Below are 53441 nucleotides of genomic sequence, written 5' to 3'. Positions count from 1 at the left end.
CCGCCCTCTACGCGGCCGCCCGTCAGGCCGGCACCCCCCGCAGCCTCGACGAGATTTCCGCCGTCAGCCGGGTCGACAAGATGGAACTGACCCGAACCTACCGCTACATCATCCGTGAACTCGGTCTCGAGGTCAAACCCGCCGATCCGGAACACTACGTCCCACGGTTCGTCAGCGACCTCGATCTCTCCGACGAGACCGAGCGGATGGCGCGGGAACTCCTCGAATCGGCGCGGACGGAAGGCGTCCACAGCGGCAAGTCGCCGGTCGGTCTCGCCGCCGCGGGCGTCTACGCGGCAGCCCTCCTGACCAACGAGAAGGTCACCCAGAACGAGGTCAGCGAGGTCGCAAGCATCTCCGAAGTCACCATCCGAAACCGGTACAAGGAACTGCTCGAGGCATCGGACACGGCGGCACCGGCGTAAATCCCACCGTACGCTCGAGAGGGATCGTCATCGGTGTCGTAACGTTGGGTTGCTGATTTCCGCCCCGAAACGACGACCGCGACAAAGTTTTTCACTGCTGGTGTGAAATGGAATACCATGGACGAAACGACCGTGCAACTGTTGTGTCCCGAATGTACGAAAGACTGGCAGGTGTCTCCGGGCGAACTCCCCGAATCGACCGAAATGTTTCACTGTCCGAACTGTCACGCGTCTCGACGGACTGCCGAATTCATGCGAACGGATCGTGACCTTCAGACGCTAAAACAACTCGGGTAGGTCGTTCCGTCTTGGGTTGCCGTCCGCTCATCTTAGTGACGAGTAATCGTAGCGTAGTGACCGCTCGACCGAAAGAAATCGGTCGTTATCCTGATCGTTACAGTGACGGACTGCTGTTGTGATGCGTTTCAGTGGGTTATCTCCCGACTTCGACTATCCGCTGAAAACGACGTTCAGATCCGATAATATTGGGCGTATGGTAACGCGACTCAAGATAATAATATAACCCTGCAGTGGATAGGAGTGCATGCTTATGAAGAAGCAGGAGCTCATTCACCTTCACGGACTTCTTGCGGAGGTATCGAACCAGTGCGCAGAGTGGGACGGCTGTCAGATCGACCTCGAGGAGTACGAATCACTCGGTATTCGACCGACATCGATTCACAAATCGAAAACGGACCACAAAGCCGCTGTCTTTGCCCTTGCTGGAGGGATTACGGCGAACATGCGCGAAGACGAACAAGAAGCAGTCGCCGCCACCGCGGACTGAGTACCACGGAGCATCCTTCGGTCGCCAAAACGGTCGACTGGCGAGGCTATTTCCGTCAGCAGTGCGTCTTCTCCCCTCTTTCACCACCTGCTGTGGTGGCTCCGTGCGCCGAGTAACGGCAGAAAAACCGGTCTTAGGATCGTATTACTCGACTAAATCTTCGAATTCCGGAAGAATTTCGTCGTCTTCCTCGCTTTCGTCCGCCGACTCCGGGTCGCCCGACGAGTCCACGTCCGAGTCTTCGGTTTCGGCATCCGTCTCCTCGTCGACCGCCTCCTCCTCCAGAACTTCGACGCATTTGACCTCGAGTGGAATGTTCTCGAGACGCTGACCGATCTCCTTGCGTGCGATACGCGAGGCGTGTTCCTCGCGCTCGACGTTGAAGACGGTCATCTCGAGTTCGAGTGCGACGAGCGCTTCGTCGGCAGCGATGAACGCGGGCGGGAGTTCCTCCCCCGATGGGGACGTTCGCTCGCCCATGTTAATTTCGACGTAGTTCAGGTCAGGGTTCAACATCTCGCCCGTCTTCGAGATGGCGATACGAATCGCCTCGTCTTCCGTCTCAACGTCGAACACCGGCACGGCAGCTTCGACGACAACCCTGCAGTTCATACCTAGACATTGTGTCGCCTCCAGTATGAAGGTTCGCCCCATCAACCATCACTGCGAACGGACAGTCCCTGCGAGTGATCCCCATTGCGGCGGTCCGAAAAGTCCAAGCCGTCGCCACCGAACTGTCGGATGAATGGAAACGGGAACGATCCCGACCGACGACCTCTCCGGGGGACTCGACCTCTACCGGACGCTCGAGAGCGGCCAGACTTACCTCTGGCGGCGTGCGGACGGCGACATGTATACTGGAACGCCTGCGCCCGAAGCGTGGTACTACACCGTCGTCGACGACACACCGCTCAGGGTTCGAATCCGCGACGGCGTTCTCGAGTGGGAGTCGACGACCGACGCTGAACCGCTCGTCCGGCGACTGTTGCGACTCGACGACGATCTCGAGGCGATCGTCGACGCGGCTCCGGACGATCCGCTCCTCCGGGAAGCCTACGACGCCCACCGCGGGATGCGACTCGTCGAGGATCCGCCGTTCGGGACGCTCGTCTCGTTTATCTGTTCCGCCCAGATGCGAGTGAGCCGCATCCACGACATGGTGTCGACGCTGGCCCGCGAGTACGGCGACGAGATTCGGTTCGACGGCGAGCAGTACTATGCCTTCCCGACGCCCGATCAACTCGCGGCCGCGACCGAGGCCGAACTCCGGGAGCTGGGACTGGGGTATCGTGCGCCGTACGTCGTCCGGACGGCCGAGATGGTCGCCGAGGACGAGGTCCATCCGGCCGCGGCACGCGACCTCGAGTACGAAGCGGCACGGGAGTACCTGTGTCAGTTCGTCGGTGTCGGCGACAAGGTTGCCGACTGCGTGCTCCTCTTTTCGCTGGGGTTCGACGAGGCCGTCCCGCTCGATACGTGGATCAAGTCGGCGATTGCGGACCACTATCCGGACTGTGACCGTGGGTCCTACGCGGCGACGTCGCGTGCGATCCGGGGCCGACTCGGCGGCGAGTACGCCGGCTACGCACAGACGTACCTCTTTCATCACCTCCGAACCGGTGATGACGGGTAGAAAGGGGAGAAAATAATCGAGAACCCGATCAGGCTTCCCCTCGGTCAGTTTCGATCAGGTAGCACCCACACGACAGGGACCGCGTTCCCGTCGCTTCACAGTTTCTCTACGTCGTAACTGATGCCCGCATCGAGTTCGTGTACCTCGACGAGGTCCTCCGGATTGCTGCAACCGGGTTCGTGTTCCGGGGCGGGGTCCGTCGAGTCGCCGCAGGCCCAGCCGGCCTGATTATCGAACTTGTACCGGTCCTTGGCCGATCCGATAAAGCCGTCGATCACTTTCCCGCTGACGATGGCGGTGTCATCGAGACTGGTAACATCGTCAGTCAGTTCGGTGTTTTTCTCTATCGGATCGTCATCCGGAATTTCAAGCGTGTATTCGCCGGTGTCGGTATCCGCGTAGACCGTGAGTCTGTACTCCTTGCCTGCTGCTGCTGCCGATCCGGACGAAAGTGCGAGGCCGCTTCCTGCGATAGCGGTCACTGCACCTTGTTTCAGAAACGAACGTCGACCGGATATAGATGCACCATCTTCCGACATGCAATTTTATTCAGATAGTGGGAATATTAATACCTTTCTATATCACAGTAAATATAGTAGTGCGGCAATATATCGTCCAGTCTACGTTACGGTACGTCCCTCCGTAACCGGGAACGCCAGCTGGGGGTAGCCATTTGTGCGTTCGGGGCGACGATGGCCATATGAATGGGCGGTTACTGATACTTATCGCTGCTGCCGGCGTCGTCGGAACGATCGGCGTCCTGATCAAGTACTTCGGGCGGGTCGAACTGATCGCCGGGTACGATCCGGATCGGGTCACCGACGAGGACGGGTTAGCGAACTTCGTCGGGACGAACCTGCTTTACGTCAGCGGGCTCGTGTTTGTCGTCGCGATCGGCGATGCCACCGGGCTGTTCGGGAACCGTGCAACCGATGCCGTCTGGCTGGCGGCGACCGTGGCTTACCTTTCCCTGCTCGTTCGGATGGTGTACGGGACGCGTCGGTACGAAGCTGACGAGTAACCGCCGCTCCCGGTTCCGGCGAGTTCGTTTGCTGCGGATTTTTGACGGTCGCGGTCGACCACTCCGACATGTCCGAGCGCACCCGCGCACACGTGTTCGTCTCGGGAACCGTACAGGGCGTCTACTACCGCGCGACGACCCGCGATACCGCCCGCGAGGCGGGCGTCGACGGCTGGGTGAAGAACCTCCCGGACGGTCGCGTCGAGGCGGTCTTCGAGGGACCCGAGGAGGCCGTCGAGTCGATGCTCGAGTTCTGCCACGAGGGCAGCCCCGCCGCCGAGGTCGAGGACGTCGACGTCGAGTACGAGGAGCCACAGGGAGAAACCGGGTTCGAGATCCGCTACGACAATAGTAACAACTGAAACGATTCACACACCGATCGCACGGCCCTCGTGCGATCGGGTGTGTAGCGAGAGTGACGACTCATTGATTGATAACGCTGTTCGAACCCGACTCGAGACGGTCACTCGGCGTCGGCTGTGTACGTCTCGAGCCACGGCGGTTCGTCGCAGTGGTTCCACTCCGCCCAATCGGCCTTCTCGCCGGCGTAGTAGGCCCGGTAGGCCGCGACTGGGTCCCCGGGTCGCCGGTACTCGTCGGGCATCGCCTGCGGGCGCGGCGTCGGCTCCTCGCTGGGAAACTCGATCGCGTCGGGATCGATGCGTTCGATCACGTCCCACGAGGCGTGGTCGTCGTCCTTGTCGTACCGGTCGACGAACTCGGCGTTGAGCGCTTCGGCGTGGTCGCGCAGGCGCAGCCAGTTCGCCCGCGATTCGGTCGCCCACTGCGTCACTGGGTGGTCGACGTGGGTCGATCGATAGAGGAAATCGGCGTCGTACCCGTTCTCGCGGGCCGCCGTACAGAGGACCTGCGCGGCCTCGAGCAGGAGTTTGTTGACGTGCTGATCGCAGTGATAGCGAGCGGCGAGCCGCGGGTCCTCGTCGAGCCAGAAGACGTTCACGGCGGCCGTAGTGGCTCGAGTAGCATGTGCGTGGGGCCTAACGATGTGTTCCGGTAGGGTCCGCAACGTTGAACGGACGGCCCGTCGAACCCCCGCACATGATTACAGGCGAGCGAATGGCCGCCGTCGACGAGAACGCCGCGGCGCTGGGGGTGCCCCGAAAGCAGTTGATGGAGTCGAGCGGACACGCCGTCGCCCGCGCGGTCCGTGAGGTCGCGGAGCCGGCCGATCGGGTCGTCATCGTCGCCGGCCGCGGGAACAACGGCGGTGACGCGTTCGTCGCCGCCCGCTTTCTGGACGACTACGACGTTACCACGCTTCTGCTCGGGCGCGCCGAAACCATCGGCACCGAGATCGCTCGCGAGAACTGGGACGCCCTGCAACGGGCCGACCACGACGCCCGGGAGGTGACGGACTCGAGCCAGTTCTCGCTCCCCGAGGCCGACGTGGTCGTCGACGCGATGCTCGGAACGGGGATCAGCGGCGATCTTCGAGAGCCCGCCGCGACCGCAGCCGAGACGATCACCGACGCCGATGCAACAGTCGTCGCGGTCGACGTTCCGTCGGGTTTCGACGCCGATGCGGGCGAGCACGCCGACAACGGCGTCGACGCCGACCGCGTGGTCACCTTCCACGACGCGAAGCCGGGACTCGAGGATCTTGCGGCCGAGATAACCGTCGCCGACATCGGAATTCCGGCCGCGGCCGAGCGGTTCGTCGGTCCCGGGGACGTCTCGCTCGCTCGTCCTTACGACCGCGAGGGCCGGCCGTACGTCATCGGTGGCGGTCCTTATACGGGCGCACCGGCACTGGCCGCTCAAGCCGCGCTGCGGGCCGGTTCCGAACTGCCGTTCGTCGCCGCCCCCGAATCCGTCGCCGGAGAAATCCAGAGCTACGCCGAGGACCTGATCGTCCAGCCCTACGAGAGCGAGGTTCTCACACCCGAGACGGCCGAGGACCTCCTCGAGACCGCACAGCGGTACGACAACGTCGTCGTCATCGGTCCCGGACTCGGGACCGCGGACGAAACGCTCGCGGCCGTCCGCCGGTTCCTCGAGTCCTACGCTGGCCGTGCGGTCGTCGACGCCGACGCCCTCGAGATCGTCCCCGATGTGGAGACGGCGGCGACGCTGGTCTGTACGCCGAACCGGGGCGAACTGGCGGCGATGGGCGGTCCCGAGGCCGACTCGCTGCGGGACGCCGTCGACGAAATCGAGACCTTCGCGGCCGAGCTGGGCCACGTCGTCCTCGCGAAGGGAGACATCGACGTGGTGACCGACGGGGACCGAACCCGTCTCAACCGGGCCGGTACACCCGGGATGAAAGTCGGCGGGACCGGCGATACGCTCGCCGGAATCGTCGCCGCGTTGCTCGAGCACGCCGACCCGCTCGATGCGGCCGCCGCGGCCGCACACGTCAACGGTCTCGCGGGCGAACGCCTCGCCGAGACGAACGAACACGGCTTCCTCGCATCGGATCTGCTCGCGGAGATCCCCGCGGTCCTGTGGGACGGGGGTGATCGCGATGTCTGAAGACCCCGCTCCCGCCGAAGGGTCGAACCCGGACCCGAGAGGGACCACTGACGGGACCGACGCCGACGACCTCACCCACACCACCGAGGAGGGCGAGGTCCAGATGGTCGACGTCGGCGACAAGCCCGACAGCGAACGCCGCGCCGTCGCAGCGGGCGAGATCCGTCTGCAACCGTCGACGATCGAGGCGATCCGCGACGACGCGATCGGCAAGGGCGACGTGCTCGCGACCGCCCGCGTCGGAGCCGTGCAGGCGGTCAAACACACATGGGAGACGATCCCGATGTGCCACCAGATTCCGATCACGAACGTCGACACCGCCTTCGACCTCCGCGGGGATCGGGTCGAACTCGAGGTCGCCGTCGAGACCACCGGCAAGACCGGGTGCGAGATGGAGGCCCTCGAGGGCGTCACGACGGGGTTGAACGTCGTCTGGGACATGGTAAAGGCCGTCGAGAAAAACGCCGACGGCCAGTACCCCGAGACCGGCATCGAGAACGTCCGGGTGCTCGAGAAGGAAAAGCGAGAGCCGACCTCGAGCGGTCGGTGACGGGGAGCGAAACCGGCATAGGCGGTGCTCTCACGCTGGTTTTCCTGCCCGACTGGCCGGACGTTCGGGCGGGTCGCCGCTTCGACGGGGACGCTCGATTGCCGGTCACGGAACCGACATCCCTCTCGACGGGCAAACGACGTGATATGTCCCGGCAGGATTCGGATGCGTCGGTCGGCGGTCCGAACGGCGAGCAACTCGTCGAGCCCGGCGATGCCTTTCAGGTGCTCGGTAACGACGTCCGGACGGGGATTCTCGAGACACTGCTCGAGCGAACGGACGGCGACGCCACCTCGAGAGCCACGTTCTCGGAACTGTTCGCGGCGTCCGACGTCGAGACGTCAGCCGGATTCGCCTACCACCTCGACCAACTCGTCGGCCCGTACGTCCGAAAAGACGAGAGAGACGAAAACGGATCCGACGGCGGCTACGAACTCACCTATGCCGGCGTTCGGGCCGCCCGAGACATCGCGACCGGGGCGTACACCCGCCGGGTCGACCATCCGCCGGTCGATCTCGACGACGCCTGTCCGTTCTGTGAACGCGAGGCGCTCGAGGCACGCTCGACGGACAACGTCGTGACGGTGGCCTGTGCCGGCTGTGATCGAACACTCCTCGATCTCGGCTTGCCGCCTGCCGGACTCGAGGCACACGGCGATGCGTTCCCGGACGCGCTCGACCGGTACCACCGCGATCGACTCGCACGCATGCGGGACGGCATCTGTCCGGACTGTGCCGGCAGCGTCTCCGCGCGGCTCGTCACCCCATCCGCGGACGTCGCCGACGAACTCCCCGCCGAACTCACCGACCACGTCCAGGCCGAACTCTCGTGTGACGGCTGTGGGACGACCGTGCGCTGTCCCGTCGCGCTGACGTTGCTCGAACAGCCCGCGGTCGTCTCCTTCTATCACGATCACGGCCGCGACGTTCGGGAGCGTCCGATCTGGAACGTCGGACCCGAGTGGGCCGAGACGGTGCTCTCCGAGGAGCCGCTCGCGCTCCGGGTCGTCGTCGAACTCGAGGGGGACGTGCTCGCGCTGTACGTCACGGACGAGCTGACGGTTGTGGATGTCCAGCGCTCGGATGGGATGGATCTGCAGGTCGACCATACCGAATCGCCGGGATCGGCGAGCGCGAGCGGCGGAGCCTGACCGGGATCGGGTTACGATCCGACGCCGGCATCGGCGAGCGTCGCCTCGAGATCGTCTGTCGAGTACCGGTCGATCGTCGCCGTCGAATCGATGGCCAAGAGGTCGACCGTCGCCGTCGTCAGCGCGTCCTCGGCCGTCGCCGCGAGTGCCTCGAGAGCGACCGTTGCCCCCCGCTGGAGCGTTCGGCCCGTCCCGTCCGTACTGCTCTCCGGCAACTGCTCCTCGAAGAACCGTCTCCTTTCGTCGGCCCCGTGGCCGATAGCGGCGGCTCGCCAGCCGGTCGACGTGCCGCCGGGATCGACCTCGTAGAGGCGCGGTGATCCGGCGTCGCTGCCGGTCTCCGGATCGACGCCGGCGACCAGCAGCGCCGATCCGTACGGTCGCGAGCCGCCGGTCTGGGTGTGTTCCTGTACGTGATCGGCGAGTCGGGTCGCAAGCGGCGCGACGCCGATCGGCTCGCCGTACCGCAGCCGCTGTCGCTGCCCGGCTCGTCGCGCGACGTCGACGAGCTGTCGGGCGTCGGCGGCGTGACCCGCGGCGGCGACCGCGAGGTGATCGTCGACGTCGTAGAGCTTCTCGACGGTCTCGGCCTCGAGCAGCGGCGACCGGAGCCGCTTTCGGGCCGCGAGGACGACGCCGTCGTCGGTCACCACGCCCACGCTCGGCGCGCCTCGTTCGACGGCTTCACGTGCGTACTCGACCTGGTAGAGCCGTCCGTCCGGCGAGAAAATCGTGCTGCCACGGTCGTAGGCCTGCTGGTGGGTGTTCGGGTCCATCTCAGCGTTCCTCCTCGCCGGTTTCGCCGGCGACCGACCGGGGATCCGTCTTTCCGTCGGTATCGCTCGTCGCCTCGAGTGCGGTCGCGATCCCGTCGAACGCCTCGATCTCGAGCCCGTCCCCGGTGATCGTGCCGACGGTCATCCCGTCGCCGCTGGCAGTGTCTCGCTCGGTCGCGTTTCGAACGGCGGTCGCGGCGACGGACCGCAGCGCCGTCACCGAGAGATCGGGCTCGTAGGTGTCCTCGAGCGTGCCGTAGGCGAGTTGCATGCCGCTGCCGCTGGCGGCGTATCGGGTCTCCATGACACCGCCACCGCCGCCGACCTGGTAAACGGCCGGCGTGTCGTCGACGCCCCCGAGTACGAGGTCGAGGGCCTGAAACGGGCCGCGACGAACGAGGGCCCCGGCGACGGTTGCTGCGGTTCGCACCGACACGGGACCGTCGTGGCGCAGTTCGTACGCCCGAAGGTCCGCTCGCAACTGACGGACGAACGACTGGGCGTCGCCGACGCTGCCCGAAAACGCGACGGCGATCCGGTCAGCTACCGGTTCGATCTTCCGCGCCGATCGGTTCGTCACGAACCGGCCGCCGAGGCTGGCGCGCCTGTCGGCCGCGAGGGCGACGCCGTCCCGGCCGACGAGGCCGACTGTCGTTGTCCCGGTCGTGATACCGGTCGATCGCTCCGCCGGGACGGTTTGCCCGCCGTGTTCGTGGAACGCCCCGCCGCTCTCGCTGGAGGGCACGGTAGACGGCCCAGCGCCGATAGTACGATCCGTTCCTGTCATCATCCGAGAGGAAGGGCCGCGAGGGAAAGTATGTTAGCTAAAATATAATTTAGCCGCGGGGGCGTACGAACCCGTCTCGGCGAGCGATGGGGACGGACGCCATCGAAAGCGGAGGCGCGAAATCGGCGACGGAACGTCGGACTTCGGGCGTCGGATGTCGTCGGGCTGGACGTTCGAACGGGAACTCTAAAGGTCCATCCCGCCGTTGACGTCGATCACTTCGCCGGTCACGTACGACGATTCGGGGCTGGCGAGGAACCGCACCACCGCCGCGATGTCCTCGACTTCGGCCAGTCGCTCGAGCGGGATGCCCGAGACGATCCGATCGAGCACCGTTTCCGGGACGCTCTCGAGCATGTCCGTCCGTGTAAAACCGGGTGCAACACAGTTGGCCGTCGAACCGCCCTGTGCGAGTTCGAGCGCGATGGTGCGGGTAAAGCCGAACATGCCGCTTTTCGCGGCGGCGTAGTTGGCCTGCCCGAAGTTGCCCTGTTTGCCGACGACGCTCGAGATGTTGATGAGCCGTCCTTCCTCGGCGTTCCAGATGTCGTCGTAGAACTCCTGCGTACAGTTGAACATGCCGCCGAGATTGACGTCCATGACCCGATCCCAGTCTTCGCGGGTCATCTCGGTGAACTGCTGGTCGGCGGTGATGCCGGCGTTGTTTACCAGCACGTCGGCCGGCCCGAACGCCTCGTGGCAGACCTCTCGCATGTGTTCGACGTCCTCGCGGTCGGTGACGTCGGCCTGAGCCGTCACGGCCTGCCCGCCCGCGTCTTCGATCGCCTCGACCGCCTCGTGTGCCGGCCCTTCCGACGACCGGTAGTTGACTACGACGTGCGCGCCCTCTTGCCCGAGGTATTCGGCGATGCCGCGACCGATTCCCCGTGCCGAGCCGGTGATGACGCATGTGCGTCCATCCATGGACATAGTTCACACATTCAACCTCCCGCGGTAAATAACGACCTGTTGGTAATCAGAACTAACTGTTCCGGCGACCGATTCGTTCGGGTACCGATCCGAGAGACCGGAAAAGGGGAATGCTCGCCGCGAACCGTTTATCAGCGTTCTCGAGCCTGTTCGATCCAATCTTCGATTCGGCTCGGTGCGATGCCCGTCTCGGCCGCCAGTTCCGCGGCGTCGGCCGTTGCAAGCTGGTCGAACGTCTCGATACCGGCTTCGGCGAGGTCGTCAGCGTAGGCTCGACCGACGCCGTTCAGTTCGGTGAAGTCGTCGGCCTCGGAGTCGGCCGTGACGTCCTCGTCGGTGACTTCCTCGACGACCTCCTCGTCGACGGTCATCTCGCCCGGCTCCGCGGGTTCCTCCCGGACGTTGTCCTCGCCGCGCTCGACGATCTCTTCGTCGGACCGATCTTCGCCGTGGAGGTCGCTCGTTTCGGCGTCGAGGTCGTTGCCGGCGTCGGTTCCGGTCTCGGCGGCCGCCCCGCCGTCGGCGAGATCATCGGGGCCGGTTTCGTCGCCGGCGACGTCTTCGGCGAGCGCGGCGTCGGCTTCTTTGGGTTCGGGCGTTTCCGGCTCGGCCGCTTCGGCCGCCTCCTCGACGATCGATCGCTCTTCGAACCACTCACAGACGTCGGGCCAGAGTTCGTCGTGGCTCCGCGAGGAGACCGACATGCCGATGTGTCCCGTCGGGAACTCCATGACCTCGGTGTCATCCGACGCGATCACGTCGTTGAACGGCTTGGACGCCCCCGGCGGGATGAGGTGGTCGTACTCCGCGACGATCTGGAGGACGGGCATATCGATGTTCGAGAGATCGACGCGCTCACCGCCTAGCTCGAGTTCGTTGTTGTAGAGCTTGTTCTCCTGGTAGATGTCCCGGATGAACTCCTCGTAGGCCTTGCCGGCGACGTCGATGCCCTCGTCGAGCCAGCGTTCCATCCGGGCGAAGTTCTCGACGAAGTCCTCGTCCTCGACGTTGTCGTAGAAGCGGACGTACTTCGTCACGTTGTTGGCGACGGGATCCATCAACGCGAAGCCGATATCCAGAAACTCCGCCGGGACGTTGTCGAAGGTCTCGGTGACCGCTTCCGGATCGTAGTAGTCCTCGGCCCCCCAGAGTTCGAGCACGCCGCCCTCGCCGGCGAAACAGAGGCCGGCAGCCATCAGTCCGAGGTTCCTGACCTTCTCCGGATAGAGCGCGGCGTACATGGCCGACTTCGTTCCGCCCATACAGTAGCCGAGAACGTTGATCTCGTCCTGCCCGGAACGTTCGCGGACGACATCGACGCAGTTGTCGATGTACCGGTTGACGTAGTCGTCGAGACCGAGCGATCGATCCAGCTTCGAGGGTTCGCCCCAGTCGATCAGATAGACGTCAAAGCCCGCCTCGAGCAGCGTCCGGACGACCGACCGGTCGGGCTGTAAGTCGAGAATGTAGGGCTTGTTGATCAGCGCGTAGACGATGAGGATCGGCACGTCGTGTTGTTCCTCGGTCTGGGACTCGTAGTGGAGGAGTTCGAGTTTGTTTTCCTCGTAGACGATCTCGCTCGGCGTCTGTCCGACTTCGATGTTCTGTACGGTTTCGGTGCGGCCGGGAGCGACCCTGGATTTCTCGGCCAGTTCGGCGGCCTCCTCCCAGGCCTGTCGCTGGATGTCCAGTGCGGTGGCGTACGGGTAGTTCATGGTTCGTCTTCGAGGTGCTCGAGGACGCGGTCGAGTTTTCGTTCGACGGCGTGTTGCCGGCGCTCGAGTTCGACGAGTCGGTCGCCGACCTCGACGATGTCCGCCTCGGTGGCGAACCCGAGCGTCCGCAGCGTCTCCTGGGACGATTCTTCGGCCTGCTGCTGGAGTTCGAGGATGTCACCGACGGTTTCGCCGGTCATCCGGGCGAACGCGGTCGTCGACATGACCTCCTTGAACGCCTCGTTGGCCGTGTTGAGCCAGATATCCCGGAACTCCTCGACGTCGACGTCCTCGCCTTCGAGGGCGTCGTTCATCCGCTCGACCATCTGCTGTGAGGCGTTCATCCACGTCTCGTAGGCCCGAGCGTAGCCCTCGACGCCGTCGGAGATCTCGTGTTCCTCGCTGACCTCGCCGACGGTTTCCGACCAGCTTTCGACGAACTCCGCCTGTGCCTCCATGTTTTCCTCGAGGGCCTCGAGGAACTGTTCGTTCCACTGTTCGACGAACTCGTTCCACTGTTGTGCCTGTGGCTGCTGTGAGTCAGACATTGTACTAAATTGGGCTCGAAGTGGGAAAAAGATGCGGCCGGATCTACGCCGGGACGTCCATTTCGTCGGCCGCCTCCTCGACGTTTTCGGCGACCGCCGCGACGTTTTCCTCGACCTGCTCGTGGGCCTCGAGGAACGCGTCGAAGGAGGTGTCGACGACCTCGGCGTAGCTTGCGGCGAACTCGTCGTAGGCGGCTTCGGATTCCGCGAGCGCCTCGTGGACGGCTTCGATCGACTGCGCCTGCGCTTCGGTCGCGGAGTCGACGCTCTCGTCGACGAACGCGCGGAAGTCGTCGAACTCGGCGGCCTGCTCGGGCATCGCCGACTCGAGGGCGTCGAAGTACGCGTGGACCGCGCCCTTGGTGAGTTCGGCGTTGGACTCGACGAGGACGCTCGAACTCTCGACGGCGTCTGCCATGGCACCGATCGACGACTTCTGTGCTTCGAGCGCGTCGTGGGTGAGGGTCTGGGATTGTTCGAGAGCGGTGCGCTGTGCGTCGAAGACGGCGGTAAACGGGTTCTGATTCATGAGTTGTCCTCTCGGTTGCGTTTGACGGGGACGACGATCGTCTGGACGATATCACCCTCTTCGATGTCGAGGGCGTCCCGTTCCGGGCCGGGAATGCTGATCCGACCGCCGCTCTGAACGCGGGCCTTGAACGTCGCCGTACCCATGTTCATCGGGCCGAACGCCGACGTCTCCTCGAGCGGATTCATCGTGCTCGCCTGGAACCACTGTTTCAGCATCTCCTGCTGAGATTCGGCTACCTGCTCGCCTGCCTCCTGCAACTGCTCGGTGAACATCGCAGGTGGAAACCAGAGCGACCGGTCGGAGTCGTCCGTCATCACCCGTGACAACGGTCCCGTCGCTAATAAGGTTTTCCACTGAATACCATCTAATGGCATGAGATGGTTCGAGTAGGCACGGGTTGTGGATGGCGTAGAAAGCGAGACGACGCCCAGTCGAGCGCCGGCCAGCGTGCTTTCGGGAACGTCCACAGGCGATGAGACCGTCGAACTACCAGTACAGCGGCAGATTACTCGGCTGGCTCTCGGGACCGCCCTGTCCGGGTTGTGACGACGACCGTCCTATCGAAGTCGTCCGCTCGAGCGCCCCTGTCGCCCCTCCAATGGGGAATTACGGTCGAATTTAGCCGGTAATATCCCGTTTGCACAGCCAAAGAAGTCATATACCCCCCACACTAAACCGCCCATAGATGTCACAGCAGAATACTGGGCGACCTAATCTCGCTGCCATGACGAACGCGTGGACGGCGATGACCCAGAGCTTCCTCCAGACTGCTACCGCCGCCAACCGTGCTGCTGTCTCCGCGATGTTCCCCGCTGCCGCCGAGAACAGTTCGAACGGCGATACCGTGCCCGCGTCGATTCCGTCCGTCGATCACTCCAACCTCGACTGGGGGTTCGATCGGACCGTCGACGACCCGTCCGACATCGAAGTCGGTGACACGGTCACGTTCGAAAAGACGATCAGCGACGAGGACGTTCGCGCCTTCGCCGAGATCAGCGGCGACACGAACCGCCTCCACCTCGACGACGGGTTCGCCGCCGACACCCGGTTCGGCGAACGCATCGTCCACGGAACGCTCGTCTCGGGGCTCATCAGCGCCGCCCTCGCCAGACTGCCCGGACTCACGATCTACCTCTCGCAGGACCTCGAGTTTACCGGCCCGGTCGGCGTCGGCGACCGCGTCTCCGCGCGCGTCGAAGTCGTCGAGTCCCTCGGCAACGACCAGTACCGACTCGAGACGGTCATCCGCAACGAGAGCGACGACGCGACGGCCATCGACGGCGAGGCGGTCGTCCTGATCGACGAGCTACCCGACGAGTATCGGAGCCGATAGCCGGACGAGACCGCGGTCACCCCGTCGGTCCCGCGTTCGTTGCGTTTCTCCCGCTTTCGAAGCGATATCTCCCTTGCGGTTTTTATAAGTACTTCCCCCCGGAACGGCCCTACATGACATCGTTCGGGACCGCAGGAATCCGTGGTCCAGTCGAGGAGGTCACGCCGTCGCTCGCCCTCTCGGTCGGGCAAGCAGCGGGCGAGCCCGGAGCAACGTTCGTCGTCGGCCGCGACGGCCGCGAGACGGGACCCGCGCTCGCGGCGGCGATGGAAGCCGGCCTCGAGAGCGCCGGTGCCGACGTCTATCGCCTCGGGCAGGTGCCGACCCCGGCGCTCGCGTTCGCCTCGCGTGGACGCCAGGGCGTCATGATCACGGCCTCGCACAATCCGCCGGAGGACAACGGTATCAAGCTCTTTACCGACGGCGTCGAGTACGACCGTGACGCCGAACGGGCCATCGAAGACCGCCTTGCGAGCGACGCGTCCGATCGGGCTCGGTGGGACGAGTGGGGTCGCTCCGACCGGCTCCGGATACTCGATCGCTACCGCGACGCCGTCGCGGCGTACGTCCGGCGGGAGTTCGGCGACAGCGAAGACGACCGCGATCCACTCGCCGGGCTCTCCGTCGCCGTCGACTGTGGCACCGGCGTCGGCGCGCTCGCGACGCCGCAGGTGCTCGAGGCCCTCGGGGCCGAGGTCGTCGCGGTCAACGCGACCGTCGACGGGCACTTCCCAGCCCGCGAGAGCAAGCCGACGCCGGAGACGCTGTCGGAGTTCGCCGCGTTTCTCGCCGACGCGTCGTTCGACCTCGGGTTGGCCCACGACGGCGACGCCGACCGGCTCGTCGTCCTCGGTCCCGACGGCGAGGTGATCCACGAGGACACCGTACTGGCCGTCGTCGCAGCCCACTACGCGGCGGCGAGCGACGCCGGCGACCCCGTCGTCGTCACGACGCCAAACGCCTCCGCCCGCATCGACGAACGGGTCCGTGCCGCCGGCGGCCGCGTCGAGCGCGTCCGACTCGGGTCCCTCCACGAGGGGATCGCCCGCGAGCGCCGCGAGGGGGACGACTCGACCGAGGTCGTCTTCGCCGCCGAACCGTGGAAACACATCCACACCGCCTTCGGCGGCTGGATCGACGGGATCGCAAGCGCCGCCGCCGTCGCCGCGCTCGTCGCCGACGCCGGCAGCACCGATGCTCTCCGGGCACCCGTGACTGAACGGCCCTACCGGAAACTGAGCGTCGACTGTCCCGATCCGGCCAAAGACGAGGTCATGACCGCCCTCGAGACCGACCTCCCCGATGCCTTCCCGGACGCGACGGTCGACACCGACTACGGCGTCCGCCTCGAGTTCAACGACGCGTCCTGGGTTCTCGTCCGGCCCAGCGGAACCGAGCCCTACGTCCGGATCTACGCCGAAAGCGACGACGTCGACGACCTCGTCGAGCACACGCGATCGCTCGTCGAGCGCGCGGTCGACCGTTCGAATCCCTGATCCGAAACGGAACAGTTTAGTGGAGTGATCGGTCAGCGCCGTCGATTCCGACGAGTATAAACCGAAGGTTTTCGCTAGTCCGCTCCATGGGACACGACCGACGACGGTTTCTCGAAGCTGCAGGGGCGGTCGGACTCGCGAGCCTTGCCGGTTGCGTCGACGGGTTCGGTGCCGATGTCGACGCCGAATTGAATATCGGCGTGGTCTACGCGACCGGCGGTCTCGGAGACGACTCGTTCAACGATATGGCAAAGCAGGGACTCGAAGCGGCGGCGTCCGAGTTCGACCTCGCGTTCGAAGAGACCCAACCGGAGTCCGATAGCGAGTTCTCCAGTGCACAGCGGAACTTCGCGGAATCCGGCGACTACGACCTGATCTGTTGTATCGGCTACGCACAGCAGGACGCGCTCTCGGAGAACGCGCCGGAGTATCCGGACCAGAACTTCATCATCGTCGATGAAAGCGTCGACGCGGACAACGTCCGGAGTTACGAGTTCGGCGAACCCGAGGGGTCGTTTCAGGTCGGCCACCTTGCCGGCCTGATAACCGATCGGGAGTTCGCGGCCAAGGGTAACGAAACGAACCCGGACGCGGACGTCGTCGGCTTCATCGGCGGGACGGAGTCGCCGCTGATCCAGTCGTTCCACGCCGGCTTCGAGGCGGGCGTCGAACACGCAAACGACGACGCCGAGGTCGTCTCGTCGTACGTCGACTCGTTTACCGATACGTCTGCCGGACAGCAGGCCGCTCGACGGATGTACCAGGACCAGAACGCCGACATCGTCTTCCACGCGGCCGGCCGGACCGGGATCGGCGTCTTCCAGGCGGCCAGGGACGAAGACCGGTTCGCGATCGGCGTCGACGACGACCAGTCGATCTCCAACGACGACTACGCGGACGTCATCCTCGCGAGCATGGTCAAATACGTCGACAACGCGGTGTATTCCGCCATCGAATCCGTCGCGAACGACGAGTTCGAGGGCGGCGAAACGGAGACCCTGGGTCTCGCGGAAAACGGCGTCGAAGCCGTCTACGGAGACACGGTCGGTGACGAGATCCCCGACGAGATCAAGGCCGAACTCGAGGCGTCCAGACAAGCGATCATCGACGGCGAAATCGACGTCCCAACGGAACTGTAACCGCATGACCGAGCCGGGAGCGGGTACGACCGACGGAACGGGACCGACCGAGGGATCGGGGGTACGTACCGCCGGCCCGAAGAACACGAACGCGGAACTGGCCGTCCACCTCGACGGCATCACCAAGCGATTCCCCGGCGTCGTCGCGAACGACGACGTCGATCTCCGGGTCGAGCGTGGGACCGTCCACGCCCTGCTCGGGGAAAACGGTGCCGGCAAAACGACCCTGATGAACGTCCTCTACGGCCTCTACGAGCCCGAGGAGGGTCGGGTCATCGTCGACGGCGAGGAGCGATCGTTCGACTCGCCCCGCGACGCCATCGACGCCGGGATCGGGATGATCCACCAGCACTTCATGCTGGTCGATCCGATGACGGTCGCGGAGAACATCGCGCTTGGCAACGAACCGACGAAGTGGTTCGGGATGGCGGTCGATCGCGAGCGAATCGACCGCGAGGTCCGCGACCTCTGTGACCGGTACGGCTTCGACGTCGACACGGAGGCGACCGTCGAGGACCTCAGCGTCGGCGTCCAACAGCGCGTCGAGATCCTCAAAGCGCTGTTTCGCGGCGCTGACGTCCTCATCCTCGATGAGCCGACAGCCGTGCTCACGCCACAGGAAGTCGAGGGACTCTACGACGTCCTCGAGGAACTCACCGCACAGGGGAAGACGATCATCTTCATCACCCACAAGCTCGAGGAGGCGACCCACGCGGCCGATGCGATCACCGTCCTCCGGGACGGTGAGTCGGTCGGAACGGTCGATCCGACCGCTACGAACCGGTCGGACCTGGCCGAACGCATGGTCGGCCGGGAGGTACTACTGGAGGCCGAGTCCGACCCGGTCGAGACCGGCGAGGTCGTTCTCTCGACGCGGGACGTCGCCGTCGAGGACGCCCGCGGGGTCGAGGTCGTCTCCGGGATCGATCTCGACGTTCGGGCCGGCGAGATCGTCGGCATCGCGGGCGTCGACGGAAACGGCCAGTCGGAACTGATCGAGGCGGTCACGGGGCTGCGGACGCCCGACGAGGGGACGATTACGTACGACGGGACCGACATCACCGACTGGTCCCGCCGCCGGCGCATCGAGGCCGGGATGGCCTACGTCCCGGAGGATCGCCACGAGCGCGGGCTCGTCATGCCCTTCGACCTCGTCGAAAACGGCGTCCTCGGGAGCCAGCGGTCGCCGGAGTTTGCCGCCGGCGGTCGGATCGACTGGACCGAGGCTCGCGACCACGCCGAGGAGATCATCGATACCTACGACGTGCGTCCGCCGGACGCCGACGCCGACGCCCGCTCGTTCTCCGGCGGCAACCAACAGAAGTTCATCGTCGGCCGCGAGTTCGAGCGCGATCCCTCGCTGGTCGTCGCAACCCACCCGACCCGCGGCGTCGACATCGGTTCGACGGAGTTCATCCACGACCGCCTGCTCGAACTTCGCCGCGACGGGGTCGCAATCCTGCTCGTCTCCTCGAAACTCGACGAAGTCCGGTCGCTGTCGGACCGGCTTGCGGTCATCTACGAGGGCGAGTTCATCGACGTCACCGATCCCGAAGCCGTTACCGAGGAGGAACTCGGATTGCTGATGGCCGGTCAACGGCCGACCGCCGCCAACGGAGGTGATACACAATGAGCGGGGCGAAAGCTCGAGTGGAGCGGCTCCTCGAGCATCTCGTTCGGGCATCGGTGCTCGAACGGGTCGTCATCAGCGTCGCGGCGCTTTTCGCGTCCGTCCTCGTCGGTGCCGTGCTCGTGTTCGTCTCCGGCGGGTTCGCCTCCTGTCGATCCGGCCTCGATCTGGCCGGCATGACGTTCTGTTACAACCCGATGCAGGTCTACTACGAACTGTTCCTCGGGCCTCTCGGCCATCCGCTCGAGGGCGGCTGGAGTCCGACGAGCTACCGCATCGCGACGACGCTCCAGCAGACGACGCTGTTGATCTTCGCGGGACTGTCGGTCGCGGTCGCGTTCCGGGCCGGCCTGCTCAACATCGGGACGCAGGGGCAACTCGTCGTGGGCGGCCTCGCGACGGCCGTTACCGTCGTCGCCGTCGACGGGATGGCAGTCGTTCCCGGGGGCTTTCTCGGGGCGGTCGTGCTCATCCCGATCGGCGTCCTCGCCGGCGCGGTCGTCGGCGGACTCTACGGCGCGATACCGGGCGTCCTGAAGGCCTACGCCGACGCAAACGAGGTCATCACGACGATCATGCTCAACTTCATCGCGGTCGGCCTCACGTCGACGCTGCTCTCGTGGCGGTTTCAGGACCCAAACAGTAGCAACCCGCGGACGACGTCGGTCCCCGAGTACGCCGAGATCCCGAACGTTCCGCACGGCTTCCGCGGTACGGACTTCTCGCTGCTCGCGTTCGGGTTTGCCGTCGTACTCATGCTGGGGATCGCGTGGCTGTTCGCTCGCACCTCGTTCGGCTACGAGCTGCGGACCAGCGGCATCCAGCCGGCCGCGGCCGCCTACGGCGGCGTCGACGGCAAGCGGATGACCGTCGCCAGCATGAGCCTTTCGGGGGCACTCGGCGGAATCGCCGGCGCGTTCTGGGTGCTCATGGTTCACGGCAGTTGGCTCGAGAACGTCCCCTCGATCGGATTCGACGGGATCGCCGTCTCGGTGCTGGCCGGGAACAACCCGCTGGGCGTCGGCGCGGCGGCGTTCCTGTTCGGCGTCCTCCAGAGCGGCGCGACTGCCGTCGGCACGTCGACCAGCGTTCCGCGGGAACTCATCGATATCCTCACCGGGCTTATCATCCTGTTCGTCGCGATGCCGGAGTTCTTCCGGATGCTCGGGCGGCGGTACGTCGACGTCGAGACGACCCGTCCGACTCGTGCCGACGGCGGCGACGGAGGTGAGACCGATGCGTGACCGGTTTTCGCGACGGGACGCCGTGGCGACTCTCGGCGGACTCACCGTCGTCTGGGCCATCGTTGGCCTTCTCGCCCCCGACTCGTGGCCCGGCGTCTTGCTTTCGATCGTGGCCAGCCCGAGCACCCATACGGCGACGCTTCGATTCGCCGTTCCGATCGCTCTGGCGGCGGTCGGCGGCATCTTCGCCGAGAAAAGCGGCGTCATCAACATCGGGATCGAGGGGCTGCTCATCGTCTCGGCGTTCAGTTCGATCCTCGCCGTCCACTGGCTCGGCAACGGCGGGACGACCCTCGGCCTGTCGAACCGGTGGTGGGGACTGCTTGCCGGCGTCCTCGTCAGCGTCGTGTTCGCGTTGCTCTTTGCGGTCGTCTGTATCGAGTTCAAGGCCGATCAGATCATCGCCGGCCTCGCGGTCTGGCTCATCTCGCTCGGCCTCGCGCCGTTTGTCTCCCAGATCGTCTTCGGAAGCCCGAACATCCCGAAGGTCGACCGGTTTTCCACCGTAACGGTCCCGGGGCTGTCCGAGATACCGATCCTCGGCTACCTGCTGTTCGATACCGAACCGCAGGTGTACGTGATGCTCGGTGGCGTCTTCGCGGGCTGGTATCTGCTCTCCCGGACGGCGTTCGGCCGCTGGGTCGTCGCCAGCGGCGAAAACCCCAAGGCGCTCGACACCGCCGGGGTCGACGTTCGCAAGATCAGATACGCGGCCGTGGTGCTCTCGGGCGTCTTCGCGGGCCTCGGCGGCGCAGGGTTCGCCCTCGGTACCCTCGGCACGTTCGCCGGCGGCGGCGACACCGCGATCAACGGCCGCGGCTTCATTGCGATCGCAACCTACCTGCTCGCGAACTACCACCCCGTCGGCGCGTTGCTCGGATCGTTCCTCTTTGCGGGGCTGAACTCGATCCAGAACTCGCTGCAGCTTGCGGGCTACGAGATCCCGACGGAACTCATCCGAACGATCCCGCACATGACGGTCATCGTCGTCCTCGTGCTCGTCGGCCGCACGCGACTGCCCGACGCGGCCGGCGAGAACTACGACTCCGGCGAGGACTGACCGCCCGCTCGCGATTCGACGGACGGCCAACCGTTACGAACGGCCTACCGTCGCCGGCCCAGTCGTACGAACCGATTACTCGCGCCGACGGGCCGGCGGCCTCTGGGAAGACAGTGCTTTCATGCGTCCTCACGAAAGGGCTGGGTATGACGACCGACCCACTCGTCGAAGCCGCCCGGGAGATCCAGTCGCAGGCACACGTCCCCTACTCCGAGTACCGCGTCGGAGCCGCCCTCGAGACCGCCGACGGCGAGGTCTTCGTCGGCTGCAACCTCGAGAACGCGAACTTCAGCAACAGCCTCCACGCCGAGGAAGTCGCCGTCGCCGAGGCGGTCAAAGAGGGACACCGCGAGTTTACCCGCATCGCGGTCAGTTCCGATCGACGGGACGGCGTCACCCCCTGTGGTATGTGCCGGCAAACGCTCGCGGAGTTCTGTGGCGACGATCTGGTGGTCCTCTGTGACGAGGGCGAGGAGGAAAAGCCGACCGAGTACACCCTCGGCGAACTGCTGCCGGACACGATCACCGAGGAGACCCTCGAGGAAGCCTAACGGATCGCTCTCACTCGAGAAGTGTCCGGACGTCCGTCCGAATGCGCTCCATCACTGCCGATTCGGAGCCGTCGGGCAACGTCAGGGAATCGAAGTCGTTCATGATCCGGACCATCGCTGCCGCCTCGTAGCACGGCTCGGGAGTCGAAACCCTCGCGGCAAGCTCCGGCGCGATCGCCCGATAGCCCGCCAGCATCGCCTCGCGGACGAGCGGGCGTCGATCCGAGACGTCGGGACGGCCCGCCAGAAAGGCCCCGCTGTAGAGGTAGACGGCGAACTCGAAATCGAACGCCGCCGGCACGGCGAGCGTATAGCCCCAGTCGAGCATCGCCGTGACCTCGCCCGTTTCGGGATCGACCAGCAGGTTGTGGAGTCCGTGATCGTTGCGTCCCAGAACGGGCTCGAACGGGCCGTCCAGATCGTCGAGACCCGCCTCGAACCACCGGCGGAGGGCCGGCGTGAGATCGGAAAACCGCGAGTCCGCGTGGCGCTCGAGTTCCCGGTCGACGTACTCGCGCAGGAAGGACGGCCAAGTTTCGTGGGGATCCCCGACGGTCAGCGTCGAGGGATCGCCGACGGGTCGTCCGCCCGTCAGGTCCGGGCCGTCGTGGCGGACGTGTCCGAACCGATCGACGGCCGGAACCGAATGCAACGCGGCCAGATACCGCCCGGTCTCTCGAGCGAGTCGGTCCAGCGTCTCGTCGTCAACCCGGCCGATGCGTTCGTAGGCGAGTTCGTCGCCGGGCAGTCCGCGCATGAGGTAATACGGCGTCGGGAGGGTGTCGTGGTCGTCGACGACGCCGAGAACCTCGGGCACTGGAACCGACGTGTGGGCCTCGAGAGTGGCCTGAATCCGCGCTTCGGTCGGAATCGCCCAGGGCTGTCCGTCGGGTGAAGCTTTGAGGTACAGCTGCAGCGTCGAATCGGCGTCGGCGATGCCGATCCGATACACCGAACAGAAGCCCCGGTCGACCCGCGTCACCGTCTCGACGCCCCGGTCCGGGTCGACTTCCCGGACCATCGCCGCGACCGTCGCGTCCGATAGCTCCCGTGATTCGGGAACGTCGTCCATACTCGACGTTCCAGTTCGTCCGATAGAATCCTTGTGGTGGGATGTCCGGGTTTCACACGCGACACCGGTCCCCACGGGTTCCGGCTATCCCGTCCGATCGGCTGCGAGTCGATCCGCGAGCCGCTCCCGAAGGATCGTCCGGTGACACCGTTTCTGCGCCGTGTTCTCGAAGCACACGAGCGCGATCGACTCCCCCGACTCGAGACGCGCCGTCAGTTCCTCGAGCGCCGCCCGGGCCTCCGGCGCGGTCTCGAGGTGCTCGCGGTAGGCCGCGCCGAACCCGACCTGTTCCCACGCGGCGTTGTGTGCCCCCTCCTCGCAGAGTCCCTGCAGCTTCATGTCCTCCTCGCGGTCGCGCATCGACTCGAGGAGGTCGGCCGGCGGCCCGAGTTCGGGTCGGTTCTCGTCGACGGCCGCGTGAAACCACGGGGCCGGCTTTCGGACGACGCCCACAAGCGTGGCGGCGTCGGGAACGTCCGCGAGGTCGTGCTGGAGGGCGGCGACGTAGGTATCCGCGAGCGTCCCCTCGGTCTCGCGTTCCATACCACGGCTACGGCCGCCCCGCATTTATATACGGCGTCGGTTCGAACCCCCGCTAATCGATGACCGGGCACAGCGAAGACCCGAACGCGGACGTACAGTACCACCTCGAAGTCGACGGCGATGACGTCGCCGACACCGTCCTCCTGCCGGGCAACCCCGAACGCCTCGAGAAGATCGTCGACTGCTGGGACGACCACGAGATCACCGCCCATCACCGCGAGTATCGGACCGCGACTGGATCCGCCGAGGGGACGCCGATCTCGGTGACCTCGACGGGGATCGGGAGTCCGTCGGCGGCCATCGCCGTCGAGGAACTGGCCCGCGTCGGCTGCGAGACGTTCATCCGGGTCGGCTCCTGTGGCGCGCTCCAGCCCGAGATGGACGTCGGCGACCTCGTGATCACGACCGGCGCGGTCCGGCAGGAAGGCACCAGCGACGAGTACGTCCGGGAGGACTACCCCGCCGCCGCGGATCACGAGGTCGTCAGCGCGCTCGTCGCCGCCGCCGAGCGGCTGGGATACGACTACCACACCGGCGTCACGATGAGCGCCGACTCCTTCTACGCGGGACAGGGTCGCCCCGGCTACGAGGGCTTCGAGGCCGCCGGTGCCGACGATCTCGTCGACCAGCTCCGGGACGCGAACGTCAAGAACATCGAGATGGAGGCCAGCGCCATCCTCACGATCGCGAACCTCTACGGGCTCCGTGCCGGCGCGGTCTGTACCGTCTACGCCAACCGCGAGACCGGCGAGTTCAGGACGGAAGGCGAGTCGCGCGCGGCCGAAACCGCGACGCTGGCGACGCATCTGCTGGCGAAGATGGACGCGGTCAAACGCGAGGCCGGCGCGAAGCGGTGGCACGCGGGCCTCTCGCTCGAGTGACCCGGGAGCGCGTCACTCCCGGAGCCGGACGATGTCCTCCTCGAACACCCGCCGGTTCGGGATGACGTACTCGGCGTCGTCGTCCTCGAGTTTCGTCACGAACAGATCGACCTCCTGAACGATCCCCGACTGGTCGCCGATCCGGACGCGGTCGCCGATCCCGTATGGTTGGTTGAGCAACAGGTAGATCCCCGCCGCGCTCGAGACGAGGAAGTCCTTGAAGGCGACGGTGCCGACGACGACGATGCCGAGCGCGTAGACCGCAAGCAAGATCAACAGCGGGTTGACGTAGACGCCGATCTGGCCGAGCGCGACGAGGACGGCCACGAACAGTACCGAGTACTTGACGAGTTTGGGGAGCACCGAGACTTCGGGGAGTTTGACCCCGCGCAGGGCCTCGCTGACCTGAAGTTCGGATTTGTCCGCGATGACGAACCCGACGACGAGCACGAGCACCGCGATGAAGACCTGCGGGATGAACTCCGTGACCCGGAGCCAGAAGGCGTCGGTGTCGAGCAACTGCGCGATGTGGATGGCGGTCAGGACGGCGATCCCGTAGATAAACCACGAACTCAACCGGGCGACGATATCGACCGTCGACGTACCGATCGACTGGGCAGTCCGCTCGAACGGCGTTCCCTCGACGGCCTCGGGGACGCCCGACGCCGCGAGCAACTCCCTGTTGAGCCGGCCGACCAGATACCCCACGACGATCCCGAGTGCAAGCACCGCGGCCGCGATAACCGCCGGCTCGTCGATGAGCGTCTGCCAGTCCATATCAGTACGCCTCCGGATCGACCTCCAGGATGAGCTCGCCGGCTTTGAACGCCCGGACGAGCCCATCGCTTTCCGAAAGCACGATCGAAATCGAGTTGGTATCCCGCGTGATCGCGCCGCCGGCCATGTGGCGCGCCCCTAGCCCCTTCGGGATGTCGACGCCCTCGGCGGACGGCTCGAGGTACCGGTAGGCCGAGACGATCTTGCCCGCATCCGAGATGATAAACGCGCCGTCGAGGCGCGAGAACTCCTTGAGCATGACGTTCACGATCGGATCGCCGACGTGGACGTGGGACTTCTCGAAGGGGTTGTACGAGAGCGGCCGGGACTTGTTCATCACCTTGCCCGCGTCGCCGACGACGAACAGCGCGCCGACCGGCTTGCCCTTCTGTCCTTTCTTGCCCAGTTCGATCGCGAGTTCGAGGACGGCCTTGATGACTTCCGGCTCCGCCCGCGATTTCGCGAACAGGTCGTAAATCCCGGTGTGGGCGTCCATGTTCGCGCGAACGCGGGAGACGGTATCGATCTCGTCGTCGAAGATGCTCGTCGCACACGCGAGGTCGTCGCCGTCCTCGATCACGTCCTGCTCTAGCGCGCCCTCGATCCCGAAACGGATCCGCTCGGCGACGTCGGCGAACTCGAGGGGGAGTTCGACGAACGTCTCCGCGCTCACCTCGTTTTCCGTTCCGACCACGATCACGTCGGGGCCGTCGACCTCCCGAACCTGCTCGTAGTACGACCCGCTGGGGGAAAAGAGCATGACGGCGTCGACGTTCGAGAAGAGATCACCGAACACGTCGTCTAACCCGACCATTGCTCGTATAAGCTGCTTCCGCGCGAATAAGCGTTATGGGCCGTCTGACGCTCGTCTGTCGCTTCTCTCTACGATCGATCGTGTTTAATTAGTGGTTCGTGCGCGACCGAACGATGGGTTTCGCCCTCGAGCGGCGGCCGTCCGCCCGCATTCGAGGGGATGGCGCGGGCCGTCGACAGTCGAGCGCGAGGGCGACACCGCGGTGCGGTAGCTGTCACCCCCTTCGGTTTCAGTCCTCGTACTCGCGTTCGAAGACCCCTGGGTCCGGGCCGAGGACGGTCGTCGTCCCGCCGCCCCGGCGGACGAGCATCGGTATCGACGTGTCGTCGGTCCGGCCGTCCGCGCGTTCGGCACACTCGTCGGCGTCGCGATCGCGCTCGTCGCTCGGCGTCGACCCCTCGCCTAACAGTTCCCGCCGGACACACGCCGCTTCCGCGCGGATCTCGCGCAGGTGCCGCACCGCAGTCCGACGCCGCCTGTCCTCGAGCATGCCGGCACCGCTTGCCCGCCGCACGTCCACGAGCAACGCCTGTGCCGTCTCGTCGATCGTCTCGAGCCGATCGCGGGTCGGAAGGGTCTTTTCGGACCGCTCCCGAGCGGCCGGCTCGGTCGATGCGCCCTGTCGGTCGGGACTTTCAAGGCCCCGCAAATCGTCGTCTAGCATGGCTTCTGTAGGCCTGAAGCGGGAGCTAGCGCAGGTCGGTGCCCTTTCACCGCCTGCGCGTTTTCCTGACTGTCTTCTCACAGCCAATCTCTCATCCCGCCAGACCTTAATTTACACTGCAGAAATAAAAAACTATGCTTAAGCGAGCTATCGACCTTTATTATAGTTACAAGAAACGTCTAAAACAGCAGGTAGAACTGCTATTGCGTACATTCATAGAACACTGTTCGACATAGATGAATAGATGCGAAAGCGTGCCGAGTGGATGACGCGGGCAGACGATGAGATATTGGAGTATCTCGCATCCGAGAACGCTGGTACTCCGAAAGTGATCGCGGACGCGCTCGATCGAAGTAACGACTACATCGGCGTTCGCTGCCGCAAACTCGCCTCCTACGGACTGGTCGATCGCCCCTCTCGCGGCTTCTACGTCATCACCGACGCCGGCCGATCGTATCTCGAGGGGGAGCTGGACGCGGGTTCGCTGACCGCGGAGGAGGAGTGAGCGGCTGACCGGCTCCATCGGGCCGGCGATTACAACAGATACAACAGGCTTCCCACCGCGTGCTACGTTACTGATGGACGACACGATCCCTCGCCGAGCGGTTCTGCACTCCCTTTCGATCGCTTCGGCCGTCGGACTGAGCGGCTGTTTCGGCTGGGATACCGGAACGGCGGCGGACGAGAACGACCCGAGCTGTACGGGGTTCGATCAGGAGAGCGAGCGGAATCCCCCGTTGCGGGGTGCCAAGATGGTGTCGAGACGCGGCGAGCAGGCGACGCTTCGGGTGAGCCTCGTGAAATCCGAACTCGAGGACACCGACGCGAAGTGGATCACGGTCTCCGAACCCGAGACGAACGCGTCGAAACCCGAATACGCGATCCCCCTCAACGTCGGCGACACCCAACCGACGGATCTCATGGGTGACGGCGAGGTCGTCCGCAAGGAACAGACGATCGGCACCATGCCCGTCGCCGGCCGCTTCCGGGTCGCGGTCGAGACTGCCGACGGGGACGTCCTCGCGTGGAAAGCCTTCAGCTACGACTGCTCGAGCGACTCGGCGTTCTAACGTCCCCCGATTTCGGTCACTCCCTGACAGCCAGCCGATGGAACGGCCGAAGAAGGCGGCGGGGAAGCCAGACGAGGAACCGAACGACCGGCGTCAGGCGACCCCACCGGGGCGGCGTCGCCCGGTAGCGCCCTTCGATCCGCTCGACACGGCCCCTGGTCTCCAGATATCCGAGGGCGCTTTCGACGCGTGAGTCGGTGAGGTCGAGATCGGCGGCGAGCGCCGTGGCGGTTTTCGGCTCTGCGGCGTCCCGCAGGCCCTGATACACCACGTTCAACGTCTGCATTCGAAGCAGCACCTCGCCGCTACCGTCGTCGTCGAGATCGGACACGTACTCGTGTTTCGTCCGGGACGGTGCGTACCGAACAGTCGTCGCGCCGTCGAAGGCGAACCAGAGACCCGCAAGCGCCAGGAGTCCGCCGACCCGTGGGGAGGGATCGATGACTGCCACGTATGCACCCGCAACGAAGACGGCCGTCCCGTAGCCGAGTCCGTTCGTCCCGTCGGGGAGATCGTACTCCGCGTCCACGACATCGAGGACCGTCATCGCGGCGAGGAGCACCACAAGCGGGACTGCGGTTCGCAGCGTCATCTCGGTGACCCACACGAGGGCGGCCAGGACGACGACCGCGCCGACGGCCGTCCGGAGGGCGGTGTTCTCGTAGCAGGACGCGATCCGACCGAGCATCAGTACTGAAATGGACAAAGTGTATACAGATAACCGTTTTGTGTACCGGGGACAGCGAAGCCACGACACGTTCGGCGACCCTCGAGCGACCGGACGACCAGTACACAGGGGTCTCCGAACTGTCTCGAGTCCCTGCTGCGGTGCGTTCCCGACCGCACAGCCCTTTCGACGTGTCGACCTCGACGCTGAACCCGCGTCGTCGACAGGGCCACGCAAGCGTGCTCGAGGCACCGTCAGTGCGTGGGACCGGATTCGAACCGGAGGAAACCTCACTTCGTTCGGTTTCCAGGGCTCGACTCGGTCCTGCTCTTCGCTCACTTCGTTCGCTCATGCGCGGGACCGGATTCGAACCGGCGGACCCCTACGGGACAGCGTCCTAAGCGCTGCGCCGTTGGCCTAGCTTGGCTACCCGCGCTCACATGCGGGTTGTCACGAATCGAGTAAGAACCTGTCGATCCGGGCTACTGATGTTTGACCGGCTCTTCCGGGGACCAGTCCGGCGGAACGATAAACGTCACGTGCTCGGGGTCTCGGAGCTGATGGAGTTCCGCCGCCTGCTCGGCTAACGACCGATCTCGGTAGGGCATCTCGAGCCCGCAGCCGGTACAGACGAGCTTGCATGTTGGTTCCGTCATGGACTGGCCGGACGCACGCCCGTCCCGAGACTGGGCACTACGCGTCCGGTCGGTGTTGGCGGCTTCCGTGCTTTAGTAGTCGTCTCCTAGTGATACCGAGGTGAAACGGCCGATTCGACGAATCGTTCGTAGCTGCACGTTGGATCGAGTAGCAGGGTATTGGACGCGCCGGACCCTGGATTTATCTCGGATGAAACGGTATCCCGCCGTATGCACAGCGCCAGAGACCGCGTCGAATACGAACCGTGGCTCGAGGAACTCGAGCAGGTCGCCGACCGACTCGACCTGTCGACCGAGGCGCGGTCGTGTGCGGTCGATCTCTTCCTCGCGGACGTTCCCGACGATGACCGGTCCAAGCGGGCCGTCCTCGCCGCCAGCGTCTACGCCGGCTCGCTGGTCGCCGGCGACGGCCGCACCCAGGGTGCGGTCGCCGACGCCGCGGACGTCTCCCGCCTCTCGATCCAGACCCGCTGGAAGGAGTTGCTCGAGACCGCGGGGCTCGAGCCGCCGCGATGGTAACGAATCGAACCGTTACGCCGGATTCCAGTTCGAAAGTGTACGATACGCGGACGGAAAGGGTGACTAGCAGCAGTTGGAAATACGATTCCGGTCTTTAGTGACAGTCAACTCGAGCGGAACGAATACACGAGACGATCGTGGATATCAGTACGCAGTACAATTCGACTGCGCCGATCGTTTGCAGTGTCGATTTCGGTCACACGAATCCGATCGTCCCCGTCCCCATCGGCGCAATGGCTACCGTCGACCCCCAGAACAACCACATTGAATTCGAGTAAGCGGTCTCGTTTTCACGTTTGCTCCGTGACGATTCGATGAATCCGACCACGATACCGCTACTGCGCAGGAGACGGTCTCCGTGCTTGCCGCGATTTTCGCTGACGAAGAAAGAAATGCGCGCTGAGTGGTTTTAGAAGTTAGGAGGCGAAAACCCACGGCTTTAGCCGTGGGATGAAGCCGTCAGCAGGGTAGCAATCCACGTGAGAACGAGTGTTCGGTGATTGCGTTCGAGAACTTGACCGGCATTCGTGAGCGGACTGGCGCATCGTGGGGCCACAAGTGGGCGTTCGACCGTCTGTACGAGTACGTCGAGTATAAAGCCAGAGAACACGGTATCACAGTCGAACAGGTGGACCCGGAGAACACGTCACAGCGGTGTTCGCACTGTGGGTTCACGCACCCGAACAACCGCGAGGGCGAAGACTTCGAGTGCTTGAAGTGCGGGTACAAGAATCACGCTGATTACAACGCCGCAAAGAACATTGGCTTGCGGTTTCTCCGTCGTAACCAAACCGGGGGTGACGGAGGCGCACCCTTGGGCGTGCGCTTGAACAGCGGGATGGTGAACGTGAATGGAGGCTACTCTCCTGCCGAGGAATCGGCCAGAACGGAAGTCCACGCTGAATCCCACGGCTTCAGCCGGGGGTAGCTCAAGAAGGCGGCCATGGTCGTGGTCGTATGGCTGAGCAGAACGTCGCGGTAGTGACAGCGGCGGGAAGCGGCATTGGAGAAGCCTGTGCCCGGCGATTAAACGAGGACGGATACACGCCGGTTCTGTTATCACGGTCGGGGAGCGCCGTCGAGGTTGCGACCGACCTCGGCGGAGATGGGTTCGAAGGTTCGGTGACCGATCCCGACGACTTGGCAGCCCTCGTCGAGACGACGAACGAACGCTACGAACGTATCGACGCGGTGGTGAACAACACGGGTCACCCGCCGTCCGGCGATCTCCTCGAGATCTCCGACGAGGAGTGGCACGAGGGGCTCGACCTCGTGCTGTTGAATACCGTCCGGATGGCCCGGCTCGTTACACCCATCATGGAAGAACAAGGCCACGGGTCGATCGTGAACATCTCGACGTTCTCGGCGTTCGAACCGTCGAGTGAGTTTCCCGTGTCGTCGGTGCTTCGGGCCGGACTCGGGAGTTTCACCAAACTCTACGCCGACCAGTACGCGGCGCACGGGATCCGGATGAACACGGTACAGCCCGGATTCGTCGATAGCTACGAGGTCGATGAGGAAACGAGGGACCGAATCCCGATGGGACGACCGGCAGAAACGGCAGAGATCGCGGACGCAGTCGCGTACCTGCTTTCACCTGCCGCGAGCTACATCACCGGCCAGAACATCCGCGTCGATGGAGGGCTTACAGCGTCCGTGTGACGTCCTCCGTGTCGTGAACGGCGGTACTCTCGCCGAACCCCGCAGCTCCGGATCGAATGCCGTCACTCGTCGCCGTCGTCAGTCTCTTCGAGGACGGTCCCGTGTTCGTCGATCTCGCCGTTGACGATCCGCGTACTCGAGATGATCTCGCCGTCGTCGGCGAGTACGTGCGGGACGACGACGACCTCGAGCGGGTCGTGGCCCCGTTCGCGCCGGATCTCGTTGATCCGCTCGCCGCCGTCGCGGGTTTCCGGCGAGACGACGAGATACTCGAACTGGGGTTCGGTCGCGATCCCCGTGGGCTTCTCGAGGGGCCGGATCTCGAACTCCCGATCGTGGTCCTCGGCGATGGATTCGAGCTCCCGCTCGAGGGATTCCTTTCGGGTTTCGTAGGGCCTGACCGGCCGCTCGACGTGTCGAGTCTTCGGTGCGAGTTCGTCGCTCGTCAATCCGACGGTCACGTCTCCGAGTTCGAACGCCCGTTCGAACAGTTTTCGATGGCCATCGTGAACGGGGTCGAACGTCCCACCAAGCGCGACGTCCATACCCCACCTCACTGTCGCGGACGGTATAAAACGGTCGAAACCGGGTATCAATACAGCCCGCGGGTGCCGTGTGTTCGACAACTGTCGATATGCACCTTCGCATTGTTTTTAGTAGTCGCCCACAGTGTCCATGATATGGGATTAGACGAGGACGCACTCGAGTACCACCGGACGGATCCGCCCGGAAAGATCGAGATTTCGACGACGAAACCCACGAATACGCAACGGGACCTCTCGCTCGCGTACTCGCCCGGCGTGGCCGCCCCGTGTCTGGAGATCGACGACGACGAGACCGACGCCTACACGTACACGGCAAAGGGGAACCTCGTCGGCGTCGTCTCGAACGGATCGGCCGTACTGGGCCTCGGCGACATCGGTGCACAGGCGTCGAAACCCGTCATGGAGGGGAAAGGCGTCCTGTTCAAACGCTTCGCGGACATCGACGTGTTCGACATCGAACTCGACGAGGCAGACCCCGACAAGTTCGTCGAGGCCGTCAAAATGATGGAGCCGACGTTCGGCGGCATCAACCTGGAGGACATCAAGGCCCCCGAGTGTTTCACCATCGAGGAACGACTCCGCGAAGAGATCGACATTCCCGTCTTCCACGACGACCAGCACGGGACCGCGATCATCAGCGGCGCGGCGTTACTGAACGCCGCCGATATCGCCGACAAGGACCTCGAGGACCTCGAGATCGTCTTCTCGGGGGCCGGTGCGAGCGCGATCGCGACGGCCCGCTTTTACGTCTCGCTGGGCTGTAAGCGGGAGAACATCACCATGTGTGACTCCTCGGGGATCATCACCGAGGAACGGGCGCGGCGAGACGAGATCAACGAGTACAAACGGGAGTTCGCCCGCGACGTGCCCGAGGGAGACCTCGCGGACGCGATGGCAGGCGCGGACGTCTTCGTCGGCCTCTCGGTCGGCGGCATCGTCTCTCAGGGGATGATTCAGTCGATGGCCGACGACCCGATCGTCTTCGCGATGGCCAATCCCGATCCGGAGATCGGGTACGAGGAGGCCAAGTCGGCCCGCGACGACACGGTCATCATGGCGACCGGCCGGTCGGACTACCCCAATCAGGTCAACAACGTCCTCGGGTTCCCCTTCATCTTCCGCGGCGCGCTTGACGTGCGCGCAACGGAGATCAACGAGGAGATGAAAGTCGCCTGCGCCGAGGCGCTGGCCGAACTCGCACGCCAGGACGTCCCCGACGCGGTCGTCAAGGCCTACGGCGACGAACCGATCCAGTACGGGCCCGAGTACATCATCCCGAAACCGGTCGATCCGCGCGTGCTCTTCCGCGTCGCGCCGTCGATCGCCGAGGCCGCGATGGAGTCCGGCGCTGCCCGGACCGAACTCGATCTCGACGAGTACGAGGAGGAACTCGAGGCCCGGCTGGGCAAGTCCCGCGAGATGATGCGGGTCGTCCTGAACAAGGCGAAAAGCGACCCCAAGACGGTCGCGCTCGCGGAGGGCGAAAACGAGAAGATGATCCGGGCGGCCTACCAGATCCAGGAACAGGGGATCGCCCTGCCGATCCTCATCGGCGACGAGTCCGAGATCCGGCGGACGGCCGCAAACCTCGGACTGGACTTCGATCCGACCGTCGCCGATCCGGCGGCCGGCGACTACGAGGGCTACGCCGACCGCCTGCACGAGCTTCGTGCCCGAAAGGGAATCACGCGGACCGAGGCCGGCGAACTCATCGAACGCGACTCGAACTACTTCGGCAGCGTGATGGTCGAACGGGGCGACGCCGACGCCTTACTCACCGGCCTCTCGCACCACTACCCGTCGGCGCTGCGGCCGCCGCTGCAAGTGATCGGAACCGCCCCGGACGTCGATTACGCGGCGGGCGTCTACATGCTCACGTTCAAAAACCGGGTGATCTTCGTGGCCGACGCGACGGTCAACCAGGACCCCGACGAGGAGGTCCTCGCGGAAGTCACCCGGCAGACGGGCAAACTCGCCCGCCGGTTCAACATCGAACCGCGTGCGGCGTTGCTATCGTACTCGAACTTCGGCAGCGTCGACAACGAGGGGACCCGAAAGCCCCGCCGTGCGGCCCAGATGCTGCAGGACGACCCCGAAGCCGACTTCCCGGTCGACGGCGAGATGCAGGCCGACACCGCCGTCGTCGAGGACATCCTCGAAGGGACATACGGCTTCTCGGAACTCGATGACCCCGCGAACGTGCTCGTCTTCCCGAACCTCGAGTCGGGCAACATCGGCTACAAACTCCTCCAGCGCCTCGGCGGGGCCGACGCCATCGGCCCGATGCTGGTCGGGATGGACAAGCCGGTCCACGTCCTCCAGCGGGGCGACGAGGTCAAAGACATCGTGAATCTGGCGGGCGTCGCGGTCGTCGACGCGCAACAGAGCGACTAGGGAACGCCGAGCAGCGGTGAGCGGTCGACACCGCCGTTTCGAGAGGGGCTCGATACCGTGAAATTTTTGCGTCTGCTCTTCGTCGGAGAGCAGCAGAACCCCCGATGCAACCGACGAATCCATCCGGGCCCTCCAGCGAAGCCGAACACGATCGGGCACGTCGCCGGTTTCTCCGAGCCGGCGGCGTCGCCGCGACGATCGGACTCGCCGGCTGTGCCGGACTGGGAGGCATAACCGACGATGAAACGGACCGTAGCCGGCCGAAAATCAGCGACGAGTTCCAGTCCCGGTACGTCCCCCATCCCAACGACGACGTCTCGATGTTTCGACGCGGACTTCGCCGGCTCGGGTATTTCCCCGACGAAGTCGTCCCCGACTCGGTCACCGTCGACTGGGAGTTTCCGCTCAACGAGGCCGGCCACACCGCCGCGAAATCCAGCCCCGTTCCGACTCCCGACGGCGAGACGATCGTCTTCGCCGGCGACACGGGCCGCGTGGTCGGTATGACCCCCGACGGCGAGCAGCGATGGGAGACACAGACGGACGCGACCGATAAGGGCTTTCACGGGTCAGCGGCCATCGTCGACGACGTCGTCTACATCGGCGGCTACGACGGGGCGTTGTACGCCATGAACGTCGACGACGGCGAACTGCGCTGGAAAACGGAGGCTTCGGAACTCGACGGGGCCCTCGCCGTCGGCTCGAGTCCGGCCTACTACGACGGCACGCTCTATTTCATCTCCGAGTTCGCAGACCCCTTCTCGGGCGCGCTGTGGGCGATCGATCCCGAAACCGGGGAGCCGATCTGGCAGGACGACCGCATCTGGGGCCGGGCACATCCGTCGCCGTCGATCGACCTCCAGCGGGGTCGGATCCTCGCCGGGTCGAACGACGGTGCCGTCTACTGCTGGGAGTTTCCCTCGCTCGAGTTCGCCTGGAAGTTCCAGCTCGAAGCGAACGGCGCATCGCAAGTCGACGGCACGTTCAACCTCGGCTCCGAGATCAAGGGATCGGCCCCGCTCTACGACGGACACGCGTATTTCGGGTCGTTCAACGGCTGTTTCTACTGCGTCGATATCATGGACGGCAGCGAGGTCTGGTCGTTCGAGACCGACAGGGCGATCATGTCGAACGCGGCGGTCGATCCGGACGCGGGCGTCGTCTACATGGGCAGCGACGACGGCTACGTCTACGCCCTCGATCCCGAAACCGGCGACCAGTACTGGTCGGCGAACGTCAACGGTCGCGTCGTCGGGGCGCTGACGGTGACCGCGGAAACGGTACTGGCGGGGTCGTACGATTCGTACCTGTACGCGCTCGACAAGAAGACCGGCGATCGGCGCTGGCGCGTCGAAAACCGCGGTCGGGTGACCACGTCCCCGGTGCCGGTCGACGGCCGGATCTACTACGCTGAACGGGGCGTCTTCTCGAACTACTACGACGACAAGCCCACTGTCTTCGAGGAACCCGGCCACGCGTACTGTCTGGTCGGGGACGAGTGAGCCGCGGGGCGGCCGCGGCGAAAGCGTGCATTCAAGTATTCGCCGGAACTTTTCCCGCGTATGCAAGATCAGGGACGCTCTACGCGCAAGCGAACCGGCGGTCGACTGAAGAACGTTCGAAAGCGCCGCAAGGACGAACTGGGTCGACTGCCGACGGAAACGCAGGTCGGCGAACCGCGGTTCCGCACCGTCGACGTTCGCGGCAACGAGACGAAGGTCCGTGCGCTGTCGACGAACGTCGCCAGCGTCAACAAGGGCGGCGAAACGGTCTCCGCGGAGATCGAAGACGTCGTCGAGAACGACGCCAACCCGAACTACGTCCGTCGAAACATCATCACCAAAGGTGCCATCATCGACACCACCGAAGGCGAGGCGCGCGTGATGTCCCGACCCGGCCAGACCGGGCAGGTAAACGCCGTCCTTCTCGAGGACTAGTCGCCGATCGTTCGACGGTGCTATCGAAGGCTACCCGAGAGGGGCACCACTGGGCTATTTCTGACGAACCGAAGAGGAACGCGGAGTGGCCACGTCCAATTGGTCCCCCGATTCGACGGCGGATCAACGGACCGCATGCAGATCGACGAAGTCGTTGTCGTCCGCGCTGAGCCACGCCGTCAGCTTCCGGTCGTCGGGACAGTTCCGCGGAAACACCGTCCGACGATCCGGTTGGTCCTCGTATTTGACGATGACCGATTTGAGGGTCCGGTCCCGGGAGCCGGTCGGTTCGTCGGGCGTGGCTTCTGGTGCTCGGTCTCGAGCGAGACGATCGTCGTAACCGCTTTCGGATCCGGTCATGGTTCGGCCGGCGATGAAACGCCGTGTCGGGACGCAGGCAGTCCACCTACAAAGCGTGTGCTAAGTGGGCTATTGAGGAGTACGTACGCGTTCGAACCCGAACGTGGGCCGGGCCGGAACGTCGAGCGGACCGACCGCAATGGAACGAAGCGCCGAAAGCGTGGGCCGACCGGAGTCCGCTCAGGGGCGCGGTGCTGCCTTCTGAAGCGCCGTCTCCGCGATGTTCCCGCCGTAGTCGGCGCTGCGGGACAGCGAGTCGACGATCAGCCCGAGCGACTGGGCCTGAACGGGTTCGAGGTCACGGAGCATGTCGTCGATCGTTCGCGTATGCTCGTCGATCTCGAGAACGGCCTCGCGGGCGGCGTGACCCAGCCGGTTTGCCTCGTCCGTCTCGGTGGCAAACAGCGCATCCATCGACTTCTCGAGGACATCGGACGCATCGGCATGCAGCGCTTGCAACGCGTCGGCGACGTCGGCGGGGATCTCGTCGAGTTTGAGCGCGAGGTTGCTGATCTTGGCCGCGTGGTCGGCGACCCGCTCGAGTTGGCGGGCGCTCGAGTGGTAGTCGAAACAGTCCTCGCGGTGGACGCCGAGTTCTTCGGCGGCCCGCGGCGACCGAAGGGTCGCACGAAAGATCCGGGAGACGACGAGCCAGAGTCGGTCGACGTCGTCGTCCCGATCGATGACGTCCCGGGCGATGTCGTCGTCGTTCTCGACGAGGGCCGTGACCGCATCCGCGAGCATCGACTGGGCGATCAGCCGCATCCGGGAAACGGCGTTGACGATCGATAGCTCCGACGAGTCGAGCAGGTCCTGAATAACGACGCTGTCGGTCGTCTCTTCGAGGACCTCGACGCCGACGAGGCTCTGTGTCGCGTCCCGGATCGCCCGACGCTGATCGGTCGTGATGCGGTTGGCCTCGAGTCCGATGATGTCGAAGCCGCTGACGTACATCGTCATCACGGCTCGCGTGAGCCGCTCGCCCTCGAGATCAGAGACGTCGAGCGTTCCCTCCTGGCGTTCCGTCTCCGATCGCGGCGTCAACAGCAGCGTATCGTCCTCGGGATAGAATTCGACGGTCGTCCCGGCATCGACGCCGTTTTCGGTCGCCCAGGTTTTCGGGAGGGAGACGGTGTACGTGGACCCACCCGTTACCTGAACCTTTCGCGTTTCCATATACTGGATCGCTTCGGACTCCAGAATATAAACATACCCGGGTCTATAGAGAGGTATCGATATCTCCGGAATCAATCCACACATCGCGTGATCCGGGTTTCCGTTCGTCGATACTTCCCGTTCTATTATTGCAACCATACGCCTAACGAGAAGAAGTATATAGGAGTCGAAACGATCACCGCCTCCGTCACACGGCGGCTGAGTAGGCTGTCAGACTACGAGACACGAAAGACCGGTTTCGAGGCGAGGCGAGCGCCGGAGACGGTGAGAGCGGGATACTCGAATCGTCGGTTCGCACGGGTTACTGGGCGTTCGGTCCGGATTGTGGCTGCTCGGCTGGGGTGTCGACGTTTCCGTCCCCGCGACCGTTTGCGCTGGGGTTATCTTCACGATATCAGAGTGCAATATAGAACTATATAGCGGACATAGTATGGTATTTAGGCAATCCAGCTCTCGAATGACGTGATGAGTGATGAGACGAATGATCGGCTTCGGGGACTCCAATCGACCCTCACATCGGCCGCTCCCGATCTCGGGCGTTTTACGACAACCATGCTCGGGACCGACGCAAAAGCGTCCGGCATGACTTCGAGCAGCGGCAGTTCCGAGACGGTAGCGGACGCGGAGACCGAAACTACGTCGGCGCTTGCGTCCGAATCGGCTACCGGGGCCGAGATGGCAAGCGAGAGCCAACCGCTTGGATCGCCCCGCGTCGACAACGCCGTCATCGAGGCGCGGGATCTCGACGTTTTCTACGGCGATACGCAGGCGCTGCAGGGGATCAACATGGATATCCCCGAAAAGAAGGTGACGGCGCTGATCGGGCCGTCGGGGTGTGGGAAATCGACGTTCCTGCGGTCGATCAATCGAATGAACGATCTCATCGACGTCGCCCGTGTCGAGGGCGACCTCTACTTCCACGGGAAAAACGTCTACGACGAGGACGTCGACCCCGTCGCGCTGCGCCGAAAGATCGGGATGGTCTTCCAGAAACCGAACCCGTTCCCGAAGAGCATCTTCGACAACGTCGCCTACGGGCTCCGGGTGCAGGGCAAAGACGACGATGTCGAAGAAAAGGTCCACACCGCACTCGAGCGAGCCGCGCTTCTGGACGAGGTCGAGGACCAGCTCGACTCGAGCGGGATGGATCTCTCGGGCGGCCAACAACAGCGACTCTGTATCGCGCGGGCGATCGCGACCGATCCGGAAGTCATCCTGATGGACGAACCCGCCTCCGCGCTCGATCCGGTCGCGACCTCGAAGATCGAGGACCTCGTCGAGGAACTCGCCGAGGAGTACACCGTGGTCATCGTCACTCACAACATGCAACAGGCCGCGCGTATCTCGGACAAGACCGCGGTCTTTCTCACCGGCGGGAACCTCGTCGAGTTCGACGATACCGACAAGATCTTCGAAAACCCCGAAAGCGACCGCGTCGAAGACTACATTACCGGCAAGTTCGGTTGACCACCTCCCGCGCCTGAAGACGCGAGAATCCCGCCACGGGGTTTCAGGCCGAGTGCAATGGCCCTGTGGTTTCAAGACGCATACGTTCCACGCGTCGACTGCTGGGCTTTAGCATCGGCTTTTCCTTTTCCGAGGCCAGAAAACACGGCTTTAATACGTCTATCCGGTCGAAATCGGAAAATAGCGAAAGAAAACGGCTAAACCAAATCTTTTGCTCGAAATCACTCGAGATAGCCGAGTTCTCGCAACCGATCGCGCGTTTCCTCGTCGGTATCCGCCAAGACGTCCTGCTCATCACCGGTCGTCTCGCTCGGGTCGACCCACGCACCCCCGACCGCGTCCTCGAAGCGAGAGAGTGTCCGCTCGGCAGCGGCGACGACTTCGTCATCTGCTGGATCGATCGGCGTCTCTTTCGGTCGGTCCTCGTCGAGTCGATAGCCTTCGTCGGGAATCCGATCCGCACGGATGTACTTCGCGTCGAGCCCTCGGGCGGCTCGCAGCCGCGAGTAGGCGCGGTGGTCGTCGGGAAGATCAATACCGGCCTCGCTTGCTTTCTCCTCTAAGTGGTGTCGTTCGATGACCGGCTGGGCGTACTCGATGAACGCGTAGTCGTCTTCGGCTTCAGTCTCGCTTTCGGACTCAAGGACGGCCCGCTGACCGGGATCGGGCTCAAGGTCTCGGTCCGATTCCAAGACGTCGTCGAAGGAGCGATACTCGTCCGAAAGCAGCGATCGCGTCGGATCGAACGCAGTGACGCTGACAGCGTCCCTCGCCTCGAGGTCGACGACGGCGTCGGGATCGACGTCGAGCGCTTCGAGGACCGTGTGGTAGCAGTCGAGCAGTTCGACGAGATCGGCGCGTCGGTCGGCTTCGAGCTCGGAATGGTTGATCAGCAGCGGGACATTGACGAGTTCGTCGTAAAGTGCGAACTCATGGCCGTAGAGGTCGTGCTCGCCGTGAAGTTCCCCGTGGTCGGCGCAGACGACGATGGTCGTTTCCTCCCATCGATCGGTCTCTCGGAGCCACGTGAACAGGCGTCCGAGTTCAGCGTCCATGTGAGCTATCTCTGCGTCATAGAGCCTCCGGATCGCTTCCCACTCATCGTCGTCGATTTCTCGGGCACCGGAGTTGTACGTTTTCGAATTTTGACAGACCTCGTCGGGGTCGACGCCGGGAGCAAACGCCTCACGGTACTCCTCGGGCGGATAGTAGGGCAGGTGGGCATCCATCAGGTTAACGAACGCGAACCAGCCGTCGCCGCTGTCGTCGATGAAGGATTTCGTGCGGTCGATCACTGACGGCGTTTTCGAGTCCTCGCCTTCGCTGCTGGCGAGTTTGGCGTGGGCCACCGCCCCGAGACGCACAAGCTTCGACGCCAGATCGCGGAGGTAGTCGTTATCGTTGACGGTCTGCCATGCATTCGCCAGCGGCCCCGAGAGGACGTCGTCGGGAAGCGCCTTGAAGAACGAGTCCTGCCTGTCAAACCCCTCGGAGAGGCCGGTGTAGGGGGTGATCCAGGCGTTCGAGGAGTAACACGCCGTGTCGTATCCGGCGGCCGACAGCACCGATGCGAGGGTCGTCTCCCCCTCAAGGTACGGACTCCGCTGAACGGCCCCGTGCTGGCTCGGATACTGGCCAGTGAACAGTGAGGCGTGGACTGGCAGCGTCCAGGGAGCGGGAGCAATGGCCGATTCGAAAACGGTCGCTTCCGCAGCGAATTGCGAGAGTTCGGGCGTCGTCCCGCGGTCGTAGCCGTACGGACTCAACCGGTCCTTTCGAACCGTGTCTAGCACGACGAAGAGCACGTTCGACTGCTGGGTCTCGGCCATTACGGGTGACGAATAGAGCCGTCCCAATAAAACGCGTCGCTGCTTGCGCGCCGACGCGGTGCTTCATCTTCGCGCCGCAGTTCGAAGCCCCCTCACGACCGATCCGTGGCTCGGGAGTCGTTCACTACAGAAGGCGAACACGGCGCGACCGGTGCCTCGCCCTCGACCGCGATCCATCGACGAGGCTGGCGGCGTCGCGTTCCGTCCAACGGCTGTCAGCGACAATCTGACGTTGCAAGAGGTCTGATGATCCACATCTGCTATGGACGAGCGAAACAAGCGCGCTCTCCTGACGGGCGCTTTCGGAACGGTTGCCGTCTTCGCCGTCCTGTTTTTCGCCGTCGGCGCGCGCGACGTCCTCGCCGCCTTACGCTCGGCCACGCCGTTGCTGGTCGTCGCCACCTTCGTTCTCGCGCTGTGTTGGCTGGCCGCTTGGAGCTTGATGCTCCGGAGCGTCCTCGGCGCGTTCGGGGTCGAGGTTCCCGTCGGAAAGGTGTTTTTCGTTTATGCCGGCGCGGTTTTCGCCAATAACGTCACGCCCTTCGGACAGGCCGGCGGCGAACCCGTCGCCGCCCTGCTCATCTCGAACGTATCCGACGCGCGCTATGAGACCGGACTCGCCGGAATCGCGAGCGTCGATGTGCTCAACGTCGTTCCGTCGATTTCACTGATCCTCGTCGGGATCGGCTACTACGCAACTACTGCCACCGTCGGCGAACGCCTCGAGACCGCCGTCGGCTCCGCTATCGCGCTGATCGCGGCCATCGTTCTCGGGATGGCGCTCGTCTGGCGGTCCCGAGATGCCGTCGTCGACCGGCTTCCCGCCATCATCGCTCACCGTATCGAGCGATTCGGATTCGCGGGGTTCGACTCCGAAACGCTCGAGACTGATCTGACGGATCGAATGGAACGGTTCTTCGAGAACATCGAGCGCGTCGCGACGGATCGGTACCGCCTTGCGACGGTGGTCAGCCTCTCGCTGATAGGGTGGCTCTTTCAAGTAGCAGCGCTCGCGGCGGCCTTCACCGCAATCGGCTACAGCGTCCCGCTGTCCGTCCTCTTGTTCGTAATTCCGCTGGCCAATCTCGCCGGCGCAGCGCCGCTTCCGGGCGGGCTCGGCGGTATTGAGGCCGCGTTCGTCACGCTGCTCGTGCCGACGACCGGCGTCGCAGCGTCGGCGATCACCGCAGCCGTGCTTCTCTTCCGTGGAGCGATCTACTGGATGCCGGTCTTGATCGGCGGGGTCTCGGTCTCGACGTTCGGCGTCAGGGCGATTGAGTGACCGCTCGGACACCGACTTGAGCGCTCGACTGGAGGCGAAATCGAGCGGTTAATCTCCGTTCGGCCCGGAGGTTGGGTACCTCGCTCCCATGTATCGAGGCGGCCATATCGGATTCAACGCGCTGCTTTACGCCCCCCTCCTGCCGCTGGTGAGTCACCGCTGGTCGCTCGAGTTAGCGGTGTTCGGCGCGGGGCTCGCCGTCGGATTGGCAAACCTCCCGGACGTTGATCAACCGCTCCCACAGCTTCGCCACCGCGGACCGACACACACGGTCTGGTTCGCCGTCCTTGTCGGGCTGCTCGCCGGTCTCACGTCGGTACTCGTCCTCGGCTCGAGTCTCGCGTTTCGGTTCGGGTTCGTCATCGGGACCTGCAGCATCCTCGCCCACCTTGCGGGTGACATCGTGACGCCGATGGGGATCAGTCCCCTCGCGCCGCTTTCGCGACGACACGTCACCCTCGATTGGTTCAAGTCCAAAAACCACCGGATCAATCGCGCGCTGTTGGTTCTCGGATCAGGAACGTTGCTCGCATCGGCGATCTTGACGATCCGATAATCCCTGCGGATTCCGTGGCCGCGCTCGAAATCGCTTGTCGCGTGACCGTCGCGGATCGAAACGGCTCTCCTCATCGGATCGACGGGTCGTCGCCGGCTCGCCACGCGAGGACTCCGATCGAGACGAGCCAGAGCGCCGCCGTCGCGGCCGGTCCGTGGACGGGAAGACCGGGACCTGCACTCGCCTCAAGCGGGAACAGCCAGGCGATGCCCGCCGGCGACAGCGAATCGATAGCGAGGTGGGAACTGATCGCCAGCCCGACGGCGAGCGCAGCCGTTCGATCCCGAGAAATCGCGTACGCTCCGACGACGAGCAGCAGTGCGAAAAGCGGCGTGTGGGTAAGCCCACGGTGGACCAGCGGCCAGCCCCACGCCGCGGGAAACCAGAAGTCCGCGTCCGGAGCGATTCCAAAGACGATTCCGATCCGCGGATCGGCGTCGGTAAATCCGCGAACGAGCGCGTATCCAACGACAGCGTGCGTAAGGACCGCTCCCGTCAGAAACAGCACTCGTCCCGTCTCCATCACGATGGTTCTTCGGCTCACACCGCCACAGATCTTGTGACGGATATCGTATCTCAGGCACCAACACTTAGCTTCGACTCGTTGTAGCCGGTATCGATGGCGCTCCTGCAACTCGAGGCCGTTCCGCCCTGGCTCGAGGCGCTGTTCGCGTCGGACCTCGCGTTCGTCGTCCTGCTGGGAATTTGCATCCTCGAGGGAGCGATGATGCTGCGGTTCATGCCGAGCGAAGTGGTCGTTCCGGCAGCACTGGCGCTGATCGGCTCGTCGATTCCGACGCTGCTCACGATCGTCGCCGTCGCAGTGGTCGGAACGACGATCGGACAGCTCGTACTGTTCGTACTCGTTCGCCGCGCCGGCCGAGACTACGTGCTGCAAAAGCGGTGGTTTCCGATCACGGAATCACGGCTTGAGCGGTTCGACGGCTGGTTCAACCGGTGGGGCGGTATCGCCGTCAGCGTCAGCAATACGATGCTGTTCGTAAGAGGCGTGCTTACCGTCCCCGCTGGACTGTCCGAAATGGATCCGCGACGGTTCACCGCGTTATCGGCGATCGGATCGCTGTTCTTCCAGTCCCTCCTCGCCGCCCTCTACCTGATCAGCGGCCGTGTACCCGTCTTCTTCTGAACAGGTGACCTCGCGACGAGCGTGGAATCGTATGTGTGGGTAGCGAAGCGCGGCCGGTCGTTCGCTGCGCATTACTCGTCGCCGCGACGGTAGACCGGCAGTCGGAATCCGATGCCCGCGTCTCCAAGGTGCCACTTGATCTCGAGCCCGACCCAAACGAGTCCCGTGAGGAGGGCGACGCCGGCGACGGCAAACTCGAGACGCCCCATCCACACCGGGGTGGCGAAGAGAATGCCGTTGTGGATGCGGTTAGGGACGACCGCTTCGACGACGTCGCTCCCCACCGCAAGAACGTCGAACCCGTCGGCGGTAGCACCGTCGGTCGTTCGTGACTCGAGGTCCAGTTCCTGCGCACTGTGTCCCCCTGCGCTCTCGTCGCCCGTCTCGAGTCGCTCGGCCTCGTAGGGCAGCGTGGACGCGACCTGCCAGACGATCTCGCCGTCCGCGTCGAGTTCCATAACGCGGTTGCCGTGCGTGTCGGTGACGAGCGTGTTCCCGTTGGGAAGGCGATCGGCGTCGCGGGGCCACTGCAGTCTGTCGTCCGCCCACTCCCAACTTCGGGTCCACTCGCCGTCCTCGCGCTGGAACTCCTCGACGCGGCCGTTCTCGGAATCGGAGACGACGACCGCCGGGCCGCCCCGTGACTCGGGGACGTAATCCGGGTTGTGCTGTTCGTACATGACGTCGTAGTCGTCCTCGGTGCCGAGTGTCCACTCCTCGAGTAGTCCCTCGTCAGGGTCGATGAAAACCACCTGATCCTGATTCCGGAGGCTGACCATCACGTGTCCGTCGTGGGTGCCTTCCTCGATGTACTCGACATCGTTGATGTGGGCCCAGTCGTCCGGATACGGGCCGCCGCCCTCGACCGGGAAGTCACTCTGGGCGTCCCACAACCACTCGACGATTTCCGTCTCGGTATTCACGATGAATACCTGGTCGGCGACGATATCGGCGATCAGCACGTGCGATTCGTTGATTCGATCCGCGTCGTGCCACTCGCCGGCGTGTTCCTTGTAGTCGTAGCGGTCGTACAGCACCTCGACCTCGCCGGTCTCGAGATCGGCGCGCTCGAGAACGTTTCTCGCGCACGGCGGGTCGCTACACGTCGGTCCTTCGGAGTGAATCGTATCCGTCGCGGCGTACTCGACTGTCAGTGGATCGGCTTCGACGGGATCGACATCGAAGTACTTCGTTCGCGTGTTATTGTAGTACAGTACCTCGCCGTCGGGTGCGTACGCGGTGATCGTTCCCACGCGTCCCGATTCAGTGATGACCGTGTGATTGTCCGTTTCGGGTGCGTTCGGAAGCTCGTCCTCCGAGGCCGTCGACAGACTGTCCGACGCCGCGGCCGCGAGCGCGGCTGCCGACAGAAGGAGAACGGCGACGAACGCGATCCGAAGTCGGTTCCGGGAGATCCCCGCTTGGACTCGCGAGAGAAGCGACCGATCCGTCACGCTCTGGTCCCCCTCAAGTGTTGAACTGCCGACTGGAAGCCCATCGGGCGTTGTTTTCCGAGCAGGCTATTAGTGTCTTTTTCCACCACCAGCGCGACGCCGACCGGAAAGCGTATGCGGACGATGCCGAATCGGCGATACAACAGTGACCGGAACGGAACAGACGCCCGCCGACGCGGATCGTGCGCCTGCAACCACGACAGCGGCGTCCGACGGCCGTCCCGTGATCGAAGCGCGCCGTGACCGGTTGCGCGCGTACCTTCGCCACAACGGGGAGCGGATCTGCCGCGACGCGATCGTCTTGGGCAGTTGGGCGCTGGTGATGACGAGCTGGTTCCAGTGGACCGGACCTGGATTCTCGCGGTGGATGTACTACGCGGTTACGTTCGTCGGCATCGTCGGCTACGCACAACTGACGTCCCCGTGGACGCGACCGTACAGAAGCCCCGGCGATTCCAACTTCGAACGGTTCGAACGGGACGCCGATGAACGGCAGTCAGAGAAATCGGAGCAGCGGCACGAGTAACGTCACGAGCCAGAGAAGGACTCCGAGCCGAACGAAATCGTGATCGACGGGATCGACTCGAGCCGTGTGTGACGCACCGGCAGCGATAAATCCGAGTGCAATCGCCGTCGAGAAGCGGTGTACGAACGCGTTGACCGGAAGCCGCGTCACGCCGAGCAGCGTATAGTCGAGCAGAATCGCGATCGCGAACCCAACCGCACTGACGGCGAACGCCGTCTGCCGATCGAGTACCCGCGCGAAGGAGTACGCACACACCGGTAACCCAACGGCGAGGAGCGGATAGAACGCGACCGCGATGAGCCGCGGATCGACGCCGCCAAGTCGCGTCTCGACAGCGATCGCGCCGAAGCGAACGAAGAGGTAGAGTCCGATCAACGACGCCGGCAGCACGACTTTTTGCGGGGCTTGAGCGGCACACAGCGTCCGAACCAGGTCTCGGATCGAACGGCGTCGGGTGAGCACCGCTCCCGGAAGCAGGCCGAGGAGGACGAGGTGAAACGGCGGTTCGCCATCGAAATCGACGATCGTCACCCAGCCGTTCGCATCGGAGCCGCGATCGTTTCCGAGGTGAACGCGCGTGACGTTTCCCACGCCCCCGTGGCCCATGAATTCGCGTTCGACGTATCGCTGCGAGGTCTCGACGCTGTCGACCGTGTGGCTGAGTCGGAACCAGTCCCAGTGTTCGCTGTGGGCCTGTATCGCGGTCCACTCATCATCGTCTTCGGGTGCGTAGGCCCGAATGTGGTGTCGCGATCCGAGATACTCGCCATCATGTAGCTGGTAGCTCTCAGCAAGCCAGCGGCCGCCGTCCGAGTCGGTCGGTTCGTCGTCACTACTGTGGTCGATGTAGACGTATCGCGTCGAGCCGTCGGCGCGACTCCAGGCGGTCTCGGTGCCGACGAAACCGGGGGTCTCGTCGCTCACGTCCGCTTCTTCGGACGTCGGTGCGTCCCACTCGCCGCGACTGCGTTGCTCGAGGTACCGGCGGGTTTCGGACGGATCGCCGCCGACGAAGACGTTGATCGGTAATGTCCGCTCTTCGAACGCTGTTGCGCGGCTTGTGTACGGCCATAGCGACGAGTCGTCGTCGGTCGCGACGAGCGACTGTTGGGGGTCGCCCGAACCGTCGTCGAACGGGGCGGCGATGGCGGATCCCAGGGCGAGCGCGCCGAAGAGGACCACGACCGTCCCGAGCGCGATCAGCGTCTGTCGCTCAATAGTCGATCACCTCGAGGGAGTCGGTTTCGAGTGGACATGGTGAAAGGAAGTGGGAACGGCCGTTCGATGGAGTATGTAGGTCCCCGTCCGGGATCCCCATAGTATCTCCCGTCCACTGGTTTTGTGTTTAAGTCCTCAGGGCCGATATAGCACGATACATTCGGATATTTTCCGATACTTTCGAACACTCATCGAATGAAGGTGCATATATCCATCATAAAGCGCTATCTTTACCGGTAGAGTCTGGAACCGTATTCTCTGGCCTGTGAGAACGCCCGCTGCCATGTCGTTGGAGCAAGTAAAAATCGAACGCCGAGACCGGCCATGTTCGTCCAGAAGACGAGTGCAACCCAGAATCGGCGGGCGCGTTCGGAGTGGCGCGCGATTGGAATCGCAATGAACACGGCGAGGGTAAGCCCTATAGCCCCGCCACGACCGAGTGCCGAAAACAGGGAGTACTCTTCAACCGCGATGAGTACTGGTGTTAGTGTCCCAACTGCAAGGAGTCCCCGTCCGATGAGGGGGCGATCTATCTGTGATGGTCGATCAAGCTCGAGTAGCCGCTGGCTGAGCAACACGAGTTGCCAACTCCCGAACGAACCGAGTGCCGTTCCGAGTAAGATCACATCTCCAGCAGTGATATCTCCGACAATTAGATCAAAGAGACCGATACCGATCGCAAGTGCGAGTGCAACTGTTCCGTGGTCAGTGGGGATCCGCGCGAGGAGTATTTCGCCACCGATCAAGAAGGCGATTCCAATACCGACTCCGGCAACCACGTCTACAAGATAGTGGACGCCCAGTGCAACACGCGAGAAACAGACCGCTCCGACGAGAATTGCGGCTCCAAGCAACCGACGATGGCGGGTACTGATCGAGAGCCGATGTGCCAGACTGAAATACACAATCGTCGTCATCAACGCATGACCGCTCGGAAATCCGTAGCCACCAGCTGCTGCAGTAACGTCGTAAAGCGGCTGAACGATCCACGGTAGCGATTCGAGTTGGACTAATGGTTCGTCGGGTCGGGGCAACCTGAATACGTGTTTGAGCCCACTGATCAGGCCAAGTCCAGCTACAGTGAATCCGACGATCACAACTGCATCTTCGCGTTTCTCCGTCCCAAACCAGTAGACAACGCCAACGAGGATCGCGAGAAACCAGGTATCACCTAACTGGGTGATGAGTGCGATGAAAACTGCTGCCCACTCTGGTATCACCTCTTGGATGGGATCGAACTCACCGATTCCACGTGACATACCGTTAGTGACATCCGCTGGGCTGTAAACGGTACGGCTTCCAACGGAGACGACCAGTTCCCTACTGACTTCGCACGTTCCGCCTGAGTGATGTCGTGCTTTGCACATGGAGGGGGCTTGCACAGCAACCGCCTCGGCCTCAGCCGGATCTCGAGATTCCGCTGAACTCCGCTGTGTGTTCAATTACCAGTCGGTAACGAACCAGACCCCACTTGCCGTCGTTCTTTTCCAGCCGTCGGGTCGCCCGAGAGTCGGTTTCGGTGACCGGAGAACCGGCCGTGTATCGACTCCTGCCGCCGGTGAGACAACGTACTCCATGAGCGTTCTATATACTACAGTACAGAAAAACTACCTGTGGCGGACGATAGTCCGTATTCACTTCTCTCGGTAGGTCTCGTGACCCGTACTGTGGCGTTATACCGGCGTCTCGAGCACCGGATCGGTGTATTCAGAAAGTAGACATTCGGGTGCCGTCGATACATACTACTATATAGCCATCATAGTAGGGTACTTATCCGGCTGCTGGCGATCTTTCAGTGATGTCGAAAGACACGACTGGACCGTCGTTCGGGCTCGGACGGCGGGATTTTTTGGCCGGGACGGGCGTCGCCGCCGCGACCGGACTGGCCGGTTGCGTCGGCACGATCGCGGGCCGTGCAAGGGAGGTGAACGTCGCCGGGAGTTCGACGGTGTTTCCCATCACCGAGGTGATCGCGTCTGCGTTCTCGGAGGAACGGACCGACGTCACCGTCTCGATCAGCCAGACAGGGACCGGCGGTGGCTTCTCGAATTTCTTCTGTCCGGGGATGACGGACATCAACAACGCCAGCCGCGAGATCGCCGACGTCGAGCAAGAACAGTGTGGGGGTAACGGAATCGAACCGATCGAGTTTACGGTCGCGACGGACGCGCTGACGGTCGTGGTCAATCCCGACGCCGACTGGATCGACTGTGTCACCGTCGAGGAACTCCAGGAGCTCTGGCGCGACGGCGGTGCCGACCGGTGGAGTGACGTTCGCGACGAGTGGCCCGACGAACCGATCGAGTTCTTCGGTGCGGACACGACCTCGGGAACGTTCGACTACTTCTCCGAGGCGGTTCTCGGCGAGGACGGTAGCCACCGAACCGATTACCACGCCACCGAGCGCGACCGGACGATCGTCCAGGGGGTTCAGGGCAACGAGTACGCGATCGGCTACTTCGGGTTCGCCTACTACGACGAGAACCCGAACCAGATCAAGGCCCTCGGGATCGACGACGGCGACGGCTGCGTCGAGCCCTCGATCGAGACGGCCAAAGAAGGCGAGTACACGCCGCTTTCCCGTCCGCTTTTCATCTACGTCGCCCGGGAATCCCTCGAGCGGGCCGAGGTCCGGGATTTCGTTCGATTCTACCTCGAGCAAGCCGCGACCGATATCGTCAACGAGGTCGGGTACGTGCCGGTTACCGAGGACGTCCGTGACGAGAACCTCGAGAGACTCGAGACCGCGATCAGCGAGGTGACCGGGGAATGAGTGCGCCGGATCTCACCCACGACGGCGCGCGGTCGTTCCGCGGGGCCGCGTTCAAGGCCTTCTTCGCGCTGTGTGCCTTCCTCTCGGTTCTGACGACCCTCGCGATCATCGCGACGTTACTGTACGACGCCGTCGACTTCTTCGCGGTCGTCTCGCCCGTCGAGTTCTTCACGGGTACCCAGTGGACGCCCTCGAACGAGGTTTACGGCGTGTGGCCGCTGATCTCCGGCACGCTGATCATCACGATCGGCTCGGCGCTGATCGCGCTGCCGATCGGCCTCCTGACGGCGATCTACCTCTCGGAGTACGCAAGCGAGCGCCGGCGGGCCTACCTCAAACCCGCCCTCGAGGTGCTTGCGGGCGTGCCGACGGTCGTCTACGGCTACTTCGCACTGGTGTACATTACGCCCGCGCTCGACCGGATCTTCCCGATCGGGACGTTCAACGCCCTGTCGGCGTCGATCATGGTCGGGATCATGATCATCCCGATGGTCTCCTCGATCAGCGAGGACGCGATGAGCGCGGTGCCCGACTCGCTTCGACAGGCCAGTTACGGACTGGGTGCGACGAAGTTTACCGTCTCGACGTCGGTCGTCGTCCCGTCGGCGCTGTCGGGGATCCTCTCGTCGTACATTCTCGCGCTCTCGCGGGCGATCGGCGAGACGATGATCGTCGCGATCGCCGCCGGTCAGACCCCGAAGATGATGGATCTGACCGATCCCGGCGGGATGTTCCTCGAGTCCGTCCAGACGATGACGGCCGCGATGGTCCAGATCGGACAGAGCGACGTCGTCGGACAGTCGACGGAGTACAAGAGCCTCTTTGCGGTCGGATTGACGCTGTTCGTCCTTACGTTCGCCATGAACCTCTTTAGTGAATGGGTCTCCTCGCGCTACCGGGAGGTGTATCGCTGATGACCGCCGATACGGAACAGGCCGAGACGCCGGAGACGGCGTTCGGACAGGTCAGCCGGGTGAAAGACGTGGCGTTCCGGTGGTTGACCCTCGCCGCGGCGCTCGTCGGCATCCTCGCGCTGGCCGTGTTGCTGTTGAACGTCCTCGTCGACGCGCTCGCGCTGTTCGATCCCGCACACGGCCCCTGGATCGACTGGGGGTTCATCACGGGGCCGCCGAGTTTCAGCGATCCCTACGAGGCCGGGTTCTTCCCGGCGATCGTCGGCTCGATCGCGCTCATGCTCGTGATCGCGCTGATCACGTTTCCACTGGGCGTCGGCGCGGCGATCTATCTCGAGGAGTACGCGAGCGACGGCTATCTGACGCAGTTCGTCCAGCTTAACATCGCCAACCTCGCGGGCGTCCCGTCGGTCGTCTACGGGCTGCTCGGACTCGGCCTGTTCGTGAGCCTGCTGGATCTCGGCTTCGGGACGTTGCTCGTCGCCGGCTTCACCGTCTCCCTGCTTATCCTGCCGATCGTCATCATCTCGGCACAGGAGGCGATCCGATCGGTGCCCGACTCCCAGCGGCAGGCCAGCTACGGGATGGGCGCGACCAAGTGGCAGACGATCCGAAACGTCGTCCTGCCGCGGGCGATGCCGGGGATTCTGACCGGGACGATCCTCGCGCTCGGGCGGGCGATCGGCGAGACCGCGCCGCTGATCATGATCGGCGCACCGACCGCGGTGTTCGGGGTGCCGAACAGCCTGTTCAGCAAGATCAGCGCGATGCCGATGCAGATCTTCACGTGGGCCGATCGCCCCGAGATGGAGTTTCAGTACGGCGTCGTCGCGGCCGGCGTCGTGACGCTGCTGGTCATCCTGCTGTCGATCAACTCGATCGCGATCCTCATCCGGAACCGGTTCCAGCAACAACAGTGAGGCCGGTATGACGTTTTCAGGGCGCTCGAGCACGCCAGCGGCGGCTCGAGACTCGAGCGGGCGACGGCGGGGGCGGGCTGGAAACCCCCGATACCGTCACGGCCGGAACCGATTCCGGCGGTCGGTCGGCCCCGGCCGTGACTCGCGGTCCAGCGCAACGTCCCGGATCGGTCGCCGCCACGATGCGCTCCTCGCGGGAATCCCCCAGAGTCCCCGCCGCCGTTCTCGAGCGAGCCGACTCGCCGCAGGGACGACGCCGCGGGCGAGTACGACCCGAAAACGCATCTCGGACGCGTCGCTTTCCGCGTCGGAAGAACGGAATGTCGTGCGAGACGTTTATGTCTCGGGAGCGGATACGCTATCATGGCTTCAGACCTTTCCGGGTTGGAAGCCACGTCTCGGGTGTTGGCTCACCCGGGGCATTTCAGCGCATGCCCCCTGCGACGGTTCTGGAGACGGTAGCTTCCGGCCGAAACTATCATGCAGAGTGACTCATATTTACTGGGGAGGGGAAGAACGTATCCGACCTGCGGCCCGTACCCGCGTCGAACCCCGGTCGGTCGCCACCGCCGTGTCCTCGCCGTCCGGTCCCGCCGGCGACGTTGCGAGTGTCCGGCCAACCGTTATCCGCGCTTCCGGCGTGCTCGGCCGTAGGTGTTTCACCGATGGCCATCCACGGCGTCGTCTACCACGACGCGAACGACGTTTCGGTCGAGGAGATCGACGAACCCGAACTCGAGGCCCCCACGGACGCGATTCTGGAGGTGACGACGACGGCGATCTGTGGCTCCGACCTCCACATGTACGAGGGGCGGGCCGGTGCCGACGAGGGGATGGTGTTCGGACACGAGATCATGGGCGAGATCAGCGCGGTCGGCGACGGCGTCGAGAGCCTGCAGCCGGGCGACCGGGTCGTCCTGCCGTTTAACGTCGCCTGCGGGTTCTGTGAAAACTGCGAGGCCGGCGACTACGGCTACTGTCGAAACGTCGCGGAGAGCCCCGGCGGGGCCTACGGATACGTGAAGATGGGGCCGTATCAGGGCGGGCAGGCCGAGCAGGTCCGGGTCCCCTACGCCGATTTCAACGCGCTCGAACTGCCACCCGAGGGCCACGAGGAGAATTTCATCCTGCTTGCGGACGTGTTCCCGACCGGCTGGCACGGCACGGAACTCGCCGACCTCCAGCCCGGCGAATCCGTCGCGGTCTTCGGTGCCGGCCCCGTCGGCCTCATGGCAGCCTACAGCGCGAAACTCAAGGGCGCTGCGGAAATCTACGTCGTCGACCGCGTCGAAAGCCGCCTCGAGCTGGCGGAAACCCACTGCGACGCGATCCCGATCGATTTCGAGGAGACCGATCCCGTCGACGCGATCACGGACGCCCACGGCGGCGGGGTCGACAAGGGCGTCGACGCCGTCGGCTATCAGGCGATCGACGCCGACCGCGAGGGCGACCACCCCTACGACCACGAGCGCGAGAACCCCTCGATCGTGCTCAACCAGTTGATCCGAACGGTCCGGGCGGGCGGCAAGATCGGGATCGTCGGCCTGTACATCTCCGAGGAACCCGACCCACCCGCACACATCGACGAGCAGGGGACGCTGAACGTCGACCTCGGGACGGCCTTCGAAAAGGGGTTGCAGTTCGGGACCGGTCAGTGCCCCGTCAAGCGGTACAACCGCAAGCTCCGGGATATGATCCTCGCGGGGCGGGCCGAACCGAGCTTTCTGATCTCACATCGGGCCTCGCTCGAGGAGGCTCCCGAGATGTACGACCGGTTCGACGAACGCGAGGAAGGCGTCACGAAAGTGCTGCTCTCG

General features: G+C 64.2%; 59 protein-coding genes, 1 tRNA gene and 1 pseudogene. 35 read left to right on the top strand and 26 right to left on the bottom strand.

Translation table 11 applies throughout. From position 1 onward, the window contains the following. The 3 genes from TX80_RS00805 to TX80_RS00795 form a co-directional block, all read left to right on the top strand. The coding region (locus TX80_RS00805; RefSeq protein WP_195893007.1) for a transcription initiation factor IIB at positions 1 to 425 on the top strand (425 nt) is incomplete at its 5' end. Positions 426 to 542: 117 nt separating this feature from the next. Next, the gene (locus TX80_RS00800) at positions 543 to 722 is read left to right on the top strand and encodes a DUF7836 family putative zinc-binding protein (protein ID WP_049920946.1); all 180 of its coding nucleotides are present in this window, start codon (positions 543 to 545) and stop codon (positions 720 to 722) included. Positions 723 to 975: 253 nt separating this feature from the next. Further along, entirely contained in the window at positions 976 to 1212 is a 237-nt protein-coding gene (locus TX80_RS00795) for a UPF0058 family protein (RefSeq protein WP_049920945.1), read from the top strand. Positions 1213 to 1356: 144 nt separating this feature from the next. Here the strand turns inward: TX80_RS00795 and TX80_RS00790 are convergent, their stop codons facing one another. Continuing rightward, positions 1357 to 1824: a DUF555 domain-containing protein gene (locus TX80_RS00790; protein WP_049920943.1), complete on the bottom strand. Its 468-nt coding sequence runs from the start codon at positions 1822 to 1824 to the stop codon at positions 1357 to 1359. Positions 1825 to 1957: 133 nt separating this feature from the next. On the opposite strand from TX80_RS00790, the gene TX80_RS00785 reads away from it, so the two are divergent. Then, positions 1958 to 2845 carry a DNA-3-methyladenine glycosylase family protein gene (locus tag TX80_RS00785; RefSeq protein ID WP_049920942.1) on the top strand — a complete coding sequence of 296 codons (888 nt, stop codon included), beginning with the start codon at positions 1958 to 1960 and terminating at the stop codon, positions 2843 to 2845. 95 nt (positions 2846 to 2940) lie between these two features. On the opposite strand, the gene TX80_RS00780 is transcribed toward TX80_RS00785, so the two are convergent. After that, positions 2941 to 3327: a hypothetical protein gene (locus TX80_RS00780; protein ID WP_049920941.1), complete on the bottom strand. Its 387-nt coding sequence runs from the start codon at positions 3325 to 3327 to the stop codon at positions 2941 to 2943. A 218-nt stretch (positions 3328 to 3545) separates the two neighbouring features. Between TX80_RS00780 and TX80_RS00775 the strand changes: the two genes are divergently transcribed. Both TX80_RS00775 and TX80_RS00770 read left to right on the top strand, forming a co-directional pair. After that, entirely contained in the window at positions 3546 to 3866 is a 321-nt protein-coding gene (locus TX80_RS00775) for a DUF3784 domain-containing protein (RefSeq protein ID WP_049920939.1), read from the top strand. A gap of 68 nt (positions 3867 to 3934) precedes the next feature. Beyond that, the gene (locus tag TX80_RS00770) at positions 3935 to 4228 is read left to right on the top strand and encodes an acylphosphatase (RefSeq protein ID WP_049922136.1); all 294 of its coding nucleotides are present in this window, start codon (positions 3935 to 3937) and stop codon (positions 4226 to 4228) included. A 101-nt stretch (positions 4229 to 4329) separates the two neighbouring features. Here TX80_RS00770 and TX80_RS00765 read toward each other — a convergent pair whose 3' ends face one another. Continuing rightward, the gene (locus tag TX80_RS00765) at positions 4330 to 4827 is read right to left on the bottom strand and encodes a hypothetical protein (protein ID WP_049920938.1); all 498 of its coding nucleotides are present in this window, start codon (positions 4825 to 4827) and stop codon (positions 4330 to 4332) included. A gap of 98 nt (positions 4828 to 4925) precedes the next feature. On the opposite strand from TX80_RS00765, the gene TX80_RS00760 reads away from it, so the two are divergent. The 3 genes from TX80_RS00760 to TX80_RS00750 all read left to right on the top strand — a co-directional run bounded on the left by TX80_RS00760 (position 4926) and on the right by TX80_RS00750 (position 8060). Continuing rightward, the gene (locus tag TX80_RS00760) at positions 4926 to 6359 is read left to right on the top strand and encodes a bifunctional ADP-dependent NAD(P)H-hydrate dehydratase/NAD(P)H-hydrate epimerase (RefSeq protein ID WP_049920937.1); all 1434 of its coding nucleotides are present in this window, start codon (positions 4926 to 4928) and stop codon (positions 6357 to 6359) included. After that, entirely contained in the window at positions 6352 to 6909 is a 558-nt protein-coding gene (gene moaC / locus TX80_RS00755; RefSeq protein ID WP_049920936.1) for a cyclic pyranopterin monophosphate synthase MoaC, read from the top strand. Before TX80_RS00760 ends, moaC begins: the two co-directional genes overlap by 8 nt. A gap of 146 nt (positions 6910 to 7055) precedes the next feature. Then, complete coding sequence (locus TX80_RS00750) at positions 7056 to 8060, top strand: DUF7351 domain-containing protein (RefSeq protein WP_049922133.1); 1005 nt, start codon at positions 7056 to 7058, stop codon at positions 8058 to 8060. An 11-nt stretch (positions 8061 to 8071) separates the two neighbouring features. On the opposite strand, the gene TX80_RS00745 is transcribed toward TX80_RS00750, so the two are convergent. The 7 genes from TX80_RS00745 to TX80_RS00715 all read right to left on the bottom strand — a co-directional run bounded on the left by TX80_RS00745 (position 8072) and on the right by TX80_RS00715 (position 13662). Continuing rightward, on the bottom strand, positions 8072 to 8836 hold the full coding sequence (locus TX80_RS00745; RefSeq protein WP_049920935.1) for an archaeal proteasome endopeptidase complex subunit alpha: 765 nt from the start codon (positions 8834 to 8836) through the stop codon (positions 8072 to 8074). Between the two features lies 1 nt (position 8837). Next, entirely contained in the window at positions 8838 to 9626 is a 789-nt protein-coding gene (locus tag TX80_RS00740) for a proteasome subunit alpha (protein WP_394324873.1), read from the bottom strand. Positions 9627 to 9809: 183 nt separating this feature from the next. Then, positions 9810 to 10553 carry a beta-ketoacyl-ACP reductase gene (locus TX80_RS00735; RefSeq protein WP_049920933.1) on the bottom strand — a complete coding sequence of 248 codons (744 nt, stop codon included), beginning with the start codon at positions 10551 to 10553 and terminating at the stop codon, positions 9810 to 9812. Positions 10554 to 10684: 131 nt separating this feature from the next. Then, positions 10685 to 12268 carry a class III poly(R)-hydroxyalkanoic acid synthase subunit PhaC gene (phaC, locus tag TX80_RS00730; protein WP_049920932.1) on the bottom strand — a complete coding sequence of 528 codons (1584 nt, stop codon included), beginning with the start codon at positions 12266 to 12268 and terminating at the stop codon, positions 10685 to 10687. Further along, positions 12265 to 12816, bottom strand: coding sequence for a poly(R)-hydroxyalkanoic acid synthase subunit PhaE (locus TX80_RS00725; RefSeq protein WP_049920930.1), 552 nt, complete (start codon positions 12814 to 12816; stop codon positions 12265 to 12267). Before TX80_RS00725 ends, phaC begins: the two co-directional genes overlap by 4 nt. 43 nt (positions 12817 to 12859) lie before the next feature. Continuing rightward, a complete protein-coding gene (locus TX80_RS00720; protein WP_049920929.1) occupies positions 12860 to 13345 on the bottom strand; it encodes a hypothetical protein in 486 nt (161 codons plus the stop codon). Beyond that, positions 13342 to 13662, bottom strand: coding sequence for an AbrB/MazE/SpoVT family DNA-binding domain-containing protein (locus TX80_RS00715; RefSeq protein WP_049920928.1), 321 nt, complete (start codon positions 13660 to 13662; stop codon positions 13342 to 13344). The genes TX80_RS00720 and TX80_RS00715 overlap by 4 nt, the downstream gene beginning before the upstream one ends. A gap of 371 nt (positions 13663 to 14033) precedes the next feature. On the opposite strand from TX80_RS00715, the gene TX80_RS00710 reads away from it, so the two are divergent. From TX80_RS00710 to cdd, 7 genes are all read left to right on the top strand, one after another. Next, positions 14034 to 14681: a MaoC family dehydratase gene (locus TX80_RS00710; protein ID WP_049920927.1), complete on the top strand. Its 648-nt coding sequence runs from the start codon at positions 14034 to 14036 to the stop codon at positions 14679 to 14681. Positions 14682 to 14794: 113 nt separating this feature from the next. Further along, on the top strand, positions 14795 to 16177 hold the full coding sequence (locus TX80_RS00705; protein ID WP_049920926.1) for a phosphomannomutase: 1383 nt from the start codon (positions 14795 to 14797) through the stop codon (positions 16175 to 16177). Positions 16178 to 16263: 86 nt separating this feature from the next. Next, on the top strand, positions 16264 to 17316 hold the full coding sequence (locus TX80_RS00700) for a BMP family lipoprotein (RefSeq protein WP_049920924.1): 1053 nt from the start codon (positions 16264 to 16266) through the stop codon (positions 17314 to 17316). A 4-nt stretch (positions 17317 to 17320) separates the two neighbouring features. Continuing rightward, on the top strand, positions 17321 to 18949 hold the full coding sequence (locus tag TX80_RS00695; RefSeq protein WP_049920923.1) for an ABC transporter ATP-binding protein: 1629 nt from the start codon (positions 17321 to 17323) through the stop codon (positions 18947 to 18949). Beyond that, positions 18946 to 20190 (top strand): ABC transporter permease, encoded by a 1245-nt coding sequence (locus TX80_RS00690; RefSeq protein WP_049920920.1) that lies wholly within the window; start codon positions 18946 to 18948, stop codon positions 20188 to 20190. The genes TX80_RS00695 and TX80_RS00690 overlap by 4 nt, the downstream gene beginning before the upstream one ends. After that, on the top strand, positions 20183 to 21250 hold the full coding sequence (locus tag TX80_RS00685; RefSeq protein ID WP_049922130.1) for an ABC transporter permease: 1068 nt from the start codon (positions 20183 to 20185) through the stop codon (positions 21248 to 21250). The genes TX80_RS00690 and TX80_RS00685 overlap by 8 nt, the downstream gene beginning before the upstream one ends. 146 nt (positions 21251 to 21396) lie before the next feature. Beyond that, entirely contained in the window at positions 21397 to 21801 is a 405-nt protein-coding gene (gene cdd, locus TX80_RS00680; RefSeq protein WP_049920918.1) for a cytidine deaminase, read from the top strand. A gap of 10 nt (positions 21802 to 21811) precedes the next feature. Here the strand turns inward: cdd and TX80_RS00675 are convergent, their stop codons facing one another. Then, a complete protein-coding gene (locus TX80_RS00675) occupies positions 21812 to 22873 on the bottom strand; it encodes a phosphotransferase family protein (protein WP_049920917.1) in 1062 nt (353 codons plus the stop codon). 84 nt (positions 22874 to 22957) lie between these two features. After that, on the bottom strand, positions 22958 to 23416 hold the full coding sequence (locus TX80_RS00670) for a DUF488 family protein, N3 subclade (protein WP_081661367.1): 459 nt from the start codon (positions 23414 to 23416) through the stop codon (positions 22958 to 22960). 59 nt (positions 23417 to 23475) lie between these two features. On the opposite strand from TX80_RS00670, the gene TX80_RS00665 reads away from it, so the two are divergent. After that, positions 23476 to 24297: a nucleoside phosphorylase gene (locus tag TX80_RS00665; RefSeq protein WP_049920915.1), complete on the top strand. Its 822-nt coding sequence runs from the start codon at positions 23476 to 23478 to the stop codon at positions 24295 to 24297. A gap of 12 nt (positions 24298 to 24309) precedes the next feature. Here TX80_RS00665 and TX80_RS00660 read toward each other — a convergent pair whose 3' ends face one another. From TX80_RS00660 to TX80_RS00650, 3 genes are all read right to left on the bottom strand, one after another. Further along, on the bottom strand, positions 24310 to 25074 hold the full coding sequence (locus tag TX80_RS00660; RefSeq protein ID WP_049920913.1) for a mechanosensitive ion channel family protein: 765 nt from the start codon (positions 25072 to 25074) through the stop codon (positions 24310 to 24312). 1 nt (position 25075) lies between these two features. Continuing rightward, entirely contained in the window at positions 25076 to 25888 is an 813-nt protein-coding gene (dacZ, locus tag TX80_RS00655; RefSeq protein ID WP_049920912.1) for a diadenylate cyclase DacZ, read from the bottom strand. Positions 25889 to 26117: 229 nt separating this feature from the next. Further along, the gene (locus tag TX80_RS00650; RefSeq protein ID WP_049920911.1) at positions 26118 to 26552 is read right to left on the bottom strand and encodes a hypothetical protein; all 435 of its coding nucleotides are present in this window, start codon (positions 26550 to 26552) and stop codon (positions 26118 to 26120) included. A 244-nt stretch (positions 26553 to 26796) separates the two neighbouring features. Between TX80_RS00650 and TX80_RS00645 the strand changes: the two genes are divergently transcribed. After that, the gene (locus TX80_RS00645; protein ID WP_049920910.1) at positions 26797 to 27057 is read left to right on the top strand and encodes a phage repressor protein; all 261 of its coding nucleotides are present in this window, start codon (positions 26797 to 26799) and stop codon (positions 27055 to 27057) included. Between the two features lie 73 nt (positions 27058 to 27130). Further along, a complete protein-coding gene (locus TX80_RS19615; protein ID WP_230198654.1) occupies positions 27131 to 27622 on the top strand; it encodes a hypothetical protein in 492 nt (163 codons plus the stop codon). A 16-nt stretch (positions 27623 to 27638) separates the two neighbouring features. Here the strand turns inward: TX80_RS19615 and TX80_RS00635 are convergent, their stop codons facing one another. From TX80_RS00635 to TX80_RS19220, 3 genes are all read right to left on the bottom strand, one after another. Next, positions 27639 to 28310: a hypothetical protein gene (locus TX80_RS00635; RefSeq protein ID WP_049920909.1), complete on the bottom strand. Its 672-nt coding sequence runs from the start codon at positions 28308 to 28310 to the stop codon at positions 27639 to 27641. 330 nt (positions 28311 to 28640) lie between these two features. Then, a tRNA-Leu gene (locus TX80_RS00630) sits at positions 28641 to 28725 on the bottom strand. Between the two features lie 46 nt (positions 28726 to 28771). Then, a complete protein-coding gene (locus TX80_RS19220; RefSeq protein ID WP_195893006.1) occupies positions 28772 to 28945 on the bottom strand; it encodes a hypothetical protein in 174 nt (57 codons plus the stop codon). A 210-nt stretch (positions 28946 to 29155) separates the two neighbouring features. On the opposite strand from TX80_RS19220, the gene TX80_RS00625 reads away from it, so the two are divergent. The 4 genes and pseudogenes from TX80_RS00625 (at position 29156) to TX80_RS00615 (ending at position 31126) form a co-directional block, all read left to right on the top strand. After that, positions 29156 to 29464, top strand: coding sequence for a cyclin (locus tag TX80_RS00625; RefSeq protein WP_049920908.1), 309 nt, complete (start codon positions 29156 to 29158; stop codon positions 29462 to 29464). Positions 29465 to 29601: 137 nt separating this feature from the next. Then, positions 29602 to 29742: a hypothetical protein gene (locus TX80_RS18825; protein WP_230198653.1), complete on the top strand. Its 141-nt coding sequence runs from the start codon at positions 29602 to 29604 to the stop codon at positions 29740 to 29742. A 197-nt stretch (positions 29743 to 29939) separates the two neighbouring features. Beyond that, a pseudogene (locus TX80_RS00620) lies at positions 29940 to 30392 on the top strand (RNA-guided endonuclease InsQ/TnpB family protein); the annotation flags it as partial. Positions 30393 to 30421: 29 nt separating this feature from the next. Next, positions 30422 to 31126, top strand: coding sequence for an SDR family oxidoreductase (locus TX80_RS00615; protein WP_049920907.1), 705 nt, complete (start codon positions 30422 to 30424; stop codon positions 31124 to 31126). A 62-nt stretch (positions 31127 to 31188) separates the two neighbouring features. On the opposite strand, the gene TX80_RS00610 is transcribed toward TX80_RS00615, so the two are convergent. Next, positions 31189 to 31671: a phosphopantetheine adenylyltransferase gene (locus tag TX80_RS00610; protein ID WP_049920906.1), complete on the bottom strand. Its 483-nt coding sequence runs from the start codon at positions 31669 to 31671 to the stop codon at positions 31189 to 31191. 135 nt (positions 31672 to 31806) lie between these two features. Between TX80_RS00610 and TX80_RS00605 the strand changes: the two genes are divergently transcribed. From TX80_RS00605 to TX80_RS00595, 3 genes are all read left to right on the top strand, one after another. Continuing rightward, on the top strand, positions 31807 to 34065 hold the full coding sequence (locus tag TX80_RS00605; RefSeq protein ID WP_049920905.1) for an NADP-dependent malic enzyme: 2259 nt from the start codon (positions 31807 to 31809) through the stop codon (positions 34063 to 34065). Positions 34066 to 34169: 104 nt separating this feature from the next. Further along, positions 34170 to 35567 carry an outer membrane protein assembly factor BamB family protein gene (locus TX80_RS00600; protein WP_049920904.1) on the top strand — a complete coding sequence of 466 codons (1398 nt, stop codon included), beginning with the start codon at positions 34170 to 34172 and terminating at the stop codon, positions 35565 to 35567. Between the two features lie 60 nt (positions 35568 to 35627). Next, entirely contained in the window at positions 35628 to 36002 is a 375-nt protein-coding gene (locus TX80_RS00595; protein WP_049920903.1) for a 30S ribosomal protein S8e, read from the top strand. A gap of 123 nt (positions 36003 to 36125) precedes the next feature. On the opposite strand, the gene TX80_RS00590 is transcribed toward TX80_RS00595, so the two are convergent. Both TX80_RS00590 and TX80_RS00585 read right to left on the bottom strand, forming a co-directional pair. Continuing rightward, complete coding sequence (locus TX80_RS00590; RefSeq protein ID WP_049920902.1) at positions 36126 to 36362, bottom strand: DUF7511 domain-containing protein; 237 nt, start codon at positions 36360 to 36362, stop codon at positions 36126 to 36128. 180 nt (positions 36363 to 36542) lie between these two features. Continuing rightward, entirely contained in the window at positions 36543 to 37538 is a 996-nt protein-coding gene (locus TX80_RS00585) for a phosphate uptake regulator PhoU (RefSeq protein ID WP_049920901.1), read from the bottom strand. A gap of 582 nt (positions 37539 to 38120) precedes the next feature. On the opposite strand from TX80_RS00585, the gene pstB reads away from it, so the two are divergent. Further along, positions 38121 to 39005, top strand: a complete 885-nt coding sequence (gene pstB / locus TX80_RS00580) for a phosphate ABC transporter ATP-binding protein PstB (protein WP_049922128.1) — start codon at positions 38121 to 38123, stop codon at positions 39003 to 39005. Positions 39006 to 39226: 221 nt separating this feature from the next. On the opposite strand, the gene TX80_RS00575 is transcribed toward pstB, so the two are convergent. Then, positions 39227 to 40834, bottom strand: a complete 1608-nt coding sequence (locus tag TX80_RS00575; RefSeq protein ID WP_049920900.1) for a sulfatase — start codon at positions 40832 to 40834, stop codon at positions 39227 to 39229. 262 nt (positions 40835 to 41096) lie between these two features. Here TX80_RS00575 and TX80_RS00570 point away from each other — a divergent pair, with 262 nt between their 5' ends. After that, entirely contained in the window at positions 41097 to 42116 is a 1020-nt protein-coding gene (locus TX80_RS00570; protein WP_049920899.1) for a lysylphosphatidylglycerol synthase transmembrane domain-containing protein, read from the top strand. A gap of 88 nt (positions 42117 to 42204) precedes the next feature. After that, entirely contained in the window at positions 42205 to 42672 is a 468-nt protein-coding gene (locus TX80_RS00565; protein WP_049920898.1) for a metal-dependent hydrolase, read from the top strand. Positions 42673 to 42742: 70 nt separating this feature from the next. On the opposite strand, the gene TX80_RS00560 is transcribed toward TX80_RS00565, so the two are convergent. Then, positions 42743 to 43195: a metal-dependent hydrolase gene (locus tag TX80_RS00560; protein ID WP_049920897.1), complete on the bottom strand. Its 453-nt coding sequence runs from the start codon at positions 43193 to 43195 to the stop codon at positions 42743 to 42745. Positions 43196 to 43291: 96 nt separating this feature from the next. On the opposite strand from TX80_RS00560, the gene TX80_RS00555 reads away from it, so the two are divergent. Next, entirely contained in the window at positions 43292 to 43819 is a 528-nt protein-coding gene (locus tag TX80_RS00555; RefSeq protein ID WP_049920895.1) for a DedA family protein, read from the top strand. A 71-nt stretch (positions 43820 to 43890) separates the two neighbouring features. On the opposite strand, the gene TX80_RS00550 is transcribed toward TX80_RS00555, so the two are convergent. Continuing rightward, positions 43891 to 45273, bottom strand: a complete 1383-nt coding sequence (locus TX80_RS00550; RefSeq protein WP_049920894.1) for an arylsulfotransferase family protein — start codon at positions 45271 to 45273, stop codon at positions 43891 to 43893. Positions 45274 to 45418: 145 nt separating this feature from the next. On the opposite strand from TX80_RS00550, the gene TX80_RS19215 reads away from it, so the two are divergent. Continuing rightward, on the top strand, positions 45419 to 45799 hold the full coding sequence (locus tag TX80_RS19215) for a hypothetical protein (protein ID WP_049920892.1): 381 nt from the start codon (positions 45419 to 45421) through the stop codon (positions 45797 to 45799). Here the strand turns inward: TX80_RS19215 and TX80_RS00540 are convergent. Next, positions 45770 to 46981, bottom strand: a complete 1212-nt coding sequence (locus TX80_RS00540; protein ID WP_230198652.1) for a hypothetical protein — start codon at positions 46979 to 46981, stop codon at positions 45770 to 45772. The genes TX80_RS19215 and TX80_RS00540 overlap by 30 nt on opposite strands. Before the next feature lie 266 nt (positions 46982 to 47247). Continuing rightward, on the bottom strand, positions 47248 to 48276 hold the full coding sequence (locus tag TX80_RS00535) for a phosphatase PAP2 family protein (protein ID WP_049920889.1): 1029 nt from the start codon (positions 48274 to 48276) through the stop codon (positions 47248 to 47250). Between the two features lie 539 nt (positions 48277 to 48815). On the opposite strand from TX80_RS00535, the gene TX80_RS00530 reads away from it, so the two are divergent. The 4 genes from TX80_RS00530 to TX80_RS00515 form a co-directional block, all read left to right on the top strand. Beyond that, positions 48816 to 49790: a phosphate ABC transporter substrate-binding protein PstS family protein gene (locus TX80_RS00530; RefSeq protein WP_049920888.1), complete on the top strand. Its 975-nt coding sequence runs from the start codon at positions 48816 to 48818 to the stop codon at positions 49788 to 49790. Continuing rightward, positions 49787 to 50704: a phosphate ABC transporter permease subunit PstC gene (pstC, locus tag TX80_RS00525; protein ID WP_049920887.1), complete on the top strand. Its 918-nt coding sequence runs from the start codon at positions 49787 to 49789 to the stop codon at positions 50702 to 50704. Before TX80_RS00530 ends, pstC begins: the two co-directional genes overlap by 4 nt. Then, positions 50704 to 51624 (top strand): phosphate ABC transporter permease PstA, encoded by a 921-nt coding sequence (pstA, locus tag TX80_RS00520; protein WP_049920885.1) that lies wholly within the window; start codon positions 50704 to 50706, stop codon positions 51622 to 51624. Before pstC ends, pstA begins: the two co-directional genes overlap by 1 nt. 665 nt (positions 51625 to 52289) lie before the next feature. Further along, on the top strand, positions 52290 to 53441 hold a 1152-nt coding region (locus TX80_RS00515), incomplete at its 3' end, for a glutathione-independent formaldehyde dehydrogenase (RefSeq protein ID WP_049922127.1).

Origin of the sequence: Halopiger djelfimassiliensis (assembly GCF_000455365.1) — an archaeon.
In the GTDB taxonomy this organism is placed as follows: Archaea; Halobacteriota; Halobacteria; order Halobacteriales; family Natrialbaceae; genus Halopiger_B; species Halopiger_B djelfimassiliensis.
The sequence above is the reverse complement of the archived record's forward strand: the minus strand, read 5'-3'. Positions and strand labels throughout refer to the sequence as shown.

Excerpts from the sequence above, each read along its gene's own strand:
- TX80_RS00800 (WP_049920946.1), top strand. The coding sequence starts at position 543 with ATGGACGAAACGACCGTGCAACTGTTGTGTCCCGAATGTACGAAAGAC.
- TX80_RS00795 (WP_049920945.1), top strand. The coding sequence starts at position 976 with ATGAAGAAGCAGGAGCTCATTCACCTTCACGGACTTCTTGCGGAGGTA.
- TX80_RS00790 (WP_049920943.1), bottom strand. The coding sequence starts at position 1,824 with ATGAACTGCAGGGTTGTCGTCGAAGCTGCCGTGCCGGTGTTCGACGTT.
- TX80_RS00785 (WP_049920942.1), top strand. The coding sequence starts at position 1,958 with ATGGAAACGGGAACGATCCCGACCGACGACCTCTCCGGGGGACTCGAC.
- TX80_RS00775 (WP_049920939.1), top strand. The coding sequence starts at position 3,546 with ATGAATGGGCGGTTACTGATACTTATCGCTGCTGCCGGCGTCGTCGGA.
- TX80_RS00770 (WP_049922136.1), top strand. The coding sequence starts at position 3,935 with ATGTCCGAGCGCACCCGCGCACACGTGTTCGTCTCGGGAACCGTACAG.
- TX80_RS00760 (WP_049920937.1), top strand. The coding sequence starts at position 4,926 with ATGATTACAGGCGAGCGAATGGCCGCCGTCGACGAGAACGCCGCGGCG.
- moaC (WP_049920936.1), top strand. The coding sequence starts at position 6,352 with ATGTCTGAAGACCCCGCTCCCGCCGAAGGGTCGAACCCGGACCCGAGA.
- TX80_RS00750 (WP_049922133.1), top strand. The coding sequence starts at position 7,056 with ATGTCCCGGCAGGATTCGGATGCGTCGGTCGGCGGTCCGAACGGCGAG.
- TX80_RS00745 (WP_049920935.1), bottom strand. The coding sequence starts at position 8,836 with ATGGACCCGAACACCCACCAGCAGGCCTACGACCGTGGCAGCACGATT.
- TX80_RS00740 (WP_394324873.1), bottom strand. The coding sequence starts at position 9,626 with ATGATGACAGGAACGGATCGTACTATCGGCGCTGGGCCGTCTACCGTG.
- TX80_RS00735 (WP_049920933.1), bottom strand. The coding sequence starts at position 10,553 with ATGTCCATGGATGGACGCACATGCGTCATCACCGGCTCGGCACGGGGA.
- phaC (WP_049920932.1), bottom strand. The coding sequence starts at position 12,268 with ATGAACTACCCGTACGCCACCGCACTGGACATCCAGCGACAGGCCTGG.
- TX80_RS00725 (WP_049920930.1), bottom strand. The coding sequence starts at position 12,816 with ATGTCTGACTCACAGCAGCCACAGGCACAACAGTGGAACGAGTTCGTC.
- TX80_RS00720 (WP_049920929.1), bottom strand. The coding sequence starts at position 13,345 with ATGAATCAGAACCCGTTTACCGCCGTCTTCGACGCACAGCGCACCGCT.
- TX80_RS00715 (WP_049920928.1), bottom strand. The coding sequence starts at position 13,662 with ATGACGGACGACTCCGACCGGTCGCTCTGGTTTCCACCTGCGATGTTC.
- TX80_RS00710 (WP_049920927.1), top strand. The coding sequence starts at position 14,034 with ATGTCACAGCAGAATACTGGGCGACCTAATCTCGCTGCCATGACGAAC.
- TX80_RS00705 (WP_049920926.1), top strand. The coding sequence starts at position 14,795 with ATGACATCGTTCGGGACCGCAGGAATCCGTGGTCCAGTCGAGGAGGTC.
- TX80_RS00700 (WP_049920924.1), top strand. The coding sequence starts at position 16,264 with ATGGGACACGACCGACGACGGTTTCTCGAAGCTGCAGGGGCGGTCGGA.
- TX80_RS00695 (WP_049920923.1), top strand. The coding sequence starts at position 17,321 with ATGACCGAGCCGGGAGCGGGTACGACCGACGGAACGGGACCGACCGAG.
- TX80_RS00690 (WP_049920920.1), top strand. The coding sequence starts at position 18,946 with ATGAGCGGGGCGAAAGCTCGAGTGGAGCGGCTCCTCGAGCATCTCGTT.
- TX80_RS00685 (WP_049922130.1), top strand. The coding sequence starts at position 20,183 with ATGCGTGACCGGTTTTCGCGACGGGACGCCGTGGCGACTCTCGGCGGA.
- cdd (WP_049920918.1), top strand. The coding sequence starts at position 21,397 with ATGACGACCGACCCACTCGTCGAAGCCGCCCGGGAGATCCAGTCGCAG.
- TX80_RS00675 (WP_049920917.1), bottom strand. The coding sequence starts at position 22,873 with ATGGACGACGTTCCCGAATCACGGGAGCTATCGGACGCGACGGTCGCG.
- TX80_RS00670 (WP_081661367.1), bottom strand. The coding sequence starts at position 23,416 with ATGGAACGCGAGACCGAGGGGACGCTCGCGGATACCTACGTCGCCGCC.
- TX80_RS00665 (WP_049920915.1), top strand. The coding sequence starts at position 23,476 with ATGACCGGGCACAGCGAAGACCCGAACGCGGACGTACAGTACCACCTC.
- TX80_RS00660 (WP_049920913.1), bottom strand. The coding sequence starts at position 25,074 with ATGGACTGGCAGACGCTCATCGACGAGCCGGCGGTTATCGCGGCCGCG.
- dacZ (WP_049920912.1), bottom strand. The coding sequence starts at position 25,888 with ATGGTCGGGTTAGACGACGTGTTCGGTGATCTCTTCTCGAACGTCGAC.
- TX80_RS00650 (WP_049920911.1), bottom strand. The coding sequence starts at position 26,552 with ATGCTAGACGACGATTTGCGGGGCCTTGAAAGTCCCGACCGACAGGGC.
- TX80_RS00645 (WP_049920910.1), top strand. The coding sequence starts at position 26,797 with ATGCGAAAGCGTGCCGAGTGGATGACGCGGGCAGACGATGAGATATTG.
- TX80_RS19615 (WP_230198654.1), top strand. The coding sequence starts at position 27,131 with ATGGACGACACGATCCCTCGCCGAGCGGTTCTGCACTCCCTTTCGATC.
- TX80_RS00635 (WP_049920909.1), bottom strand. The coding sequence starts at position 28,310 with ATGCTCGGTCGGATCGCGTCCTGCTACGAGAACACCGCCCTCCGGACG.
- TX80_RS19220 (WP_195893006.1), bottom strand. The coding sequence starts at position 28,945 with ATGACGGAACCAACATGCAAGCTCGTCTGTACCGGCTGCGGGCTCGAG.
- TX80_RS00625 (WP_049920908.1), top strand. The coding sequence starts at position 29,156 with ATGCACAGCGCCAGAGACCGCGTCGAATACGAACCGTGGCTCGAGGAA.
- TX80_RS00615 (WP_049920907.1), top strand. The coding sequence starts at position 30,422 with ATGGCTGAGCAGAACGTCGCGGTAGTGACAGCGGCGGGAAGCGGCATT.
- TX80_RS00610 (WP_049920906.1), bottom strand. The coding sequence starts at position 31,671 with ATGGACGTCGCGCTTGGTGGGACGTTCGACCCCGTTCACGATGGCCAT.
- TX80_RS00605 (WP_049920905.1), top strand. The coding sequence starts at position 31,807 with ATGGGATTAGACGAGGACGCACTCGAGTACCACCGGACGGATCCGCCC.
- TX80_RS00600 (WP_049920904.1), top strand. The coding sequence starts at position 34,170 with ATGCAACCGACGAATCCATCCGGGCCCTCCAGCGAAGCCGAACACGAT.
- TX80_RS00595 (WP_049920903.1), top strand. The coding sequence starts at position 35,628 with ATGCAAGATCAGGGACGCTCTACGCGCAAGCGAACCGGCGGTCGACTG.
- TX80_RS00590 (WP_049920902.1), bottom strand. The coding sequence starts at position 36,362 with ATGACCGGATCCGAAAGCGGTTACGACGATCGTCTCGCTCGAGACCGA.
- TX80_RS00585 (WP_049920901.1), bottom strand. The coding sequence starts at position 37,538 with ATGGAAACGCGAAAGGTTCAGGTAACGGGTGGGTCCACGTACACCGTC.
- pstB (WP_049922128.1), top strand. The coding sequence starts at position 38,121 with ATGACTTCGAGCAGCGGCAGTTCCGAGACGGTAGCGGACGCGGAGACC.
- TX80_RS00575 (WP_049920900.1), bottom strand. The coding sequence starts at position 40,834 with ATGGCCGAGACCCAGCAGTCGAACGTGCTCTTCGTCGTGCTAGACACG.
- TX80_RS00570 (WP_049920899.1), top strand. The coding sequence starts at position 41,097 with ATGGACGAGCGAAACAAGCGCGCTCTCCTGACGGGCGCTTTCGGAACG.
- TX80_RS00565 (WP_049920898.1), top strand. The coding sequence starts at position 42,205 with ATGTATCGAGGCGGCCATATCGGATTCAACGCGCTGCTTTACGCCCCC.
- TX80_RS00560 (WP_049920897.1), bottom strand. The coding sequence starts at position 43,195 with ATGGAGACGGGACGAGTGCTGTTTCTGACGGGAGCGGTCCTTACGCAC.
- TX80_RS00555 (WP_049920895.1), top strand. The coding sequence starts at position 43,292 with ATGGCGCTCCTGCAACTCGAGGCCGTTCCGCCCTGGCTCGAGGCGCTG.
- TX80_RS00535 (WP_049920889.1), bottom strand. The coding sequence starts at position 48,276 with ATGTCACGTGGAATCGGTGAGTTCGATCCCATCCAAGAGGTGATACCA.
- TX80_RS00530 (WP_049920888.1), top strand. The coding sequence starts at position 48,816 with ATGTCGAAAGACACGACTGGACCGTCGTTCGGGCTCGGACGGCGGGAT.
- pstC (WP_049920887.1), top strand. The coding sequence starts at position 49,787 with ATGAGTGCGCCGGATCTCACCCACGACGGCGCGCGGTCGTTCCGCGGG.
- pstA (WP_049920885.1), top strand. The coding sequence starts at position 50,704 with ATGACCGCCGATACGGAACAGGCCGAGACGCCGGAGACGGCGTTCGGA.